The sequence below is a fragment of the Kerstersia similis genome, assembly GCF_965139615.1.
GTDB lineage: Bacteria > Pseudomonadota > Gammaproteobacteria > Burkholderiales > Burkholderiaceae_B > Kerstersia > Kerstersia similis.
Genome location: NZ_CBCSIQ010000030.1, coordinates 1 through 52,228 on the forward strand (window position 1 = coordinate 1; position 52,228 = coordinate 52,228).

The 52,228-nt window shown below is 62.0% G+C and carries 42 protein-coding genes; 25 read left to right on the plus strand and 17 right to left on the minus strand.

All coding sequences use genetic code 11. The annotated features are described in order from the left end of the window. From yidD to rpmH, 3 genes are all read right to left on the minus strand, one after another. A partial coding sequence (gene yidD / locus ACNA1V_RS15215) for a membrane protein insertion efficiency factor YidD (protein WP_415834452.1) occupies nucleotides 1-267 on the minus strand: 267 nt, incomplete at its 3' end. Then, nucleotides 249-665 carry a ribonuclease P protein component gene (gene rnpA, locus ACNA1V_RS15220; RefSeq protein ID WP_415834491.1) on the minus strand — a complete coding sequence of 139 codons (417 nt, stop codon included), beginning with the start codon at nucleotides 663-665 and terminating at the stop codon, nucleotides 249-251. The genes yidD and rnpA, both read right to left, overlap by 19 nt. Before the next feature lie 61 nt (nucleotides 666-726). Then, nucleotides 727-861 (minus strand): 50S ribosomal protein L34, encoded by a 135-nt coding sequence (gene rpmH, locus ACNA1V_RS15225; RefSeq protein ID WP_068373545.1) that lies wholly within the window; start codon nucleotides 859-861, stop codon nucleotides 727-729. Between the two features lie 30 nt (nucleotides 862-891). Here rpmH and ACNA1V_RS15230 point away from each other — a divergent pair, with 30 nt between their 5' ends. From ACNA1V_RS15230 to ACNA1V_RS15270, 9 genes are all read left to right on the plus strand, one after another. Beyond that, on the plus strand, nucleotides 892-1,089 hold the full coding sequence (locus tag ACNA1V_RS15230) for a hypothetical protein (RefSeq protein ID WP_415834453.1): 198 nt from the start codon (nucleotides 892-894) through the stop codon (nucleotides 1,087-1,089). A 318-nt stretch (nucleotides 1,090-1,407) separates the two neighbouring features. Further along, entirely contained in the window at nucleotides 1,408-2,817 is a 1,410-nt protein-coding gene (dnaA, locus tag ACNA1V_RS15235) for a chromosomal replication initiator protein DnaA (protein WP_415834454.1), read from the plus strand. Nucleotides 2,818-2,819: 2 nt separating this feature from the next. Next, complete coding sequence (gene dnaN, locus ACNA1V_RS15240) at nucleotides 2,820-3,929, plus strand: DNA polymerase III subunit beta (protein WP_415834455.1); 1,110 nt, start codon at nucleotides 2,820-2,822, stop codon at nucleotides 3,927-3,929. A gap of 103 nt (nucleotides 3,930-4,032) precedes the next feature. Beyond that, nucleotides 4,033-6,486, plus strand: a complete 2,454-nt coding sequence (gene gyrB / locus ACNA1V_RS15245) for a DNA topoisomerase (ATP-hydrolyzing) subunit B (protein ID WP_415834456.1) — start codon at nucleotides 4,033-4,035, stop codon at nucleotides 6,484-6,486. Between the two features lie 228 nt (nucleotides 6,487-6,714). Continuing rightward, a complete protein-coding gene (locus ACNA1V_RS15250; protein WP_415834457.1) occupies nucleotides 6,715-7,446 on the plus strand; it encodes a GNAT family N-acetyltransferase in 732 nt (243 codons plus the stop codon). 237 nt (nucleotides 7,447-7,683) lie between these two features. Continuing rightward, nucleotides 7,684-10,743 (plus strand): WG repeat-containing protein, encoded by a 3,060-nt coding sequence (locus tag ACNA1V_RS15255; RefSeq protein WP_415834458.1) that lies wholly within the window; start codon nucleotides 7,684-7,686, stop codon nucleotides 10,741-10,743. An 86-nt stretch (nucleotides 10,744-10,829) separates the two neighbouring features. Then, nucleotides 10,830-13,712 carry a WG repeat-containing protein gene (locus ACNA1V_RS15260; protein WP_415834459.1) on the plus strand — a complete coding sequence of 961 codons (2,883 nt, stop codon included), beginning with the start codon at nucleotides 10,830-10,832 and terminating at the stop codon, nucleotides 13,710-13,712. Nucleotides 13,713-13,897: 185 nt separating this feature from the next. Next, nucleotides 13,898-14,134 (plus strand): glycine zipper 2TM domain-containing protein, encoded by a 237-nt coding sequence (locus ACNA1V_RS15265; RefSeq protein ID WP_415834460.1) that lies wholly within the window; start codon nucleotides 13,898-13,900, stop codon nucleotides 14,132-14,134. 196 nt (nucleotides 14,135-14,330) lie between these two features. After that, nucleotides 14,331-14,522 carry a heavy-metal-associated domain-containing protein gene (locus tag ACNA1V_RS15270; RefSeq protein WP_415834461.1) on the plus strand — a complete coding sequence of 64 codons (192 nt, stop codon included), beginning with the start codon at nucleotides 14,331-14,333 and terminating at the stop codon, nucleotides 14,520-14,522. A 160-nt stretch (nucleotides 14,523-14,682) separates the two neighbouring features. Here ACNA1V_RS15270 and ACNA1V_RS15275 read toward each other — a convergent pair whose 3' ends face one another. Continuing rightward, nucleotides 14,683-16,728, minus strand: coding sequence for a DUF4139 domain-containing protein (locus tag ACNA1V_RS15275; RefSeq protein WP_415834462.1), 2,046 nt, complete (start codon nucleotides 16,726-16,728; stop codon nucleotides 14,683-14,685). Nucleotides 16,729-17,185: 457 nt separating this feature from the next. Beyond that, entirely contained in the window at nucleotides 17,186-18,160 is a 975-nt protein-coding gene (locus ACNA1V_RS15280; protein WP_415834463.1) for a LysR family transcriptional regulator, read from the minus strand. Between the two features lie 66 nt (nucleotides 18,161-18,226). Here ACNA1V_RS15280 and mdlC point away from each other — a divergent pair, with 66 nt between their 5' ends. From mdlC to ACNA1V_RS15315, 7 genes are all read left to right on the plus strand, one after another. Further along, nucleotides 18,227-19,840, plus strand: coding sequence for a benzoylformate decarboxylase (gene mdlC, locus ACNA1V_RS15285; RefSeq protein WP_415834464.1), 1,614 nt, complete (start codon nucleotides 18,227-18,229; stop codon nucleotides 19,838-19,840). A gap of 62 nt (nucleotides 19,841-19,902) precedes the next feature. Next, nucleotides 19,903-20,844: a ketopantoate reductase family protein gene (locus ACNA1V_RS15290; protein WP_415834465.1), complete on the plus strand. Its 942-nt coding sequence runs from the start codon at nucleotides 19,903-19,905 to the stop codon at nucleotides 20,842-20,844. A 41-nt stretch (nucleotides 20,845-20,885) separates the two neighbouring features. Further along, nucleotides 20,886-21,431, plus strand: a complete 546-nt coding sequence (locus ACNA1V_RS15295; protein WP_415834466.1) for a TRAP transporter small permease — start codon at nucleotides 20,886-20,888, stop codon at nucleotides 21,429-21,431. Next, entirely contained in the window at nucleotides 21,428-22,756 is a 1,329-nt protein-coding gene (locus ACNA1V_RS15300; protein ID WP_415834467.1) for a TRAP transporter large permease, read from the plus strand. The genes ACNA1V_RS15295 and ACNA1V_RS15300 overlap by 4 nt, the downstream gene beginning before the upstream one ends. Nucleotides 22,757-22,850: 94 nt before the next feature. Then, nucleotides 22,851-23,903: a TRAP transporter substrate-binding protein gene (locus ACNA1V_RS15305; protein ID WP_415834468.1), complete on the plus strand. Its 1,053-nt coding sequence runs from the start codon at nucleotides 22,851-22,853 to the stop codon at nucleotides 23,901-23,903. A 109-nt stretch (nucleotides 23,904-24,012) separates the two neighbouring features. Next, the gene (locus ACNA1V_RS15310) at nucleotides 24,013-25,059 is read left to right on the plus strand and encodes a TRAP transporter substrate-binding protein (RefSeq protein ID WP_415834469.1); all 1,047 of its coding nucleotides are present in this window, start codon (nucleotides 24,013-24,015) and stop codon (nucleotides 25,057-25,059) included. Then, a complete protein-coding gene (locus ACNA1V_RS15315; RefSeq protein WP_415834470.1) occupies nucleotides 25,056-26,177 on the plus strand; it encodes an alpha-hydroxy-acid oxidizing protein in 1,122 nt (373 codons plus the stop codon). Before ACNA1V_RS15310 ends, ACNA1V_RS15315 begins: the two co-directional genes overlap by 4 nt. A gap of 111 nt (nucleotides 26,178-26,288) precedes the next feature. Here the strand turns inward: ACNA1V_RS15315 and ACNA1V_RS15320 are convergent, their stop codons facing one another. From ACNA1V_RS15320 to ACNA1V_RS15340, 5 genes are all read right to left on the minus strand, one after another. Further along, entirely contained in the window at nucleotides 26,289-26,981 is a 693-nt protein-coding gene (locus tag ACNA1V_RS15320) for a YiiX/YebB-like N1pC/P60 family cysteine hydrolase (RefSeq protein WP_415834471.1), read from the minus strand. A gap of 4 nt (nucleotides 26,982-26,985) precedes the next feature. Then, a complete protein-coding gene (locus tag ACNA1V_RS15325; protein WP_415834472.1) occupies nucleotides 26,986-27,384 on the minus strand; it encodes a DUF4878 domain-containing protein in 399 nt (132 codons plus the stop codon). A 273-nt stretch (nucleotides 27,385-27,657) separates the two neighbouring features. Beyond that, entirely contained in the window at nucleotides 27,658-28,062 is a 405-nt protein-coding gene (locus ACNA1V_RS15330; protein ID WP_415834473.1) for a DUF4878 domain-containing protein, read from the minus strand. Nucleotides 28,063-28,228: 166 nt separating this feature from the next. Beyond that, a complete protein-coding gene (locus ACNA1V_RS15335; protein WP_415834474.1) occupies nucleotides 28,229-29,395 on the minus strand; it encodes a methionine aminotransferase in 1,167 nt (388 codons plus the stop codon). Nucleotides 29,396-29,656: 261 nt separating this feature from the next. Then, nucleotides 29,657-30,460: a helix-turn-helix transcriptional regulator gene (locus ACNA1V_RS15340; RefSeq protein ID WP_415834475.1), complete on the minus strand. Its 804-nt coding sequence runs from the start codon at nucleotides 30,458-30,460 to the stop codon at nucleotides 29,657-29,659. Between the two features lie 247 nt (nucleotides 30,461-30,707). Between ACNA1V_RS15340 and ACNA1V_RS15345 the strand changes: the two genes are divergently transcribed. The 3 genes from ACNA1V_RS15345 to ACNA1V_RS15355 all read left to right on the plus strand — a co-directional run bounded on the left by ACNA1V_RS15345 (nucleotide 30,708) and on the right by ACNA1V_RS15355 (nucleotide 34,285). Next, the gene (locus ACNA1V_RS15345) at nucleotides 30,708-31,709 is read left to right on the plus strand and encodes a PDR/VanB family oxidoreductase (RefSeq protein WP_415834476.1); all 1,002 of its coding nucleotides are present in this window, start codon (nucleotides 30,708-30,710) and stop codon (nucleotides 31,707-31,709) included. 165 nt (nucleotides 31,710-31,874) lie between these two features. Continuing rightward, nucleotides 31,875-32,996 (plus strand): Rieske 2Fe-2S domain-containing protein, encoded by a 1,122-nt coding sequence (locus tag ACNA1V_RS15350; protein WP_415834477.1) that lies wholly within the window; start codon nucleotides 31,875-31,877, stop codon nucleotides 32,994-32,996. 239 nt (nucleotides 32,997-33,235) lie between these two features. Continuing rightward, a complete protein-coding gene (locus ACNA1V_RS15355; RefSeq protein ID WP_415834478.1) occupies nucleotides 33,236-34,285 on the plus strand; it encodes a TRAP transporter substrate-binding protein in 1,050 nt (349 codons plus the stop codon). A 52-nt stretch (nucleotides 34,286-34,337) separates the two neighbouring features. Here the strand turns inward: ACNA1V_RS15355 and ACNA1V_RS15360 are convergent, their stop codons facing one another. From ACNA1V_RS15360 to ACNA1V_RS15375, 4 genes are read right to left on the minus strand one after another with little or no spacing between them, the layout of a single operon-like run. Beyond that, nucleotides 34,338-35,786 carry an aldehyde dehydrogenase family protein gene (locus tag ACNA1V_RS15360; protein WP_415834479.1) on the minus strand — a complete coding sequence of 483 codons (1,449 nt, stop codon included), beginning with the start codon at nucleotides 35,784-35,786 and terminating at the stop codon, nucleotides 34,338-34,340. Nucleotides 35,787-35,790: 4 nt separating this feature from the next. Continuing rightward, complete coding sequence (locus ACNA1V_RS15365; protein ID WP_415834480.1) at nucleotides 35,791-36,720, minus strand: dihydrodipicolinate synthase family protein; 930 nt, start codon at nucleotides 36,718-36,720, stop codon at nucleotides 35,791-35,793. Nucleotides 36,721-36,729: 9 nt separating this feature from the next. After that, nucleotides 36,730-37,902, minus strand: a complete 1,173-nt coding sequence (locus ACNA1V_RS15370; protein ID WP_415834481.1) for an L-rhamnonate dehydratase — start codon at nucleotides 37,900-37,902, stop codon at nucleotides 36,730-36,732. Between the two features lie 41 nt (nucleotides 37,903-37,943). Then, on the minus strand, nucleotides 37,944-39,263 hold the full coding sequence (locus ACNA1V_RS15375; RefSeq protein WP_415834482.1) for an MFS transporter: 1,320 nt from the start codon (nucleotides 39,261-39,263) through the stop codon (nucleotides 37,944-37,946). A gap of 323 nt (nucleotides 39,264-39,586) precedes the next feature. Here ACNA1V_RS15375 and ACNA1V_RS15380 point away from each other — a divergent pair, with 323 nt between their 5' ends. Next, nucleotides 39,587-40,471: a LysR family transcriptional regulator gene (locus tag ACNA1V_RS15380; RefSeq protein WP_415834483.1), complete on the plus strand. Its 885-nt coding sequence runs from the start codon at nucleotides 39,587-39,589 to the stop codon at nucleotides 40,469-40,471. Between the two features lie 39 nt (nucleotides 40,472-40,510). Here ACNA1V_RS15380 and bioD read toward each other — a convergent pair whose 3' ends face one another. Next, nucleotides 40,511-41,899 (minus strand): dethiobiotin synthase, encoded by a 1,389-nt coding sequence (bioD, locus tag ACNA1V_RS15385; protein WP_415834492.1) that lies wholly within the window; start codon nucleotides 41,897-41,899, stop codon nucleotides 40,511-40,513. 800 nt (nucleotides 41,900-42,699) lie between these two features. Next, nucleotides 42,700-43,899, minus strand: a complete 1,200-nt coding sequence (gene bioF, locus ACNA1V_RS15390; RefSeq protein WP_415834484.1) for an 8-amino-7-oxononanoate synthase — start codon at nucleotides 43,897-43,899, stop codon at nucleotides 42,700-42,702. Nucleotides 43,900-44,096: 197 nt separating this feature from the next. On the opposite strand from bioF, the gene ACNA1V_RS15395 reads away from it, so the two are divergent. Next, nucleotides 44,097-45,371, plus strand: coding sequence for an adenosylmethionine--8-amino-7-oxononanoate transaminase (locus tag ACNA1V_RS15395; RefSeq protein WP_415834485.1), 1,275 nt, complete (start codon nucleotides 44,097-44,099; stop codon nucleotides 45,369-45,371). A 37-nt stretch (nucleotides 45,372-45,408) separates the two neighbouring features. Here ACNA1V_RS15395 and soxR read toward each other — a convergent pair whose 3' ends face one another. Next, entirely contained in the window at nucleotides 45,409-45,873 is a 465-nt protein-coding gene (soxR, locus tag ACNA1V_RS15400) for a redox-sensitive transcriptional activator SoxR (protein ID WP_415834486.1), read from the minus strand. Nucleotides 45,874-46,007: 134 nt separating this feature from the next. Here soxR and ACNA1V_RS15405 point away from each other — a divergent pair, with 134 nt between their 5' ends. Genes ACNA1V_RS15405 through ACNA1V_RS15420 form a run of 4 tightly spaced genes read left to right on the plus strand, consistent with a single transcriptional unit; the run spans nucleotide 46,008 to nucleotide 52,096 of the window. Next, complete coding sequence (locus tag ACNA1V_RS15405; RefSeq protein ID WP_415834487.1) at nucleotides 46,008-46,439, plus strand: DoxX family protein; 432 nt, start codon at nucleotides 46,008-46,010, stop codon at nucleotides 46,437-46,439. A 25-nt stretch (nucleotides 46,440-46,464) separates the two neighbouring features. Continuing rightward, nucleotides 46,465-47,607 (plus strand): efflux RND transporter periplasmic adaptor subunit, encoded by a 1,143-nt coding sequence (locus ACNA1V_RS15410; RefSeq protein WP_415834488.1) that lies wholly within the window; start codon nucleotides 46,465-46,467, stop codon nucleotides 47,605-47,607. Further along, on the plus strand, nucleotides 47,604-50,684 hold the full coding sequence (locus tag ACNA1V_RS15415) for a MexW/MexI family multidrug efflux RND transporter permease subunit (protein ID WP_415834489.1): 3,081 nt from the start codon (nucleotides 47,604-47,606) through the stop codon (nucleotides 50,682-50,684). The genes ACNA1V_RS15410 and ACNA1V_RS15415 overlap by 4 nt, the downstream gene beginning before the upstream one ends. A 2-nt stretch (nucleotides 50,685-50,686) precedes the next feature. After that, complete coding sequence (locus ACNA1V_RS15420) at nucleotides 50,687-52,096, plus strand: efflux transporter outer membrane subunit (RefSeq protein WP_415834490.1); 1,410 nt, start codon at nucleotides 50,687-50,689, stop codon at nucleotides 52,094-52,096. Nucleotides 52,097-52,228: the final 132 nt, after the last annotated feature.

Sequence of the window (52,228 nt, forward strand, 5' to 3'; positions counted from 1 at the left end):
GGTATCCTGGGGCGGGGCGTGTGCGTGACAGGCACAGGATTCATGCCCGTGGTGCGGCGGCACCGGATCCAGGCCACCCTGCGACCAGGGATTGCAACGGCCTATGCGGCGAGCGGCCAGCCACAGGCCTTTGAGGGCGCCGTGGGTTTCAATCGCTTCGATGGCATAGGCGGAACAGCTGGGAGTGAAGCGGCATTGCCGGCCGATCCAGGGGCTCAGGAAGAAACGGTAGAACCTGATCGGTGCAATCAGGAGTTTCTTGAGCATGGCAAGGCTCGTTGGAAATGCGCTTCGGCTTCGGCGCGCACCTGTCGTTTCAGTTCGCTCAGCGATACCAGCGGGGCCTTGCCGTGCAGCCGCATGACAAAATCGCGCGGCGGCAGTTGCAGGCGCAGCTGGCGGAAGGTGTCGCGCACGACCCGTTTGATGGTGTTGCGCGTGACGGCCCGCGCTGCGTGGCGCTTGGGTATCACCAGCCCGAGCCGGCTATGGCCGGCTGCGTTATCCACTGACGTCAGGACGAGCAAAGCCCCCCGCGCCACCCGTCTGCCCTTGAGCGCCGGAGCGAACTCTTCAGGGCTGTGCAGTCTGGCTGAGGGGGGAAAGCTGGCGGAAGACTCCGCTGCGAACTGAGCTGGCGCGGGCGCTACCGCCCGGACTGGCACGGCCGGGGCCGCTGCGCAGTCAGCACCGCGAGGCGCGCCGGCCAGGCCGGCGTGCGTCACCTTAGACGGCGAGGCGCTTGCGGCCGCGGGCACGGCGGGCATTGATGACAGCGCGGCCAGCACGCGTCTTCATGCGGACACGGAAACCGTGGGTGCGCTTACGGCGGGTAACGGAAGGCTGGAAGGTGCGTTTCATGGTCGGAACCTAAAAAGAGCAGCGGCCGGATTGAAGGCAAACACCCATGAAAACCGGCAGTCTGGAAAATGGAATTCGGAAAAGCCCACTATTTCAGCAAAGAATGCGTGGGAAGTCAATGGGTTGCTCGCCCTTGCGGTTGGCGATGTTGTTCGTGTGATGTGGCATGTGATGCGAAGCCTGTCCAGACGCATGAAATTTCCGGCGGCAGGAGCCGTGCTGGCTTGAATCCAGGATGGTATTGATCTTATCTTGCCCAGTAACGGCTTTCAAATGCGTTTTTCGTTATTGGCGCTTGTTTCCAACACAGAAAATTGCTCCAGCCGATGACATGGAAAAGTCTGCAAAACAGAAAAAATGATGGCAGGACGATAGGTTACGTGTTAGAGCCACGGGCTCTGCAAACGCCCGGACAGGTTGGGGTGCGACACGCCGGAAAATCAGGGCCAGAAACCTTATCCAAAGGAAAACCACTGCCCTATGCACATCCTCCTGTGGATAACTTCGTCGTGACGCGCTAGAATCGAGGTTTGGATCGCAAATGAAATGAACGAATTCTGGCAGACCTGTGTCCAGCGCCTGGAGCAGGACCTCCCCCCTCAGCAGATCAGTGCATGGATACGCCCTCTTGCGCCTATCGCGTTCGAGGAAGAGACATCCCTGCTGCGTATTGCCGCGCCTAACCGCTTCAAGCTGGACTGGGTCCGCAAGAACTTTTCCACACAGATCGAAAGCCTGGCCAGCGACTGGTTCCAGCGCCCTGTGCAGGTGCAGTTCGAGCTGGCGACCAACACCGCTCGTGCTCCTCTGGCTGCGCGGCCATCCGCGCCTGCTCCCGCCCCGGCCGGCATGGGCCATGCCGCTGCGCCGCAAGCTGCACCTGCGCCGGTAGCGCCGCCGCCGGTGGTGGAAACGGTGGATCCCGCCTATGAGCGCTCGCGCCTCAATACCGAACTGACCTTCGACAACTTCGTGACTGGTAAAGCCAACCAGCTGGCGCGTGCCGCTGCACTGCAGGTCGCGGAGAACCCGGGAGTGTCCTACAACCCGCTGTTCCTGTATGGCGGCGTCGGCCTGGGCAAGACCCACTTGATACACGCCATCGGCAATGCCATGGTGCAGGCCGGCACGGGCGTGCGGGTGCGCTACGTGCATGCCGACCAATACGTGTCGGACGTCGTGAAGGCCTACCAGCGCAAGGCGTTTGATGAATTCAAGCGCTATTACCACTCGCTGGACCTGCTGCTGATCGACGATATCCAATTCTTCTCCGGCAAGAACCGCACGCAGGAAGAGTTCTTCTACGCCTTCGAGGCAATGGTGGCCAAGCGCAAGCAGATCATCATTACCAGCGATACGTATCCGAAGGAACTCTCCGGCATCGAAGACCGCCTGATTTCGCGTTTCGATTCCGGCCTGACCGTCGCCATCGAACCGCCGGAACTGGAAATGCGCGTTGCGATCCTGCTGCGCAAGGCCGATACCGAAGGCATGCGCATGCCCGAGGAAGTGGCGTTCTTCATTGCCAAGCATCTGCGCAGCAATGTGCGCGAACTCGAAGGCGCGCTGCGCAAGGTGCTGGCCTATGCGCGTTTCCACGGCCGTGAAGTCCTGACGGTGGAAATCTGCAAGGACGCCCTGAAGGATCTGCTGTCCGTGTCCAACGGGCAGATCACGGTGGAAAACATCCAGAAAACCGTAGCAGATTATTACAAGATCAAAGTGGCAGACATGTATTCCAAGCGTCGTCCTGCCAATATCGCCATGCCGCGCCAGGTTGCGATGTACCTGGCCAAGGAGCTGACCCAGAAGAGCCTGCCGGAGATCGGTGATCTGTTCGGTGGTCGGGATCACACCACTGTCTTGCATGCAGTGCGTAAAATCTCGGAAGCCCGCACAAAACAGGCCGAACTCAATCACACCCTGCACGTATTGGAACAAACTCTGAAAGGATGATCATGCAACTGGTCCAGACATCGCGCGACACCCTGCTCAAGCCGCTGTCCGTGGTGGCCGGCATCGTCGAGCGCCGCCACACTTTGCCCATTCTTGCGAACATCCTGCTGCGCAAGGAAGGCGAGCGCGTCTCCTTCATCGCCACCGATCTGGAAGTGCAGATTACGACCCATGCCGATTTCGGCGTCGGTCCGGAAACGGCTGCAACGACGGTAGCCGCTCGCAAGCTGGTCGATATCCTGCGCGCCCTGCCGGGCAGCGATGAAGTCCGCTTCACCCAGAAAGACAACAAACTGACGGTTCAGGCCGCCAAGAGCCGTTTTGCCCTGCAAACGCTGGCCGCAACCGAATACCCCACGCTGGCGCAGCCGGAGAAGTGGGATGTCTCCCTGAGCCTGCCGCAAAAGACCCTGCGCCACCTGTTCAACATGGTGCATTTCGCCATGGCCCAGCAGGACATCCGCTATTACCTGAACGGCATGCTGCTGGTGTTCGAACCGGGCCAGGTACGCGCCGTCGCTACCGATGGCCACCGCCTGGCGCACTGTGCCACGGGCGCCGATGGCATCGAAGCGCGCCAGGAAGTCATCGTGCCGCGCAAGACGGTGCTGGAAATGCAGCGCCTGCTCGATGACAGCGATACGCCGGTTCAGGTGGATGTTGCCGCCGGACAGATCCGTTTCCGCTTTGGCGCGATCGAATTGGTATCGAAGCTGGTGGAAGGCAAATTCCCCGATTTCACCCGTGTGATCCCCACCTCCTACACGCGCCACTTCACGGTCAACCGCGAATTGCTGCTGGGCAGCCTGCAGCGTGCCGCCATCCTGACAACCGACAAGTTCAAGGGTGTGCGCCTGCAGTTGAGCGACAACCTGCTGAAGATTTCGGCCACCAATGCCGAGCAGGAAGAGGCCCAGGAAGAATTGGATGTCGATTACACACATGAGGCGCTGGATGTCGGCTTCAACGTGACCTACCTGCTGGACGTGCTGTCCAACGTGAAGACCGAGACCGTGCGCTGGTCCGTCATGCCGGATTCCAATGCTTCGGCCCTGATCACGCTGCCTGACGACGAGCAGTTCAAGTACGTCGTCATGCCCATGCGCATCTAGGCGCGACAGGAACGGCGCGCGCCCATGAGGCGCTGCGCGTTCCCCTGCCCTGCGCCCTGGCCGGCGAGCACTCGCCGGCTGCAATTTCCTTGTATTCGAGACTATGTCAGATCAACAGCAGAATTCCGCCAACAACGCCGGCTACGGTTCCGACTCGATCAAGATGCTCAAAGGCCTGGAGGCCGTGCGCAAGCGCCCGGGCATGTATATCGGCGATACCTCCGACGGCACAGGCTTGCACCATATGGTGTTCGAGGTGGTGGACAACGCCATCGACGAAGCATTGGCGGGCTATTGCGATGACATCGTCGTCACCATTCATTCGGACAACTCGATTTCCGTGTCCGATAACGGCCGCGGCATCCCGACGGATATCCACAAGGACGATGAATACGGCCGAAGCGCCGCTGAAATCGTCATGACTGAGCTGCATGCCGGCGGCAAGTTCGACCAGAACTCCTATAAGGTGTCCGGCGGCCTGCACGGTGTCGGCGTGTCCTGCGTGAACGCCTTATCCGAGTGGCTGCGCCTGACGATCTGCCGCGACGGCAAGCGCCACGAAATCGAATTCCGCCGTGGCGAACGCGTGGCCCCGCTGGCCGTGGTCGGTGATACCGACCAGCGCGGCACGACGGTGCGCTACCTGGCCGACAAGGAAATCTTCAATAACATCGAGTACACCTACGAGATCCTGTCGCGCCGCCTGCGCGAGCTGTCGTTCCTGAATAACGGCGTAAAGATCCGCCTGGTGGATGAGCGCCAGGGCAAGGAAGAAAACTTCGCTTTCTCGGGCGGGGTGCAGGGTTTCGTGCAGTACATCAACCGCAGCAAGACGGTGCTGCACCCGACGGTGTTCGCCGTGTCCACGGAGTCGGCAGCCGGTGGCACGCTGGTGGGCGTGGATGTCGCCATGCAATGGAACGACAGCTACACCGAGACCGTGCTGTGCTTCACCAATAACATTCCGCAGCGTGATGGCGGTTCGCACCTGACCGGCCTGCGCGCCGCAATGACGCGCGTCATCAATAAATACATTGCCGACAACGAGCTGGCCAAGAAAGCCAAGGTCGATACCACCGGCGACGATATGCGCGAAGGCCTGGCCTGCGTGCTGTCGGTGAAAGTGCCTGAGCCCAAGTTCAGCAGCCAGACCAAGGACAAACTGGTCTCCAGCGAAGTACGCCCTGCCGTGGAAGATGCCGTGGCACGCGAACTGGAAACCTGGCTGCTGGAGCATCCGGCAGACGCCAAGGCGTTGTGCGGCAAGATCATCGAAGCCGCCCGCGCCCGCGAAGCGGCCCGCAAGGCGCGCGAAATGACGCGCCGCAAGAGCGTGCTGGAAGGCGCTGGCCTGCCCGGCAAGCTGGCCGATTGCCAGGAAAAAGACCCCTCGCTGTGCGAACTCTACCTGGTGGAGGGCGACTCCGCAGGCGGCTCGGCCAAACAGGGCCGCGACCGCAAGTTCCAGGCCGTGCTGCCGCTGCGCGGCAAGGTGCTGAACGTGGAAAAGGCGCGTTTCGACCGCCTGATCGCCAGTGAGCAAATCGCTACGCTGATCACTGCGCTGGGCACCAGCATCGGCCCCGATTTCAACGTCGATAAGCTGCGCTATCACCGCATCATCATCATGACCGACGCGGACGTCGATGGCGCGCACATCCGTACGCTGCTGCTGACGCTGTTCTATCGCCAGATGCCCGAGCTGGTGGCGCGTGGTCACGTCTATATCGCCCAGCCGCCGCTCTACAAGGTGAAGGTTGGCCGTGACGAGCGCTACCTGAAGGACGATATCGAGGAAGCCCAGTTCATGCTGCAGCTGGCGCTGCGCGACGCCGAGCTGATTCCTTCTGCTGGCGCCGCCCCCATTGCCGGTGCAGCATTGGAAAACCTGGCCAACCAGTACGTGCTGGCCGATACCGTGATCGCCCGCCTGTCGCGCCGCTTTGACGAAGCCACGCTGTCGGCCATCGCCGAAGGCGTGAGCATCAACCTGGCGGACGAAGCCCAGGCACAGGCTTCGGCACAGCGCTTGCAAAAGGCGTTGTTGGATCCGCGTGATCCGGAAGCGGTGTCGGTCGTGGCTGACAAGGATGCGGAAAGCGGCCGCTCGCGCCTGCAGGTGCTGCGCCGCCACCATGGCAATGTGCGCGTCAGCGTGCTGGATGGCGATTTCCTGGCAGGCAGCGATTATGCGGCGCTGGCGCGTGCCGGCCAGACCTTCCTGGGTCTGGTGGGCGACGGCGGCGTGATTGCGCGCGGCACGGGCGAAAAACGCAAGGAAGCGCCTGTCGATGACTTCCGCGATGTCATGCAGTGGCTGCGTTCCGAGGCCGAGCGCGGCCTGAGCAAGCAGCGCTACAAGGGTCTGGGTGAAATGAACCCCGAGCAACTGTGGGAAACGACCATGGACCCGACGGTACGCCGCCTGTTGCGCGTGGAAATCGAAGACGCCATCGCCGCAGACGAAATCTTCACCACCCTGATGGGCGACAACGTCGAACCGCGCCGCGACTTCATCGAGAAGCATGCGCTGATGGCAGGGAATATCGACATCTGATTCCCGGGCCATGCCGGGGTCGGTGTTCTGCCGGCCCTGCATCCCGGTTGCTCGCGGATACGTCCCCACGCCCCCCTTGAGATGCTTGGTCTCAAGGGGGGTTGTCATTGGGGGTGAGGCATGCGGCGGCAGGCACATGGACAGACAGGGTGGCCGTCCCCAAAGGCGCCTGGGCTGCGTTTATGATCATGGAGAAATCTCTCCACGCCGGCAGAAAGGACACCAGACATGACAGCAGTGCTTAATGAACAAGGCCAGCCGCTGGGCCGCGAAATTCCCGATTGGCAGCCCCGTCCCCTGCCAGCGGGACAAGTGCTGGAAGGGCAGTATTGCCGCCTGGAGCCTGTGGATGCCGGACGCCATGCCGAAAGCCTGTCGCAAGCCTATGCCGCTGCCGGGCCGGGCGCCTGGACTTACCTGCCGGCGGATCCGCCCAGCACCCCCGAGGACGTCAGTACCTGGTTGCAACGCCTGGCCAATGCAGGCACCGAACGCTATTACGCCATTGTCGATCCCGCCAGCGGCCAGGCGCTGGGCAGTGTTGCACTGATGCGGATGGATCCGGCCAATGGCGTGATCGAGGTGGGTGCGGTCGCCTATTCTCCCGCGCTGCGCCGTACCCGTGCCGCCACCGAAGCGCAGTACCTGCTGATGCGCCATGTCTTTGAAGACCTGGGCTATCGCCGTTATGAATGGAAGTGCAACGCGTTGAACCAGCCTTCCCGCGCGGCTGCGCTGCGTCTGGGCTTCACCTTCGAAGGGATTTTCCGGCAGGCTGCGGTCCAGCGCGGGCGTAGCCGCGACACCGCCTGGTTTTCTGTCCTGGATGGGGAATGGCCACTGCTGTCCCGGGCGTTCCAGGCCTGGCTGGACCCCGCTAATTTCGATGCTGCCGGCCGCCAGCGGCATTCGCTGGAAGCCTTGCGCACGGCGAATGCCGGCACCGCCGCAGAAATGTAACTTATACGTAAAAAGTCCCGGTTGCCCTGGTGTGAACGGGTATTTTTACGGCTTCCTCGTTTCTTCCCGGGCAGCGCCATGGCGCTGCCGTGGCATGCCGCTGCATGCCATGCGGTTATTCGCCAGTGCCGGGACGAGTCTTCTTTATCCCGACGCCACGGGCGCCGTGGCGAGGTGTGTTCCGCACCGCGCCCATCTCGCCTGGGCGCCACTTCTTTACCGCCTGGCGGCTACGGTATGACGACCCGAATTTCCCTCCCTGCTTTCTCCTTCGCCCCCGGATTGCGGCTGACGGCCATTTCCAGGCCCGCCGCATGGCTCGCCGCCTGCCTGTGGCTCGGGATGGGCTGGAACCATGCTGCCCATGCCAATGGCAATTGGTATGCAGGGTGCAGCCGCGAAGGGGAAGCCAACTATTGCTATCGCCCCTATGCCGAAGGCCTGGCGGCGGTGCAGCTGGGGAGTTTGGACGAGAGCCTGCCTGCCTGGGGATACCTGAATGCCGCAGGGGAACTGGCCATTGCCCCGGCTTTCGAGGATGCCGCCTCGTTCCAGAATGGCCTGGCGGCAGTGGCGCGTGACAATCAGTGGGGCTATATCGACAGCACGGGCGCCTGGGTGATCGCCCCCGCATTCGAGCAGGCAACCGGTTTCAACGCCGAAGGCACGGCTATCGTGGAAGCCAATGGCCGCGTTCTGCTGATAGACCGGTCCGGGAAGACCATCAAGACGTTCCCGCTGGGTGTACGCAGCCGGGGTTTCCGCCCAGGGCAGGCGCTGGCCATGGCGGAACAGGAAACTGCCCCGCTGGCCTGGAATATTGCATCGGGCAAGCTGCTGTCTGCGCCTGATGCGGTCGGCGCGCTGGAAGTCGGCTACTCCCGTGATGCCTGGAACAGCAAACAATGGCTGGCCGCGCAGACCCGGCAATCAGATTACCGCGGCAAATGGGGCCTGATGAAACTGGACGGCAGCTGGCTGGCGACGCCGGATGCCTTGCAATCCGTACTGGCGCCGATCTCCGATGGCCAGCGTGCCGCGGTCAGCCGGGAGGCCGGGTATCAATGGCAACTGGTCGATCTGCAAGGCAATATCCTCAAGGAGGGTACCTATGCCAAGCTGGATATTCTTGCGCCCGGCTACTGGCTGGGCGTCAATGACCAGAGCACCGAGCTGCTGGGCCCCGACCTGCAGCCCCTGGGCCATTGGTCCGGGCGCGAATTGCACGTGCAGCGCGGCGCCGATTGGGGGTTTGCCGTAGTCAATGATGGCAAGGTGATCCATATCCTGAACGATGGCCAGCCGCTGGTCACCCTCTCGCTGGCGCACAGTTCCGTCCGGGTATTCGACGGGCGTATCTGGGTGTTCGATAAAAGCCCGGATGGCGATGATGGCTATGGCCTGGGCGAAGCGGGTGTGCTGGCGCAGATCTATGACCGGCAAGGCCAGGCGCTGCTGGCGCAGGCGCAGTCCACAAGCGCCGGGGCAACAGCGCGGACGACCGATGCGGCCGATACCAGCGCTGCCGAGTCCGGCCAGCTGGAGACCGCCGAGCCTGCCGCCGTAGTCCGCCAGCCGGCAAGCCGTAAACAACTGGATGGCTATTCTGTCCGCATCCTGGCGGATGCCCGTGTGCGTTCGCCCGATGCCGATCGCTCGCTCTGGCCCCTGGCCATTCTCAAGCCCAGGCAGTACGACAGCCCGCTGACACCGGCCATCCTCACGGTTGGTGGCGAGATAGTCAGTGCTTCGGACTGGCGTGATGTGCAGGCCAGCGAGAACGGCGGCCCCTTGATCGTGACACTGCAAAACCAGCTGACGGGTGCATTGGATGCGCAAGGCAACTGGCTGGTGCAGCCGGAATTCCGTGATATCGAAGCATTCCAGGGCGCCTATGCCCGCGCGCTGCCCGCCGATAGCAGGCAAGGCTGGCGCAGTGCCGTGGTGATCGACCAGCAAGGCCGGCGTGTCGAGCTGCCCGCCAAGGTTGCCAGTGCATTGGCCCGTGTCGAACACGGCTTGGCGGTCTATCGCGCCGAAAGTGCTGGCGGCCAGGAACGCATGTTCCTCTGGGACATCGCAGCCGGGCGTGACGTCAGCCCTGAAGGTTTCCAGGAGCTGTATGCGTTCAGCGATGGCTACGCCAGTGCGCAGCAGAAAGGCAAATGGGGGCTGTTGAACGCTCGCGGCAACTGGATCGTTCCCCCGTCCCGGCAGTATTCTCCTTCCGTGCGGACGCTGCCCGGCGGGCTGCTGCAAGTCAGCGAGGACGGCGACTCGTCGCAGCATCGGCTTTACCGGCTGGATGGCCGCCAGGTCGGGCCACTCTTGAACCGGGAAATCAGCGATCTGGGCCGGGGGCAATTCCAGGTGACGCTGGCCGACAACAATGCCGTCGGCATTCTCGATACCGCGACCGGGAAAGTCACCCTCTTGCCTGACCGCTCCACCCATAATCTGACAGCCGGCAGCGACAAAATCTGGCTGCTGGCGCGTGGCGATTATCGCCAGGGGGCCATAGATGCCCGTGGCAACTGGCGCATCCTGCCGTCCCTGTCCGAATTCAATCCCTTCTTCGTCCAGCCTTCGGGACTGGCGCGTGCCGTCGGCACCGGCAAGGGCTTTCTGGTGGACGAACAGGGGCGCAGAGTTCTGCCCGCCCTGGGGGATGCGCGCCCACTGAAGGGCATGGATCGGTTTGTGCAGTATGACCGGGACGGCGAGAGCCTGCTGGTGGATCGCAATGGCAAGGAAATCGCCCGTGTCGTGGGCCCCTACAGCCTGGAAGCCGATCAGGCCTCGGAAGGCCTGCTACCTTACAGTGAGCGCGGCAACAGCAAATATGGTTTCCTGGATGCCGATGGCCGGCGTGTCATCGGCGCCTATTTCGACAAGCTGGGCGCCATGAAAGATGGCCGTGCCGTGGCTTTGCGCCGGGAACGGGCCGGCAAGGCCTTCGGGTATATCGACCACAGCGGCCGCTACGCCATCCTGCCTGAATTTACTTGGGCCACTGACTTCAGCGAAGGCCGGGCGCTGGTGCTGCGCGACCGCCTGGTGCAGTACATAGACACGACCGGCGCTGTCACTGCCTACATCGGCATACTCTGCCGGCACGTTGCCGTCATTGCACCGGACGACCGCGTGCTATGGCCAGCAGCCGATAAATTGCAGTGTCTGGAAAAGGATGAGAAAGATGGCGCCCCCGTTGGGGATGCACCGCCACCGGAGCCTGTGCCTGTACCGGCAGCCGTGCCTGTACCCGCTGTACCCGCCGCTCCTGCCCTTGGATCCTGAAAGCCAGCCCATCCGCGCCCCTTCACCGGCTGAAAATTGCTGTGTGCCGCCCGCAGGCCGACGCACGCCAGACTGAGATAACAGACATGTCATACCGGATTTCCTTCGCCACTTTCCTGCTATGCGCATTGGGTGCCGCCCCGGCGCAAGCGCAGCAGAGTTCTTCCGCATCGTGTGTGCGTCCAGTCCCGGAGCATGTCTCTGCCCAGCGCACGAACCTGGATCAAATCGCCGGAGAGAACCGTTGCATCCAGGACTTGAGCGAAGGCATGGCCGCGGTCATTCTGCATACGCCCAGCCAGGATGGCTACCGCGATGCCGATATTGCGGACGGTCTGGCAGGTCATCGCTGGGGCTATATCGACGCGCAAGGCGAACTGGCCATCGAACCCAGGTATGAGGATGCCCGGCCGTTTCGTCATGGCCTGGCCGCCGTACGCGAAAACGGCCTGTGGGGCTACATCGATAAGAGCGGCCAATGGGCACTGCCGCCCCAGTGGGAACAGGCCGGCGACTTCAGCCTGGCTGGCGTCGCCGTCGTCCGGGAAAATGGCCGTACGGGCCTGATCGACACGGCTGGCGCAAGCGTGACGCCGCCAGGGCTGGGCCGCAGCGTCTCTACCATCGAGCTCGATGGCGGCAGTCCGACACGTGCCATCATCGGCTACCGGCGGGAATATCTGTCCCCGACAGGGGTACGCCGTTATGTGGACGGGCAGCAGCGCGTGCTGTCGCAGCTGGGCAACGGGCCGTTCTATGTTGCGACCCGCGATGGTGAGCACCAGGGCCTGCTGGATGCCGACTGGCGTTGGGTGCTGCGCCCTGAGTACGATGAGATCATCGCCGCGCTGCCGGATGGCATGGGCGCCGCACGCAAAGGAGAGGACTGGTATTTCCTGGATAGCCAGACCGGCAAGGCCGGCAGCGAGCGCTACCGCCACCTGGAAACCCTGCGCGATGCCTTCTGGCTGGCCTTGCCGGCCACGGATGCAGATAGCGCCCTGGGCAGCAACATCAACTACCAGTTGCTCAATGCCCAGGGCAAGGTGCTGCAGCCGGTCATTTCACGGAACGATCTGGGCAATCTGAATTTCGCCGGCAACACACTGGTTTATCGCACGCCCGATGCACTAACCATCTATCCCATGGGCGGGGAGGAGGCGCTGGAACTGCCTGCCACCTGGCAGCAGCGGGAAACCTATGGGCAATATCTGCTTTTCTACGACGAAAACGAGGCGCTTGCCGGTGTTGTGACTCCCACAGGCCAGCTGCAGAAGATCGCCAGCGCAGACCTGTTGTCCGGCACCCGTGAGGTGGATGTGCAGGCCGACAGGCTATGGCTGTTCGGCGCCCAGCAACGGGTCATCAACGTCATCGATGCGCAAGGCAGGCGATTGCTGAATGACACGGCGCGCGAAACCCTGGCGAACAGCAGCTACCGCCTGCTGCCGCTGAACCTGGAAAATGCGCCGCTGGCCATCATCACGACCGGCTATTGCCATTGCGAGGAAGGCGGCGCCGGACTGGTATTGCACGACGGCAGGCCCGTGCGCCATCCCGACTGGACGGAAGTTGTCCTGCTGCATGAAGAAGCCGATCTGGAGACGCTGGAAAACGCCGATGCGCTCCGCTTTGCGGCCGTCAGCGAGAACGGCATGATCATGCTGGATGCGCAGGGCAATCCGGTGAATATGGAACCTTTGCAGCATATTTCCCCCTTCCGCCATGGCTATGCGCTGGGCTACGCCAAGGGCGTGGCCTACCTGCTCAAGCCGGATGGCACGCGCCAGGAACTGCCGGACTATTTCGATGTGCGTATCGTTGGCCCCAATCGTATGGCGATCGTCATGGAAGCGGCTGAGGGTGCGCTGTGGGGGTTGGACGAAATTCCCTATTATCGTGAGTTGGTGCCGCCGCAATTCCTGGAGATCGGCGATTTCCAGGATGGCTTGGCGCCCGCCCGCCATGCCAAAGGCACCTGGGGCCTGATTGATGCACAAGGCGCATGGGCGGTGCAGCCCGAGTATGACGAAGTCGCCCAGGAACGTTCGGGCTACTGGTTGCTGCGACGCAAGACCGATAACAGCAATTTCAGCTATGAATGGCCCACCGTCGTTGTCAGCCGGGCAGGCAAGATACTGACGCCTCCATTGCGTTCGCTGCAGGTGCAGGAGTATGGCAATGGCTATGCCATGGTGGGCAACAGCCAGGAATCCTGGATCGTCGGCCCGGATGGATCGGCCTTTCCTGCGGGCGCCGCCTACATCAGCCAGATCGGAGACTGGCTGGAAGTTCGCCGGGATTCTGAAGCCGGTGTGCTGGATAGCCAGGGTAATTGGGTGATCCCGCCAGCACCGGTATTCCTGAGCCAGGTTCGTGACCAACGCATCATGCGCCGGGCGCCGGACGGCAGTGAATTGCTCGACGCTACCGGCAAGCGGGTGGCCAGCCTGGGTGACAGCGATTGGCAGTGGCTGCCCGGTTCGCGCTATCTCGCCGGCCTGGGGTATGACGATGAACGCGAGCCCGTTACGCGGTTTGCCGACGCCAATGGCAAGATACTGGCGACCGTCAAGGGCCACGCGCTGGGCTTCGATGGCGAGCGGGTCCTGACGATCAGCCGGGATGGCGCTTATCGCTGGCTGGACAGGACGGGCCAGCCCGTCGGGGAAGGCCATCATGCGCTTGGCATGTTGCATGACGGACTGGCCGGTGCCCTGGGCCCGGATGGCAAGCACGCCGGTTATGTGGACAAGCAGAGCCTGTATCGCATTCCGCCCACCTATCTGGCGGTCAGCAGGTTCCAGAATGGCAGGGCAGTGGCTTCTACCGGGCAGGCGTCCTATCTGCTCGATACCTCGGGGCGCCCGCTGGCCTGGGTGGCCGATGAATGTGGCATGCGTGTATTGCGCAATGCCGCAGGCAAGGCCATCTGGCCGGCTGAGCAAAGCCTGTCCTATTGCTATTGAGGCATGTGGCCGGGGAGTTGCCCACAGCCGGCTGTGGACAACTCCCCGGCCAGGCGGGATGCGCTGGGGATGCGAGGCCTTATGGAGACAGCTGAAACAAGTGCTCGTTGTGTTTAACAACCTGAAAGCGGAGAATCTGACATACTGGAAGTGATGATTGTTCTAGACCTTTCAAGGAGAACGACATGATCCGTAAAGGTATTTTTCGTTTGGGCGCCGTCGTCATGCTGATGGGAACACTGGCGGCATGTTCCACCTGGGATGGCATGAGCAGCCGGGAGAAAAGCGCGGTAGGCGGAGCGGCCATCGGTGGTGCCGCAGGTGCTGTCATCAGTGATGGCGGCCTGCTGGGAACCGTAGGTGGCGCTGCGATTGGCGGCGTGGTCGGCGATCAGGTCGGCAAGCACAACGAGAAGAAGTAGGCGGCAAGGCCGCAAGCCGGTTCCCAGCCTTTTACCGCGACTTGAACACCCGCTCAGGCATTGCCTGGGCGGGTGTTTTCATTTCTGGCGCAACACGCTTGACCTTGCCATTATGGGAAGGTTCATGATTTCAACCATCACGTACACCCGTGGCCAAGCATGCGGCTGACGCCGCGTTTATCCGAGGAGTATTGCCATGACAGAGTTCCAGGTTCCGCGTATGAAATGTGGCGGTTGCGCAGGTACGATTACTGCCGCAATCAAGGCGGTTGATCCCCAGGCCGTAGTGGAAACCGACCCGGCCAGCAAACGCGTCAGCGTGCAAAGCACGGTCAGCGAAGACGCGCTGCGCGCTGCGCTCGAAAATGCAGGCTATCCAGCGCAATAAATTGCGGGCCCGGCCCCTACCCCTTCAGACACTGTCAATCGGGTGTCTGAAGGGGATTTAAAGGCTTTGGTGGCGGAACGGCAGATGGAATCTGCCGTTCATGTGGCCGAGGAGGGCTGATGGCCCGGTTTTTATCCGCGCATGGCTGGCACGCGACCGATCAGGCGCCGCGCAAGGCGGACTGGAAGGTATTTCGCAATGCCGCCACTTGTTTGCGGATTTCCACCAGCCTGCCGTCCAGTTGCGCAATGCCATCTTCCTGTTCAGCCAGCATGGCAGCGTAGCGTTGCCCCAGTGTGCTGTCTGCCGGTACGGCCGCGAGGTTTTCCCGGATACGGCCCTGATTGGCCACGGCCTCTTCGCGCGCCGCCAGGGCCTGCTGTTCTTCAGCTTGCGCCGCATGCCATTGTTGGCGGATCTCTGCCAGCGTCTTCAGGCGTGCCGCCGTCGCTGCGTCGGGAATACGGCCAGACCAGGCCAGCAAGGTTTCCGTGTCGGCATCGAGCAGTGCGATCTGTTCTGCCCATACCCGCTCTGCCGTCGCTTCCACCGTTTTGCTGGTGCCCGCCGGCAGTTCAGTCTTGAGGCGGTAGTTCGCCGCAGTCTGGCCGGCCAGCGCAGGCGAAGAAACGGTCCAGCCGGATTGGCGCGGATGTTCTATCACGACGGTACGTGCACCGTCGCTGGCGCCCTGGATTTCGTATCGGGTGCGCAGGCGGTCGATATGGCGTGCCGTCAGCACGCCATTATCCAGGTTGACCGCCGCAATTTTTTCTTCCGGTTGGGTTTCGGTACGCACAGTGACCTTGCGGTCTTCGGCAAACAGCAACAAACGGCTTTCTCCCGGCGGAATGCCGGCAAGCTCTGCATCGCCGGCATGAGCGCCTTGCGTGTCATAGACCGTCACCAGGCCGGGCGGCAGTGTCGAGTTCGTATCGTTTTTCAGTTCCAGGCCGCTGATGGGATGCCGCTTGCCTGGCCGGTAAATCGCCAGCATTTCGGCCTGAATCGGCGCATCCAGCAAGGGCAGCGCCAAAGAAGCACCTTTGGCGGCATCCACTTTGCCGGGCAAGGTGAAACTGACATGGCTCAGGCTTTCCTGTGCCGGTGCACCATTGAGCTGCGCACCCATGCTGTCCGTGGCCGCCATGGCAATCGGGGCAGGCATGGGCGGCGCCGCCCGGCGTTTTGCGCTGGCCGTGGCGGCCATGGCCTCGAATGAACGTTCCGCAAGGTTATCCACAGCCGGCCTATCGCTCGCACCCACCATGACCGGCACCTCGGGGCGTTGATTCCAGTACTGTTCATACAAACGCTGGCTCAAGACCACAGGCGCACCGGAAGTCAGCGTGACCTGGACTTGCTTCCAGTCTTCCCCGGTGGCGTTTTCAAGAATGGCCCAGGCTTGCAAGCGCGCCTGTTTACTGCCATCCGGCTGCAAGCGGTAGGACGTTTTCCAGACGGGCGCCGCCACGACATAGGACAGATCGATAGCGCGTGCCTGACCCGGCTTCAGGGTCAAGGCAAGCGTGCGGTTGTCGTTCAGCTTCTGTCGCGCAATGAGCTGACTGACCTGTTGCAGCTGTTCACGCACTTTCTCGTCCTGAACAGCCAGGACGCTGTCCGCGCCCAGCTTCAGGCTTTGTATCTGCCCGCGCGGGTCCAGTACGGACAGCAGATATTCCTGTTGCCGTGGCGCATGATCGCCAGCGCTTGCAGTCTCAACGACGACGCCCAGCACGGTACCTTCGACGCTACGTCCGCCGGAAGTCGCCTGTACCGGTATGCCTTGCAAAGCGGCAGCCAGGCGCGGAACGGAAACCAGGTCTGCTGCCGTGAAGGGCAAGGCCCGGAATGTTTCTTCGCTGGTGCTCAAACCATCCAGCGCAATACTGGACAAGCCGCCCTGGCTATCCTTGACCAGCAGGCTTTTCAGAATGTCATCCACCTGTGACAAGGGAATTTCCATGCTGGCATGGCCTTGTTCATCGACAGGAATGCGACGCTGTATTTCGGCGACGCCACCCGATGACAGCGTGATGGCACGTATGCCGGACGCAAGTTCGCTGTGTGCCTGCGCATGAACACTGGTCGCGAGCAGGGACGCCAGCACAGCCAGCCCCGCGTGTTGCACCCAGGCCGGTGCCTGGGCAATGACAGTGGCAATGCCGTTATCAGGGAAAACAGGGCGCACAGGTTTCTGCATGGCGGAAGGTTCCATTCGGAGTCGTATCGGACAGGTCAGCAGGCAGCTCGGAAAACCGAAAGACATTACCACCGATGGGTGGCCGTGATCGGTAAGGGCTTGCAACGTCTGTGTACGACTGCAAGGGCAGCGGTAACAAATGGCGGAAGGCATATTGACGTCCGTATATCAGGGCGGAAACCGCCGTGCGGTGGGCGTTAGCGGTTTTTTTCAATATGTTTGTATCTTTTATATATATAAAGACTAGTAATGGATAAGCCCTGTGGGTAAGTCCCGTTTTTCGGGAAAACCCTTATCCGTCAATCGATTGCAGCCTCTTTTTGCTGTGCACAGTTTTTGTACGGTTCCGGGATGGAAAGTGGACAGAAAAACGAGGCGGCGCTGATCGATGGTTTGTGCACCATCGATTCACAGCTTATGCACCGGAATTCCCGCTGTGCCAGCCACTGCGGGCCTGTCACGGGCTTCTGGTGTCCGTGCCGTCGCGCTGGCGGGTCGAATTCGATGGTGTCAGTTCCATGTTCAGCAGCAGGTTGCGCGCCCAGGCCAGCATGGGTTTATGGGCGTGGCGGCGGCTCCAGTGCAAGGCGACATTGAAGTGCCGCAAGGGCAGCTTGGGATCGATGATGGCGCAGTGGTCGTATTCCGATAAGGCGCGGGCGATTTCATGCGGCATGATGACAGCCAGATCGGTATTGCGCATGATGCCGGGCAGCGCCAGAAAGTTCGAGGCCATCAGCCTGACCCGATGGGTCAGTTTCAATACCTGGAGGATGCGCAAGGTTTCCGTATGCGACCGGACAGCGACGAACTCCAGGTTGGGCAGGCGTTCCTGCCAGTCTGCCGGCGTGTGGCATACGCTGCATAGCGGATGATTGCGGCGCAGCAGCAGGCGATAGCGGTCCACCAGGAAGTCCTGGGTTTCGGTGCCCGAGACTTCTGGCAGAAAGCCGAGCGCGAAGTGCAGGCGCCCGTCATCCAGCGCCTCGGTGATGCTGGCTTGTGGATAAGTGCGTGCTTCGACCCGCATGCCTGGTGCGTGTCGGTGCAGGCTGGCCATGATGGAGGGCAGGAAACGGGCTTCGCCGATGTCGGTCAGGTGCAGGTTCAGGCATTCGGTGGAGGATGCCGGATCGAAACTTTCGCCGTCGCGAACCGCGGCCTCCAGCAACGCCAGGCCGCTTTGTACGGATTGCGCCAGCCGGTTGGCGCGCTCGGTGGGCCGGACGCCTCCGCTGATCCGCTCGAACAGCGGGTCGCGCAGCAGCAGGCGCAGGCGGGTAAGCGCCTGGCTGGTTGAAGGTTGCGACAGGCCGAGTTGCAGTGCTGCGCGGCTCACGCTGCGGGTTCGATAGATGGCATCGAAGACGCGCAGCAGGTTCAGATCTATGTCGTTGATATTGGGCATACCAATATTAGATATTAGTCTCATGTTATTGAGCAATAAGCGGCTGCTGCCTAGACTGGCTCCAATCAACCTATGGAGCGACCGATTGCCATGCACAGCCACTCATCCCCCGATTCCCCGCGCCCGACCGTCCGTGATGCGGTGTTTCGCCTGTTCCGCGAATTCGGCATAGACACTGTATTCGGTAATCCCGGTTCGACGGAACTGGCGATGTTCCGTGATTTCCCTGAAGACTTCCGTTATGTCCTGGGCCTGCAGGAATCCGTGGTGGTCGGCATGGCGGACGGCTATGCACAGGCCAGTGGCAACGCGGCGCTGGTGAATCTGCACTCGGCGGTGGGAGTGGGGCATGCCATGGGCAATATTTTCACGGCATTCCGCAACCAGACGCCGATGGTGATCACCGTCGGCCAGCAAGCCCGTTCCATGCTGCCCTTCGATCCGTTCCTGGGCGCCACACAGCCGACGCTGATGCCTCAGCCTTATGTGAAATGGGCGTGTGAGCCGGCCCGGGGCGCAGATGTGCCCTGGGCCATGGCGCGTGCCTACCGGATTGCCATGCAGGCGCCACGCGGCCCGGTGCTGGTGTCCGTGCCGGCGGATGATTGGGACCGGCCTTCCGAATGGGTGCCGCCGCGCCATGTGTCGCCCGCGCGGGCGCCGGTGGCAACGGATATTGTCAGGCTGAGCCAGGCGCTGGATGCCGCGCGGTGCGTGAAGATCGTGGTGGGCGCAGGCGTGGACCGAGATCATGCGGTGGACAAGCTCGTTACCCTGGCGCAGCGTCACCAGGCACAGGTTTATGTCGCACCGATGTCGGCGCGTTGTAGTTTCCCCGAACGCCATCCGTTGTTTGCCGGGTTCCTGCCGGCCATTCGCGAGCAAATCGTGGATCGGCTCCAGGGCGCGGATCTGGTACTGGTGCTGGGCGCGCCGGCATTCAGCTATCACGTTGAAGGCAATGGCCCGCATATTCCGGCAGAGGCAAGCCTGTGGCAGGTGGTGGACAATCCCGATGTATCGGCCTGGACGCCGCTGGGCAATGCCATCGTATCCAGCCTGGATCTGGCGCTCGACGCCCTGCTGGCGCAGTCGGCGCCGCCGGCGCGCGCGGTGCCGGCAATGCTCCCGACTGCGCCCGAGGCCGAACCCAGCCTGCCGTTGTCCACGGCCTATGCGTTGCAGGCTCTGGACCGGGCACGTCCGGAAGGGATTGCTGTGGTGGAAGAGGCGCCGGGCGCGCGCGGCTTGATCCAGCGCTACTTGCCGATGCCGGGTGCCAACAGTTTCTACACCATGGCCAGCGGCGGCCTGGGCTACAGCATGCCCGCCAGCGTCGGCGTGGCCCTGGCGCAGCGCAAGGCAGGACGCCATGACCGCGTCATTGCGCTGATCGGTGATGGTTCCAGCATGTATTCCATCCAGGCGCTCTGGACGGCAGCGCAGCTGCAGCTGCCCATCAGTTTCATCATCCTCAATAACCGCCGCTATGCCGCATTGCAGGACTTCGCGCCGGTCTTTGATTATCCGCCGGGCGTGAAGCCCGAAGGGACGGATCTGCCGGATCTGGATTTCGTCCTGCTGGCGCAGGGCCAGGGGCTGACGCAGGCCAGCCGGGTGGAGACCGCCGAGGCATTGACGCAGGCTTTGCCAGGCCTGTTGTCGGCCCAGGGCCCCAACCTGCTGGAAATCATCGTGAAGTAAGCCCTGCGGGCAGGGCAGCGCGAGCGCTGCCCTGCCTTTGAGTCTTGGAGAAGGAGCGAAGCATGAAAATAACGATCTTGGGCGCTGGCGCCATGGGCGCGTTGTTCGGAGGCCAGTTGGCCGAAGCCGGTCATGATGTGACCCTGCTGGATGTGGATGACGCGCGTATCCAGGCGATTCAGGCGGATGGCCTGACACTGGAAACGGGCAGCGGCCACCGTACGGTGCGCCTGCCCATCATGCGCCCGGAAGCGGCCAGTGGCGCGCCGGACTGGCTGTTGGTGTTTACCAAGTCCGTTCATACGGATGCCGCCCTGGCGGGTGTGCGTCACCTGATCGGGCCGCAAACGCATTTGCTCAGCCTGCAAAATGGCCTGGGCAATGCCGAGAAGCTGGCTCAGGTGGTGGATGGAAGCCGCGTGGCCCATGGCATGACCACTGTGCCCGCCGATGTCGCCGCGCCGGGCGTGGTGCGCTCCCACGGGCGTGGCTATGTGCGTTTCATGATGGCCGACGGCAGCGTCAACCCTTCGCTGGAAGCTTTGGCGGAAGCGATGCGGGAGGCCGGCGTGGATTGCAATGTGACGCCGGATGTCCTGGTGGATATCTGGGAAAAAGTTGCCTTCAACGCCGCCATGAACAGCATGTGCGCGTTGGCGGGCTGCCCGGTGGATGGGTTGGCTGCCCTGCCCGAAGGCGTGGCGCTGGTGCATGAAACGGCGGCCGAGGTGCTGGCCGTGGCGCGCGCGCTGGGCGTGGGCGTCAATGAGCCGCGCGTTGCGGCATTGATGGATCATGCCATGGCACACCACACCGGCCATCAGCCGTCCATGCTGCAGGACAGGCTGGCGGGGCGTCCGACGGAAATTGATGCCATCAACGGCGCGGTTTGCCGGGCGGCGCACAAGCTGGCGGTGCCGGTGCCGCGCAATGAAACCCTGTGGACTTTGATGCGGCTGGCGGATCAGCACACGGCAGCACAGGCGGCAGCGGCACGGCACTGATCGCCTGCGGCTGGACGAAAAAAAATAAAGAGGAGACCCACATGGCCGAAACCATGGTGGATGACGACAGCGGCGTCGCTGTCGAAATGGGCCGGGCCGGCAGAGCCCTGCTTTGGGTGTGCAAGCTGCTGGCCGCAATCGGCGGGTTGATGTTTGTGGTGCTGGTCGTGGTTTCGGTGGTTTCCATCGTGGGCCGCAAGCTGTTTTCGGCACCCGTGCCGGGGGACATGGAAATCCTGCAACTGGTGGCGGCTGCCGCCGCAGCGAATTTCTTTGCCTACTGTCATCTGATCCATGGCGACCTGAAGGTGGATCTGTTTACGGCAGCGCTGCCGCGCCGCTGGATTCATTTGCTGGAAACCCTGGGGTCTCTGGCGGTGGCGGCGTTCGGCGCCCTGTTGGCCTGGCGTATTGGCGCAGGTGCCGTCTCTACCCTGGAATCGGGGGAAACATCGGCCATCCTGGCCTGGCCCGTGGGCTGGTTCCAGGCCGCCATGGTGCCGGGTTTTGCGCTGCTGGCGTTGTCCGGGCTGTATCTGGCGGGCCGCAACCTGTCCGCCTGCCTGTCGCAAGGGGAAGGAAAATGAGCGGGATCAGCACCGGTATGTGGATTTTCGCGGGTGTGTTCCTGCTGATGGGCTTGCGCATACCGATCGGTGTCGCCATGTTCATCGGCGGTTCGCTGGGCTACGTGTACCTGCTCGACTGGAACACCCTGCCCTGGCTCAACATGCTGAAGTCGATCCCGTTTGCCCGGTTGTCGAATTACGACCTGGTGGTGATTCCGCTATTCCTGCTGATGGGGCAGTTCGCCATTCATGGCGGCCTGAGCCGGAACCTGTTTGGCTGCGTGGCGGCGTTTATCGGGCATCGTCGCGGCGGTATGGCGATGGCTGCGCTGGGCGCCAGTACCGGCTTTGGCGCGATCTGCGGTTCTTCGGTCGCCACGGCGGCAACGATGAGCCAGGTGGCCTTGCCCGAGCTGCGCCGCTACGGCTATGACGGCGGTTTTGCCACCGGCACGCTGGCCGCTGGCGGCACACTGGGCATCCTGATTCCCCCTTCGGTGCCGCTGATCATCTATGCCATCCTGACCCAGGAGTCGATTGGCAAGCTGTTCGTCGCCAGCATTGCACCGGCCATCGTGGCGCTGGCTGGCTACTTCCTGGTCATTTTGCTGCAGGTCTATCGCCGCCCCGAGATCGGCCCTGCCGGCCCGCGTGTGTCCTGGCCCAACCGCATGCGCGCCTTGTTGGATGTGCTGCCGGTGGCGCTGGTGTTCCTCGTGGTGATTGTCGGGATCTACGGCGGTTGGGCCACGCCCACGGAAGCCGCGGCCATCGGCGCGGGGGCCTGCGGCCTGCTGGCCGTCTTGCTGGGTGGCTTGCGCTGGCGCGGGCTGTTGCGCTGCGTACTGGGAACGGCATCCGGTTCGGCCATGATTCTGTTGGTGCTGCTGGGCGCAGATGTACTCAATACCGCCCTGGCGCTGTCGCAGATGCCGGCGGAACTGGCGGACTGGGTGCTGAGCAGCGGCGCGCAGCCCTGGGTGGTGCTGGCGATGATTCTGGTGATCTATGTCGTGCTCGGGTGCGTCATGGATTCGCTGGCGATGATCCTGCTGACCGTGCCTATTTTCTATCCCATCATCATGGGGCTGGACTTTGGCATGCCGGATGCGGACAAGTCGATCTGGTTCGGCATCCTGGCGCTGATGGTGGTTGAAATCGGCCTGGTCACGCCGCCTGTGGGCATGAATGTGTTCATCGTCAACCGCATGGCCAAGGGCGTGACCCTGATGGAAACCTACCGTGGCGTCATGCCATTCCTGATGACCGATCTGTTGCGCATCATTCTGCTGGCCGCTGTGCCGGGGATTACGCTGGCCTTGGTGCATGGCATGGGCGGGTAGCGCCGTCCGCCTTCGCCCGGCGCGCGGCTGCCGCTGCCGCTGCCTGCCGGGACGCGCAGTACAGAAAAATATATTCACAAAGAGGAGACTTACCATGAGGACTTTGCAATGCTTGCTCGCTGCCGCCGCACTGGCGACCGCCCTGCCGGCCGCGGCCGCCAAGCCTGTCGTGTTGCGCGTGCATCACTTCCTGGCGTCGAATTCCAATGCTCAGGTCAATATCATTGAACCTTGGTGCAAACGCATCGAGGAACAGTCCGAGCAGCGCATGCGTTGCCAGATCTACCCGGCGGCGCAGCTGGGGGGCACACCGGCGCAGTTTTTCGATCAGGCGCGCGATGGCGTCGTGGATATCGTGTGGACGATTCCTACCTACGCGTCGGGCCGTTTCACCAAGACCGAAGTATTCGAGCTGCCCTGGATCACCGATAACGCAGAGGCAGGCAGCAAGGCATTCTGGCGCTATGTAGAGGAGCATGCCCAGGATGAGTACAAGGGCGTCAAGCCTTTGTTCGTGCACCTGCATGACGGGACGCTGCTGCATTTCGCCGGCAAGGAACCCAGGACCCTGGAAGACCTCAAGGGCTTGAAGGTGCGGGTGCCGACGCGCATCAATTCCACCATGATCGGCCTGCTGGGCGCTGTGCCGGTGCAGATGCCGCTGCCGCAGGTGCCGGAATCCGTGGCCAAGGGCGTGATCGATGGCGCCACGGTTCCCTGGGAAGGCATGCCGGCGATCAAGCTGAGCGAGGTGGCCAAGTGGCACCTGGATGTGCCCGAAGGGATGCCGCGCATGTCCAATACCACCTTTCTTTTTGGCATGAATCAGGCGAAGTACGACAGCCTGCCGGATGATCTGAAGGCGGTGATCGATGCCAACAGCGGCCTGGATGCATCCGGCTGGGCGGGGCGCGCCGGGTTCGATGAACAGTTGCAGCGTTTCCAGGACGAAGCGCTGGGCTACGGTGGCACCATTCATCACATCACACCGGAGGAGTACGAGCGCTGGGTGGCGGCGACGGCGCCCATCGTGGACGAGTGGAAGAAGGAAGTGGCCGCCAAGGGCGCGGACGGGCAAGTGCTGTATGACGCCGCCCGTGCCCTGGTGACGGAGTACTCCCAGCCTCAGGCGGGTGGGCAGCAGTAAAACCGTTCATTTCAGTCGTGAGTCCCGGCGCCAGCGGCCATCGGCCGCAGGTCCCGGGCAGAATAGCCGATAAAAAACAATAGGCCCGGAGACGGGCCGAGGAGACGAAATGCGTATTTCCCCACTGGCGCTGCTGTTCCCTGCCTTGCTGGCTGTCGGTGCCGTGCAGGCGGCTGATAAACCCATCACGCTGCGCGTGCAGCATCCCTTGCCTTCCACCTCCAGCGCGCAGAAAAACCTGATCGAGCCGTGGTGTGCGAAGGTGCGTGAAGAATCCAACAACCGTCTGCAATGCCAGATCTATCCGGCGATGCAATTGGGCGGCACGCCTGCGCAACTGATAGACCAGGTGCGCGATGGCGTGGTGGATGTGATCTGGACGACGGCGACCTACGCTTCGGGCCGCTATACGAAGTCCGAAGTGTTCGAGTTGCCGTGGATTACACGTTCCGCCGAGGCCAGCAGCAAAGCGCTGTGGAGCTATGTGCAGGACAACGCCATGGATGAATTCAAGGGCGTGCGGCCGGTATTCCTGCACTTGCATGAAGGCGCCCTGCTGCACTTTGCCGATGGCAAGAAACCGGAACAGTTGGAAGACCTGAAGTCGCTCAAGCTGCGTGCGCCGACCCGGTTGAATTCCCGCAGCATCGAAGCGCTGGGTGCGACGCCGGTGCAGATGCCGATGGCTGCCGTGCCGGAATCCATGGCCAAGAAAGTGATCGATGGCATTCTGGTTCCCTGGGAGAGCGCACCGGCGATCCGCCTGCAGGAACTGGCGAAATACCATGTGGATGTGCCTGCCGGCCAGCCGCGCCTGTCCAATACCATTTTCCTGTTCGGCATGAACCCGGCGAAGTACGACAGCCTGCCGGATGACCTGAAGGCAGTGATCGATGCCAATAGCGGCCTGGATGCATCCGGCTGGGCGGGGCGGACGGCATTCGATGACCTGAGCGGGGGCTATCGCGATCAGATTGTCGCCGCTGGTGGCGAGATACATTATCTGCCGCAGGCCGAGTATGAGCGCTGGGTGGCTGCTACCGAACCCGTGCAGGAAACCTGGTTCAAGGAGGTGGCAGCCAAGGGGGGCGATGGCCCTGCCCTGCTGCGCCAGGCCCGTGAATTGGTCGAGCGTTACGAGGCTGAACGTCAATGAATATTGCCGCGCTGAGGGAAAAGGCCAGACGGCGGTTGCCGCGCGCCATCTTCGATTACGTGGATGGCGGCGCAGAGGATGAGCAGACGCTGGCAGACAATATGGCGTCGTTTGCCGGTTGGCGCTTTGTGCCCAGCCGTTTGACGGATCTGCGCACGCTGTATCCGGAAACCCAGCTGCTGGGTGGGCCGGCGGCCTTTCCGGCAGCGGTGGCGCCGACCGGGCTCAACGGTTTGCTGTGGCCGAATGGTGACATTGCCCTGGCGCGAGCGGCGCAGCGCGCCGGCATTCCTTTCATGCTGTCCACGGCTTCCAATGCGCCACTGGAGGATGTGGCGCGTCATGCGGGCGGAAGGCTCTGGTTCCAGCTGTATGTGGTGGAGCAGGAACTGGCGTTGTCCCTGGTGCGGCGTGCCCGCGAGGCAGATTATGAGTGCCTGGCCGTGACGGTGGATGTCGTGGCCAATGGCAAGCGCGAGCGGGATATACGCAATGGCTTTCGCATGCCGCCGCGCTATACCCCCACCATGGTGCTGGATGGTTTGTTGCATCCGCGTTGGACCTGGAATTACTTGCGTCACGGTATGCCTGCGCTGGGGAATTTCCAGACGCCGGAAGCACAGTCGCCACAGGCCCGGGCTGCGCTGTTGCGGCGCTCCATGGATGCCGGGTTTTCCTGGCAGGCGCTGGAGGCGGTGCGTCAGGCCTGGCCCCGGAAGCTGATCGTGAAAGGCGTGCTGGATCCGCAAGACGTGTTGCGTTGCCGGGCGATGGGGGTGGATGCGGTGGTGCTGTCCAATCATGGTGGGCGCCAGCTCGATAGCGCCTGGACCGGCATGGAGGCGCTGGCTGCCCTGCAGGGGATGGATTTGCAGGGTTGTGAGGTGATGGTCGATGGCGGGGTGCGGCGCGGTTCGCATCTGGCCAAGGCGGTGGCCTTGGGTGCTGGTGGTGTGCTGCTGGGGCGTGCGGCGCTCTATGGCCTGGCCAGCGGCGGAGAGTCGGGCGCGCTGGAAGCCTTGGAGATCCTGCGTGACGAGTATCTGGGCACGCTGACACATCTTGGCTGTGAGGGCACGGCTGCGTTGGATGCCGGTTTTTTGGCACCGGGCTCTTGATAGGCGTGCTGCCTGGGCCGGGCGCCGGGGCGCCTGGCTGCGGTTTTGGCCCTGAGGGTTTGGGCGCCCTGCCCGGTCTTGCGACGGTGCTCAGGTTTCAGGGTTCAGGCTTCACTGGGCGGTATTCGCCTGCGGCGGCAGGTTTGGCGATGTGTCGGGCGGCGTGGCCAGCGACGTCGCCACGGGCGTCAGCAGGCCGTTTGCGCCGGCAGTTTCCGCGAGGGCTTGCAGATGCGGGGAAGCTGCCAGGCGGCCGGGCAGCAGGTAATTGCCTGGCATGAGTGGAATCGCCAGCGGTGTGAACTCCACTTCCAGATCCAGCCCTGCTTCCTGCCAGGCTTGCCAGACCAGGGTGGTGCAGTAGGTGCCGGCGGGGTCGGCCAGACGGAATGGTTTGCCCAGGTCGGACCGGGCGGCTGCAACCGCCCGCTCGCGTTGTGCCGGCGCCGCGTTGCCGACGTGGTACACGACATGACGGCGCGAGAGTTTGGGGTCGGTGAAGAATGCCAGCGGGTCGATGACGACACCGTCGGGCCGACCTGGGACTTCCGAGGGCGTGGCGTGTATGACTTGCCAGTTGCCGGGCTCGCCCAGGAGCATGCCGACATGGCTGAAGCCGCCGCCATCGACGGTCATCACGGCATCGCTGACCGCTTCTGTGCCTTCACGGAATATCAGGTCGCCGGCTTTGGCGCCGTCCGGCAAGGCATCGCTGCCGGCGGCAATGGCCGCGGCAGAAAGCAAGGCGCCCGCGAGTGACAGGCACAGGCGGGCGGCTCGAGTGACCGTGGCGTAGCGCAGCACGGCTTTATTTCAGGCTGATCTTCCAGTCACTGCCTTCCTTGACCAGGTTGTTGTTGGCAGTGGAGTCTTTGCCGTTGCCGAAGACGAGTTTGGAACGAACCATGGCGGTGTTCTTGGTTTCGTCGATGGTGACTTCAATGATTTCGACTTTCTTCAGGCCGTCATTGGCAGCAACGCGTTGTTGCATTTCACCGACGATCATCTGGATCTTGCCTTTGGCCATGGTCATTTCGGAAGCGGGGACTTCTGCCAACGCGATTTGCTTGGTGGCCAGCTCGACGTCACCCTTGGCTGCGGCCTTGTAGAAGGTTTCGACAACGGATTCGGGCTTGCCGCCAGAGCAGGCGGTCAGCATGAGGGCGAAGAACAGGGCAAAGAATGCGGACAGGCGTGAGCGAAGCATGACAGGAATCCTGTGAAATCATGAATGAGAGTTATTTTCAGGCCGGCCCATTGTAGCGCTGGCAAGCGGAATGCGCGTTCCGCCTGCGTTTCAGGGCTGGCCGGGGCAAGGTATTGTAGGTTTACGAGCCCCGGCCCATGCATCTGGCAAGGTATCAAGTCGAAACAGATGGATTTCGTGCGTGGCTCACGGTGCACTGTGCGGTGGATGCATGGACGACGGCGGCCGATCGCGTGGTTGCCGCCGCGCCCTCATGAGAGCGTCCTGCAGGGGTCAGTGGCGGGTGTTCCAGAGGAGGATTTTCCAGCTACCGTCCTGCTGGTGGAGCCGCATGTCTTCGAGATTGGTCTTGCCATTCTTGAAGATGAGCGTTACCTGCATGTTGGCTTGCGTGCCCTGGTGCGTCAGCGTGCTTTGCAGGATCTGTACATTTTCCAGGCCCTGATTGGCCTGGATGGCGGTATGCATTTCCTCGATGGCGGTACGCTGCTTGTTGCGTTCCGTGGAGTCTCGAGGATGGATGACCTGTTCCAGCGCCAGGGCCGTGTCGCCATCCGCGATGGCCCGGTAGAACAGCTGAACCGTACCCTGGGGCGTGTCGTTGGTGTAGCTCATACAGGCCGAGAGCAGTGTGGCGAGTATGAGCAACCAGCCGGCAGTCAGGCGGATGGGATGCATGGCTTCTCCTGAAAGTCATGAAGCGGGTCTGGACGAGTTGCCGCAAAGCGTGTGGCAAGCGGTGCCGCACGACTTGAGTATGCATGGCTGCAATCCGGCCCCGCAATGCTTGAGATTCCGGAGTGACAACGGATAGGAATCGCGGTAAGTGCTGGTCGCGGGGGGCTCAGACGTGTTGCAGGCGTTCCAGGGCTTGTTCCAGGGTGGGCGTTTTTTTGGCAAAGCAGAAACGGACAATGCCGTGGTTCGAGGCCGCGGCCTGAGGATCCTGGTAGAACGCGGAGACCGGAATCAGCGTGACGCCATGTTCGCGCGTGAGCCAGATGGCGAAGTCGGCTTCGTTCAGGTCGGATATCTGGTCATATCGGGCCAGCAGGAAGAAGGTGCCGGCGCTGGGAAGTGGCTGAAAGCGCGTCTGTGCCAAACCCTGGGCGAGGAAGTCCCGCTTTTCCTGGTAGAAGGCGTTCAGGCCGTTGTAGGTGTCGGGACGACCGACGAAGTCGGCATACGCATGCTGCATGGGGGTGGGCGATGCGAACACCATGAATTGGTGCACCTTGCGGAACTCCAGGGTGAGCGCGGCTGGCGCCAGGCAGTAGCCCAGCTTCCAGCCGGTCGTGTGATACGTCTTGCCGAACGACGACACAATGAAGGAGCGCGCCGCCAGGGCGGGCCGCGTTGCCATGCTCAGATGGGGGCGGCCATCGAACAGGATGTGTTCATAGACCTCGTCGGAAAGAATCAGCAGGTCGTGCTGGCTGAGCAGGGATTCCAGGGCATCCAGATCGCTGCTTTCCAGCACTGTCGCCGTCGGATTGTGCGGCGAGTTGATGATGATGAGCCGGGTGCGCGGCGTAATGGCCGCGCGGATGGCGTCCCAATCAAAGCGGAAATAGGGGTCGCTTTCGGTAGGCGCGCGCATGGCGACGGCGACGGGGGTGGCGCCGGCCAGGCGGATGGCAGGACGATAGGAGTCATAGCCGGGTTCGATGACGATGACCTCATCCCCAGTACCGGCAGCACAGAAAATTGCCGCCATCAGGGCTTGCGTGGCGCCGCTGGTGACGGTGACTTCCGTGTTGGCGTCGTAAGTGTGGCCGTACAGGGCAGCGGCTTTGGCCGCGATGGCGGCGCGCAGGGCTGGCAGGCCGGGCATGGGAGGGTATTGATTCATGCCGTTGGCCATGGCTTCGCTGACTTTCCGGCATAGCGCCGGGTCGGGGTCGAAGTCCGGAAAGCCCTGGCCCAGGTTGATGGCACCGGTTTCGACGGCGAGCTGGCTCATGGTGGTGAAAATGGTGGTGCCGACGTCAGGCAGCTTTGACTGGATCATGGTGCAGGTCATCAAAGGGGGCCCGCTGCAGCGGCAGCAGGGCTTCCCGGTAAAGAGAGTAAAGGGTGGGACTGGCGGGCGCAGGCGGCAAGCCGGAGAGGCAGGCAAGACAGCCATGGCCAGATTGCCATCATAAACAGTCTGCTTATGACTGGTAGTAATGCCGGTATGACTGTCAGGGTGGATTGACCGGGACGGCCGCCGGGCGTGGTGTTTCGGTGGTGTGTCGCTGTGGTGTTTGGTGGCAGCTGGCGGCGGCACTCAGGCAGTGCCCGCCAGCGTACAGGGCGCATTGACCAGGGCAAAGAGCTGGCTGCGGAAATTGATATTCAAGCGCAGGAACGCCCGGTTGCGATAGGTTTTGACGGTGGTTTCCTTGATGCCCAGCGTGGCGCCTATGCCTGCGTGGGTCAGGCCGCGCAGTAGCAGCAGGCAGACTTCCAGTTCCTGGTCCGTCAGTTGTGGCGCTGCGCGCAGCAGCGTAGTGCGCCAGCTTTCGGTGGGCGCCTGTTGCCGTTGCAGGGCCAGGTGGCCGCGCACCAGCTGCAGCAGTGCCGGAGTGAGCTGTTCGAAGGCCTGGATTTCATGATCGCTGAAATAGCCTGCATCGCGGTGGCGGTAGAGATTCAGCATCAGAGGGGTGCCGTTGTCGTCCCAGGACAGGCTGCATAAACGTTCGCTCATGTCGTGGCGTTGATAAATCTCCTGGCGATAGGGCGAAAAACGGATGTCTTCGGCCAGCAGGTGGCCGATCAGCGGGCGTTCCATGGGTTGATGGCTTTGCATGCGGCTGGCCAGTTCGTCATGGCTGTGGAAGCGTTGGGAGTAATCATCCCAGCAGCGCCATACCAGCCGGCTGTCGTGGTGGCGTGAGCCCGCCAGCAACAGGCTGGGATGCTGGGGAGAAATGCGCAGCACGTTGAAGTGCTGGGACTTGACCCAGTACGACAGGCTGTCGAGCAGGGACGCCGGGAATTGCTCGCTGCCCATGGCGCGGGTCAGGTTGACGATGCGTTGCAGGTCGGGCTGGGGCGAGGCGTTGGAAGTGTTCCAGATGCTGATCATGGCTGACGCTCTCGATTCGGTGATAGCCCTATTCTCCGCGCAATGGTGCCGCCTGCCAATCAAGGTTTGTCCTGCTTTGTGGCCGGTCTGGCCCGGTTTTGCACGGCTTGGGGCCGAGACGCGGCTGGCCTTGTCCTCTTCAGGGATGACAGCGCTTGCGCCACAGGTGGGTAATCTGTTCGCCAGAGACAAATCCCGCCGGCAGCCGTGGCGCAATGGCTGCGGTGCTTTCGCAGGTAGAACAATCATGAATCACGCGCCCCACGCCATGAATTTGCGGGTCAGCCGCGTCAGCGCCGAAGCCAAGGATGTGCTGGCCATAGAGTTGGTCGATCCTGCCGGTGCGGCGCTGCCGGCCTTTGCGCCGGGCGCCCATCTGGAAATACACCTGGCCAACGGGATGATCCGCCATTACTCCCTGCTCAATGACAGCAGCGAACGCCAGCGCTATGTCGTGGGCGTGGGGCTGGCGCCGGACAGCCGGGGGGGGTCGCGTTTCATCCATGGCTCATTGCGTGAAGGCGATACGGTCAAGGTTGTCGGGCCGCACAACCATTTTGCGCTGGATGCGCAGGCCGGGGCGTATTGCCTGGTGGCGGGCGGCATTGGCATTACGCCGATTCTGTCCATGGCGCGCTGGGCTGAACGCGAAGGCCGGCCCTGGCGGGTGATCTATACCGCACGGGGTCGTCATCGCGCGGCCTTCTATGAAGACCTGCTGGCGCTGGATCAGGGCCGTGGCCGGGTTCAGCTGCATTTCAATGATGAACAGGCCGGCCGCCTGCTGGCGGTAGAGGCGCTGGCGGCATCGCTGGGCCCGGATGAGCATTTGTATTGCTGCGGGCCTGACCCTTTGATGCAGGCCGTCAGGCAGGCGACGGCCGAGCAGGCCGGGCGCGTGCACTTCGAATGGTTTGCCGCACCAGCCAGTGCTCCGGCGGTGGAACCGGACCTGCAATCTGGCGCGCAGGCAGGGGTGGGCGGCGGCTTTGAAGTCATCCTGCGCCAGAGCGGGCAAACGCTGTGGGTCAGCGAAGAGCAGAGCATTCTGGAGGCCATGGAGGAAGCCGGCCTGTCACCGGCGTTTTCATGTCGCGCCGGGATCTGCCGTTCGTGCGAGACGCGAGTGCATGCCGGTACGCCCGATCACCGTGACCTCGTGCTGTCGGACGAAGAGAAACAGGCCAACGCCACCATGCTGATCTGCTGTTCCCGTGCGTTGAGCCCTGCGCTGGAACTGGAGCTGTAGCCGCCCAGGCAGCACTGCCGCCGTTGTTCCCGGCAGTATCCATTTCTGTCTTGGGTTCGGCAGGTTTCATCCACAGATTTATACAGAAGTTATCAACAGGTTTTTGGCTGGCTGAGGTGGGCTGTTATCCAGCGTCTGCAGCCATGAAAAAAAGAGGAGACAAAAATGACCCTGCCGACATCGAACATCATCGTCAATTCCCGCAAGGCTTCGGCGCAGATGGCAACGCGCCACACGCCCTTCGTTTTCAATGAGTGGTACGTCGCGGCGTTTTCCGGTGATGTCGGGCGCGAACTGATGGCCCGCACGATTCTGGGCAAGCGCCTGGTGCTGTACCGTACGCTGGCGGGCCAGGCGGTTGCCATGGAAGATCGTTGCGCCCACCGTTCGTTTCCGCTGTCGCGCAGCTGGCTCGATGGCGACACGATTGTCTGTGGCTATCACGGCTTCCGGTATGACGAGCAAGGGAATTTGATTGAAACGCCCTCGCAAAAACCCTGTCCACGCGGGATTGGCATCCGTTCGTATCCGCTGGTGGAAAAAGGCCCGCTGTTGTGGATCTGGATGGGCGATCCGGCGCTGGCCGACGAAAGCAAACTGCCACATCAGCCCTGGATCGAGAATCCCGACTGGGAGTGCAGCTCGGGCTACTTTCATCACCCTGGCAACTACGTCAGCATGCATGAGAATCTGCTGGATCTGACGCACTTGCAGTTCCTGCATGCCAATACCATCGGTACGCCGGATTACGCCAGCGCGCCGTTTGAATTGGATCTGAAGCAGGAAGGGTATTACAAGCTGCTGCGGCGCATTGTGCCGACCACATTGTCGCCCGTATGGGGCAATACCACGGGCATCACCGGTCCGACGGCCGCGCGCATCGTGACATCCGAATTTCTGTCGCCCGGCCTGCATCGCGTCAGCGTGACCTTCTACGACACCGCGCTGCCCGAGGCAACCCGGCCTGTCTTCCATATTCATACCGCGCACATCATTACGCCGGAAACGGATCACAGCATGCACTACCACATCGTTCACGGCCGCGACTTTGCGCAGGCCGATACGGCGCTGGGGGAGTTCATGCACGAGCAGCTGTTCGCCGCCTTCAAGGAAGATGTCGATGGCTTGGGGGCGCTGGAAGCCGTCATCGACGATGTGGACGAAAGCCATTATGAAATTTCGGTCGGCAGCGATGCGCCGGCAGTCGCCATGCGTATCTATCTGAAAAAGCGCGCCGACCGCGAGGCGCAGGCGCGCCTGGCGCAATTGACGGGCATGCCTGCCTGACAGCCCTGGCCCCGGCGCCGGATCCATAGCCATTGCCTTGGCCCGATAACGGCCACTTCAGCCTGACATGAGGCATTTCAATCAGGCTGGATGCGGCTTGCCGAGGTGTATGGCGGTAATTATCTACAGTGCTATCAACGGGGTATTCACAGCTATATCCCTGCCCTGCCCACAGGTTTATCCATAGAGATATCCACAATCAGCAACCTCATATAAGAAAACAAGACCGGAGACATACCATGCGTCGTTTATCCCAGGCATTGACCCCTATCGCCCTATCGTTGGCCTGTATGGCGCCTGCGCTGGGCCAGGCGCAGGACAAGGTTGTCCTGCGCGTTTCCCACTTCCTGCCGGCCACTTCCAATGCCCAGGTCAACGTCATTCAGCCGTGGTGCGATACCTTGGCACGCGAATCGCAGCAGCGTCTGACCTGCCAGATCTACCCGTCCATGCAACTGGGCGGCACGCCGGCGCAACTGGCTGACCAGGTGCGCCGCGGCGCTGCCGATGTCGTCTGGACGGCGCCGGGCTACTCGACGGGACGTTTTCCGCGCAGCGAAGCGGTAGAACTGCCCTTCATGCTGCCGGCCAAGGGCGAAGTCGGTTCGAAAATCATCTGGGAGTTCTATGAGCGCAGCTTGCAGGATGATTTCAAGGACTACCACGTGCTTGCATTGCACAGCGACGGTGGCATGCAACTGCACACGGCCAACAAGCCCGTCACGACGCTGGACGCATTCAAAGGCGTCAAACTGCGTGCCTCCACCCGCATGACCGCGCGTTTGCTCGACAGCCTGGGGGCAACGCCGGTCAGCATGCCGCCGGCGCAGCTGACGGAAGCCTTGTCCAAGGGCGTTGTCGATGGTGCGCTGGTTGGCTGGGAAGTGCTGCCCGCGCTCAAGCTGGATGAAGTCACGCGCTTTCACTCTGAACCGGCCGAGGATCAACCGATCTTTTCCACGACTTTGCTCAGCCTGTTGATGAACAAAAAGCGCTATGAATCCCTGCCGGACGACCTGCGTGAAATCGTTGATCGCAATAGCGGGCTGGCCCTGTCGATGAGTATGGGGGCGAACTGGGAGCGCTCGGCCAATGCGGCACGGGAACAAGTGCGCACGCAAGGTGCCCAAGTTGTCGAGATCGGTGAGGCGGAGTATCAGCAAATGCGTGATGCCGGTCAGGTCTTGACGGACACCTGGATTGCCGAAACCGGCGAGAAGAAACTGGATGGCGCCGCCTTGGCGGCGACGCTGAAGGAAATTGCCGAGGCGAACGGGATGAAGTATTGATTGTGGTGCTGCCGGGCTGTTGTTGGCCCGGCAGTATGTTCCGGCTTGTTGGTCAGGCCAGAATATAGGCAGTTTTCACCGTTGTGAAAAACTCTTGTGCATAGCGTCCTTGCTCGCGTGGGCCGTAGCTGCTGCGCTTGCGGCCGCCAAATGGTACGTGGTAATCCACACCTGCAGTGGGCAGGTTGACCATCACCATACCAGCTTCGCTGTGACGTTTGAAATGTGTGGCGTATTTGAGGCTGCTGGTAGCGATGCCTGCCGCTAGACCGAAGGGGGTGTCATTGGCGAGTGCGAGTGCATGCTCGTAATCATCGGCTTGCAGAACAGTAGCGATTGGGCCAAAGATTTCTTCGCGGTTGATGCGCATCTCGGGTGTGGTGCCAATAAATAAGGTCGGTGCAACGAAGAAGCCTTCGTGGCCACTGCCCGTATGGCAAGTAACACGGTTGCCTCCTGTGACGAGAGTTGCACTTTCCTGCAGGCCGATGGCGATGTAGTCCAGATCCTGTTGCATCTGGGATTCGCTGGCTGCAGGACCGATATCAGTGCCTTGAGCACGTGCATCGCCAACGCGTAGTCGTGTCAGGCGTTGTACAAGGGCGGCAGTGAAGCGGTCATGGATGCCGCGGGTGACAATCAGACGGCTGGAGGCGGTACAGCGCTGGCCTGTCGAGTAAAACGCACTTTGGGCACATAGTTCGACCGCCTGTTCCAGATCGGCATCATCCAGGATTATCTGCGGATTTTTGCCGCCCATTTCGAGCTGTACTTTCTTGTGTGAACGCGCGCAGGCTTCCGCAATCTGGCCTCCTACGCCGGTAGATCCGGTAAAGCTGATGGCTGCAATGCCGGGGTGCTGCACCATGGCGTCGCCTACTACGCTGCCGCGTCCCATGACCAGGTTGAATACTCCTGCGGGGATGCCGGAGCGATGGATGATGTCAGCCAGGGCCCATGCGCATCCTGGAACGGTATCGGCCGGTTTCAGAACGACGCAATTTCCGAAGGCCAATGCCGGAGCAACCTTCCAAGCGGGGATGGCAATCGGGAAATTCCAAGGTGTAATGAGGCCAACGACACCGATGGCTTCCCGAGTGATTTCGACCGTGATGCCGGGACGTACGGACGGCAGAGTTTCACCAGACAGGCGCAGGCATTCACCGGCGAAGAACTTGAAAATCTGGCCGGCGCGTGTGACTTCGCCTATGGCTTCTGGCAGGGTTTTGCCTTCTTCCCTGGACAGCAGATCCCCCAATTCCTGCCGGCGGGAGAGTATTTCGTTGCCGATGCGTTCCAAGGCCTCGCTGCGCGCCTGGATGCCGCCGTTTGACCAACCGGGGAATGCAGCTTGGGCGGCCTGAACTGCGGTATCGACATCGGCTGCGCTGGCTTGGGCATATTCACCTACGATGTCGGCGGTGTGACTGGGATTGATATTGAGGGCTGTTGAATTGCCATCGACCCATGCGCCGTTAATGAGATTCTTGAAAGTGCTCATGATGTTATTTCCCCCAGCGCAGGACTAGCGGGTCAAGCTGTCGCGCGGTGTCTAGCAGACCCCGGCGGGTCTCAGGGTGCAAGGCTGGCCAGGGATGGCGGGGAGCGTCGCAGGTAATGACACCACCCTCTTTCATCAAAGTCTTGGCCGCCAGGAACAGGGTTTGGCGGTTTTCGTAATTGATCAGCGGCAGCCAGTGTTGATACCGTTTAAATGCGGTATCCCAGTCGCCCTGGCGGTGTGCTTCGATGATGGGACGGATGCCATCGGCAAAGGCGCCTCCGGTCATTGACCCCGTTGCGCCGGCGTCCAGGTCGGGCAGCAAGGTAATGCCTTCTTCACCGTCCCATGGGCCTTCTATGGCTTCACCCCCCAGGCGGATGAGTTCACGCAGCTTGGCAGCGGCGCCTGCCGTTTCAATTTTGAAGTAGGACACCTGCTCTATTTCCATCGCCATGCGTGCGAGGAAGGCCGCTGACAGTGGCGTGCCTGCGGCTGGCGCATCCTGAATCATGATGGGAATGCCCGCTGCGTCGGACAGGCGAGCGAAGAATTCATATATCTGCGGTTCAGGAAAGCGGAAGGTTGCGCCATGGTAGGGAGGCATCACCATCAACATGGCCGCGCCCATATCGGCTGCTCGCCGGCTGCGTGCCGAGCAAAGATCGGTACTGGTGGCCGAGGTCGTGACGATCACCGGGACACGCCCTGCTACGTGTTCCAGGATCGTGCGTGTCAGAATTTCACGTTCTTCGTCGGCGATCAGGAACTGTTCGGAATAGTTGGCGAGCAGGCAAAGGCCATCCACGCCGGAGTCGATCATGAAGTCAACACAGCGCTTCTGGCTGGTCAGGTCGAGGGTGCCATCCTCGTGAAAAGTGGTAGGCACAACAGGGAATATGCCGTGATAACGGGGGTTGGAAAGGCCAGGCATTGGGTATCCTTACTCAATGATGTCGAACTGGTCGAGGAACTCGGTCTTCAGCGTCAAACCAAGACCCGGGACATCGTCGCGCAGCTGGATGAAGCCGTTGCTGGCCTCGGGTTCGCCGTCGAAGATGTAATAGAACAACTCGTTGCCCACTTCCACATCGAACATGGGGAAGTACTCGCTCATGGGCGAAGCCAGTGTGCTCATGGTCAGGTGGTAGTTGTGCATTTGGCCTGCATGTGGAATGACAGGCACGGAGTAGGCTTCGCACAAGGCGTTGATTTTGTGAGCAGCGGTAATGCCGCCAACACGGTTGGTGTCGTACTGGACGACGCTGACGGCGCGTTTGTCGAGTAATTGACGGAAACCGTGCAGCGTGAATTCATGTTCCCCCCCGGAAATGGGGATGTTTGAAGCAGCATTCAGTTCTGCGTAGCCGTCGATATCATCGGCAATGACAGGTTCTTCCAGCCAGCGAGGCTCAAACTTTTCCAGCTTGGGTAGCATGCGCTTGGCGTATTCCAGGTTCCAGCCCATATAGCATTCCAGCATCAGGTCATTGTCATAGCCGATGACCTCACGGATGGCTGCTACCGACTTCAGGTTTTCCTTCACGCCATGCTGCAAGTGTGCCGGGCCATAGCCGAAGCGCATCTTGAAGGCGGTGAAACCTTGATCCAGGAATGTTTGCGCTTCCTTCTGCATGACGTCCAAGTCGGTGCGGTACAGCTTGCTGTAGTAGCAAGGGATTTTTTCCTTGGTGCGGCCACCCAGCAGTTTGAAAACGGGTTTGTTGACCGACTTTCCGAGAATGTCCCAGATGGCGAGATCCACAGCAGAGATTGCTGCCATGGCAACACCTTTTCGGCCCCAGGCCAGGGTGCTGCGATACATACGCTGCCATAGGTACTCGTAGTCCCAGGGATCGTGGCCGACGATCAACGGTGCCAGATACTGGTCAATGATGGCTTTGGCAATCGAAGGTGCCAGGGCAACATTACCCAGGCCCACGGTGCCATCATCGGTTTCGATTTCCACTACTGTCCAGGAGTGGAAGCGAAAGGTGCTCATGGTTTCCTGAGGGGCGTACAGGAGATCCATGGCGTTGGAGCAGAAGTTGCCTTGTGGCGGAACGGTTTTGCCTTTCCATTGGAATACTCGGGCGCGTACGGATTTGATTTTCATAGGTGTGATGCTGTCTGTGAGGGAAGCATGGGTGACGTTGTTCAGGGCGTTACCGGTTGGGATTGCAAGGGTGTGCTACGGGTCTGGCGCATGAGGGACAGCATTAGCGCACCGATGAATGCGACACCTGCCAGGCACAACATGCCAGCGCCTGGGTTGGCGAACGCCTGTTCAGCCCAGGTTTTCAGGTTGGGAGCCACGAAGCCACCTACATTGCCCAGTGAGTTGATCAGGGCGATTCCACCAGCGGCTGCGACGCCGCCGAGATAGTTTGTCGGTAACGCCCAATACAGTGGTTGCACGGCGACAAAACCGCTGGCGGCGAAGCAGAATGCAATGATGACCGGAACTAGGCTAGCGCTCAGCGCAGAGGCAGCAATGCCGCAGCCTGCGCAGACCAGCATCAATGCAGCCAGGCGTCTGTGAGCACCGGTACGGTCGGCCAGACGGGTGATCCACCAGGTAACCAACAGGGCGCACAGCCAGGGGATGGCGGTCAGAAGGCCGACGGTCAGATCTACCGTGCCTCCGGAAAGCTCGGCCAAACGGGTGGGCAGATAGAACACGACGCCATAGACGCTCATCTGGACCGTGAAATACACGAGGCAAAAAGCTGCCAGGCGCGGGCTGCGGAACAGGTCGCGCAGCGTAGCAGGGCCGTGGCTGAGTTTGGCAGAGTCTTCTTCGGCCAGAGCACGCATCAGGGTGTGGCGTTCATCGTCGGCAAGCCATTTGGCGGTAGCCGGGCCATCGCTGAGGTAGAAGAAGGCAATAATCCCGACGACGGATGCCAGCAGGCCTTCGACTACGAACATCCATTGCCAGGATTTCAGGCCCAGGGGCGCTTGCATATCCAGCAGCAGTCCGGACAGCGGGCCGCCGAGCACCAGCGCTAGCGGCAAGCCGAAATAGAAGACGCCGATGGCCTGTGAGCGGACATGTCTGGGGAACCAATAGGTGAGATAGAGGATGACGCCTGGGAAAAAACCGGCCTCGGCAGCGCCAAGCAGCAGGCGCAATGCATAAAACGTCGTGGCGTCGTGGGCAAATGCCATGGCAGCAGACACTAGCCCCCAGGTGACCATAATCCGCGACAACCAAAGGCGGGCACCGAAACGGTGTAGCGCCAGGTTACTGGGAACTTCGAAAATCGCGTAGCTGAGGAAAAAGATACCTGCGCCGAAAGCGAAGGCTGCATTGGATAGGCCGGTATCTGCCTGCAGGACGGTTTTGGCGAAACCGACGTTGGCACGGTCGATGAATGCAATCACGTACATCAGTACCAGAAACGGCAATAGCCGCGTCAGGCATTTACGGATGGCGTTTTTGAGCGTGGGAGGGGTGCCCTGCTGCGGGTTCATAAATTTTGTCTCCTGGAATGCGCCATGTGTTTGGGCGTTCTACATTTTTTTCAGGCATGGCGCGCTGCCTTTTGCAGGCAATATAGGTTTCGGGGGCGATAAAATCTATTGACGTTTTTATATGTATTGATAAGATTTATTGATACCCTTTGGGCAGCCTATTCATTGCCATATCATGCGCAGGCAGTGTCTTCGGGGCATGGGAAACCGTTCGATCCGGTGTTCTGTCCTATGCTGTTGTTATGGTCGGCCGCCCACGCAAGTTTCTTATGATTCCACCCGTTTCCAGTCTCCATGCTCGCTTGAAGATGCAGCATCTGCGTTTGCTGCTGGCCATTGAGGAACGTGGTTCCTTGCGTAAAGCGGCAGAGCTGCTGGCGCTCTCTCAGCCAGCCGTTACCAAGATGCTGCAGGACATGGAAGCATTGCTGGGCGTGACTTTGTTTGAGCGCCATTTGCGGGGCTTGCGACCTACGCGCTTTGGCGTGGCTGTCACGCGCTACGCGACCTTGGTGTTTTCTGACATGGCAGGTTTGCGCGATGAGCTGGAATCACTTGAGACCGGCCGGGTTGGCAAGGTGCGGGTGGGCACTGTCATGGCGCCGACGCCAGTATTGATGGCCGAAGTGATCAAGCGGCTCAAGCGCGATCATCCTTTGCTGAATCTGACGGTGCATGTGGATACCAGCGATATGTTGGTACCGTTGTTGGAACGGGACCAGTTGGATCTGGTGTTGGGACGGCTGCCGGAGGGGTGGGATGCCAGCCATCTGAACTTCGAGAGTTTGGTTGATGAATGTTTGGCTTTAGTGGTGGGGGCTGGCCACCCGTTGGCGGGACGTACCAACCTGACGCTCGAAGAATTGGCGAGCTATCCCTGGATTCTGCAGGCACGTCCCAGTCCCATGCGTGTGCTGATTGATCGTTCGTTTGAGGATGCAGGTGTGACGCCACCGCAAAGTACGATTGAAACGGCTGCGATCTTGATGACTATGTCACTGTTGCCGGGGAGTGACCTCATTGCAGCCGTTCCGGACGCCGTGGCGAATTTCCATGCACGTATGGGGATGCTGCATATCTTGCCGGTACCTTTGCCGCGCAAGTTGGGACCTTACGGCATTATCATGAGACAGGGGCGGCAGCCTAGCGCTTCTACGTTGTTGCTAGTGGATGAGCTGCGGGCCGCCGTAGCCGAAGGCATTTATTGAGGGGGGAGACAGCGGTGCGGCCTGGTGTCTGCCAATCCCTCATCCTGCTGTTTCGTGACATGCAGAGAGTGACGGGATTTGGGCTGCAAATCGTGCGATGGTTTTGGCATCCACCGTATCGCAATGCGGGAATTCAGCCAGTACCCTGACTTTGCCGAAGTGTTCGATCGCCTGGCGGTTGCCGGGTGATGGCGGGCCGCTCATGATGACGCCCAGAACCGGCACCTGGCGGTCTGCCAGTGCCCGCAGGCTTAGCAAGGTATGGTTGATCGTGCCCAGGCCGCTGCGAGCGACCAGCACGACCGGTAGTCCGAAACGGCTGATCAGATCCAGCATCAGGTGTTGCGCGTCGATGGGTACCAGCAGCCCGCCCGCCCCTTCCACGACCAAGGGAGCGGGTGTAGCAGGCAGCTGCAGTGCGTTGATGTCTATCGTGGTGTGTTCCAGCATGGCTGCCGCCCAGGGGGACAGCGGCGCTTGCAAGGCCGCACCGGGAGGGTGTAGCCGCTCTGGTGGCAGCCAGGCCAGACGCGCGACGGTTTCTGTGTCACCGCTTTCTTCCGCCAGGCCGGTTTGCAGCGGTTTCCAGTAGTCGGCTTGCCAGGCGTGGGCCAGAACGGCACTGACCAGGGTTTTGCCGACGCCCGTATCCGTTCCGGTGACAAAGACCCCGGCCGGGGGGCGGCGCCAGGCGCCGTAGGCAATTTCGTAGCTCACGTGTTCATATTCCTTGTCGAATTGCTGCAGGACGGCACGCAATTGCCTGGCCGAGAGCGGTGTGTGGCCGTCGGCCGGACAGGTCGCTCCGATGGCTTTCAAGCCGCGCAGGAAATCCAGGCCGCTGCTTTGCTGCACGCAGAGGGTTTCCGTTGCCAGATGGCCGGGAAAAGGCAGGTTGCGGCCTATGTGTGTTGCCGGTGGATAACTTCGTGTGCCGGCACGCCAGCCCAGCTGTTCGTGCGCGTCACGCCATTCTCGGAAGGTACCCGCTGCCAGGGTGTTGAGCGCCAGCCAGCCGCCAGGCGCCAGGTGTGCCGCCAGACGTGCCAGGCCAGCGTTCAGGTCATCGAACCATTGCACTGCCAGGCTGGAGCAGATCAGGTCGTAGTGCGCATCCAGGCCTGCCGGGTGCTCTCCGTCCAGGGCCAGAAAACGATGCTCGTCGCCTGGAAAGTGGCGCTGTGCCTCGTTTAGCATGGCCGGAGAGATGTCGGTCAAGGTCCAGGTGGCCGGGCCGATCAGGTGTGCCAGTGCGCGTGTCAGCAGGCCGGTGCCGCAGCCGATTTCCAGAATGCGCGGGTGTGGCGGCAAGGGCAGACGGGCGATGCGCCTGGCCAGTTCCTGGGCGGCATGCTGCTGTACGCTGGCGTGCTGCTCGTAATGGGCAGCGCTGGCATTGAAGCGCCGGGCGATATCCGGCTTGTGGATAAGTTTGTGAGTAACCGCCTGGGGCACCGCCAAATTCAAGGTGTTTTCCGGGATTTTCGCTGGCGTGTTCGGGCCCATGGCCTGCACGAATTCGGCGATCCGGTCAGCACACCAGGCGCTGTCCGTCAGCGGCAGCAAGTGGCCGCCTGCGTGCCAATGGGTGTCCTGGATGCTCATGGCACGGGACATGGCAGGCGGGATCAGCGGGTCGGTGTGGCCCGCCAGGAGACGTATCGGCAGCGCGAGAGCGGCCAATGCTGCGCGTTCATCCTGATCCCGCAGGGCGAGCAGGCCAGAAGCCAGTGTGGCGGCCACCGGCAGGCCGGCAGCCGCCGGAGCGCCGCAGCGGGCGCGGAAATCATCGACTACCTGGCCTGGCGCCTGCGCCAGCTTTTCCATCATGCGTGTCAGTACGCGTGGTGGCGTGCCGTGGGCATGGTCAGGCTGACGGCTGAAGCAGGCAAAACCATTGATCAGGATTAGTCCCGCACAGCCGGCGGGCGGAGCGCCCAGCAGGCGCATGGCACCCAATGAATGGCCGATGGCAATGCAGGGGCCATCGCCCGGGGAAGGCGGTGCGACATGGGGGATGGCGGGCAGCATGCCGCCGGGGGCGTCCTGAGTGAAATAGCCCGCGTCCAGCGTGATTTGCGGGTGCTGCGGCAGACGTTTGGCGAGGTGCGCGCGCACCTCGCTCCAGAACCCGGCATCAAACGCCCAGCCGTGGACGAACAGCAGTGTGCAGGGCGGACGCGCAGGTATGGCAGAGGGGCATATGGCAGAGGAAAATGGCGAGGTGTTCATGCTTGGCGGTGCCGGTATGTCAGTTGCCTGACGGCGTGTTGCAAGGCGCTCGCCAGGCGGTCGATGTCGTTCGCGTCATGAGCGGCTGACAGCGCCAGCCGCAGCCGGCTCGTGCCTTGAGGCACTGTGGGGGGGCGGATGGCAACAGCCAGGCAGCCCTGGGCCTGCAGGCTGTCGCTGAGCGCCAGCGCGTGTTCGGCGCTCCCGACAATGGCGGGAATGATTTGTGTGCTGGAGGGGCCGCAATCCAGGCCAAGCGCGTTCAGCCGGTCGCGGATGAATTGCGCTTGGGTGTGCAGGCGGTGGCGGTCTGCCTCCATGCCGGGCACCAGTTCCAGCGCGGCATCCATGGCGCCCAGTACGGCGGGCGGCAAGGCCGTTGTATAGATCAGTCCGGAACAGGTATTCACCAGGTAGTCGCACAAGGTGCGTGAACCGGCAATGTAGGCGCCGAAGCTGCCCATGGCCTTGCTGAATGTCCCCATGGCGAGATCCACGCCCGGCACGCCGCAGCTCAGGCCCATGCCATTCTGGCCCAGTACCCCGGTGGCATGGGCTTCGTCCAGGTATAGAAAGGCATTGTGCCGGCGGGCCAGGGCGGCCAGTGCCGGCACATCCGAACGGTCGCCATCCATGCTGAACACGCTTTCGGTCACGATGAAGCGTGTGCCGGGTTCCTGGGCGCGCGCCTGCAGCAAGGTTTCCAGGTGTGCCAGATCGTTGTGCCGGTAGCGGATCTGGCGCACGCCTGCCGCCTGGCATCCCATGTGCAGGCTGGCGTGATTCAGCCGGTCGCTGAACACCAGCGGCGGGGAGTTATGGCCTGCCGCCGTCAGCAAGGCAGGCAGTACGGCGGCATTGGCCTGCCAGCCCGAAGCCAGCAAGAGGGCGGCTTCTGTGCCCTTGAGCTGTGCCAGACGAGTTTCGACCTGCTGGTGGATCGCCAAGGTGCCGCAGACCAGCCGGGAGGCCTGGGCCCCTGCCCCCCATTCGGTGCTCCAGGCGTGGGCGCGTTCGGTGAGCAGGGGGTGGCGTGCCAGGCCGAGGTAATCGTTGCTGGAAAAATTCACCAGCAACTGACCATCGCGCCATACCTTGCCGGCGGGTGCGGGATGGCAGGGCCGCAGGTGGCGGCGTATCCGGGCAGCCTGGGCGCGCTCCAGGTGCTGATGCAAAAGGTGGTCTATTTTTGACATCAATTGAGCGAAGATGAATGTTTTTTAGCAGAAATTGATCTGGGCGAAGATATGGGTACACTCGCCGGGCCGCATTTCGGCGGATTGTAGTCAGGAAAATCTGCTTGGCAATCGTCGCTCAAAATGCGTCTATCGGCATTGTTCATGCCGTCAAAATCCAAGATTGATATTCAATTTTCTAATAGGGGTTGAGTGATATGGATGCTGATTCCAGTACCTGGGCCGCAGCGGGGATGCGGCATATCTGGTTGCCGTACACCCAGATGCAGACGGCGACGCCGCCGCTGCCGGTGGTGCGCACCCAGGGCAGCCGGATCGAGCTGGCCGACGGACGTACGCTGATCGACGGCGTGGCGTCCTGGTGGACGGCCTGCCATGGCTATAACCATCCGCATATCGCGGCTGCCGTGCAGCAGCAGCTGGCAGACATGCCGCATGTGATGTTTGGCGGCCTGGTACATGAGCCGGCATTGCGGCTGGCAACGCGGTTGGCAGGCTGCCTGGGCGGAGGCCTGGAGCGGGTGTTCTATACCGACTCCGGTTCAGTGGCAGTGGAAGTGGCCATGAAGATGGCCGTGCAGTATTGGCTCAATCAAGGTGCGTCCGGCCGGACGCGTTTTCTGGCTTTCCGTGGCGGCTATCACGGCGATACCTTGGGAACGATGGCAGTATGCGATCCGGATGAAGGCATGCATACCCGCTTTCAGGGCATGCTGATCGGCCATGACATTGTGGCCTTGCCGGTGGATGAGCTGGCCGAGGCTGCGCTGGATGCGTATCTGGCGCGGCACGCGCATGGCCTGGCCGGCATCCTTGTCGAACCGCTGGTGCAAGGGGCAGGTGGCATGCTCATGCATGCGCCGGAGGTGCTGCAACGCTTGCGGCGGCTGGCCGACCGCCATGGCTTGTTGTTGATCTTCGATGAGATATTCACCGGCTTTGGCCGGACGGGCACGATGTTCGCCTTCCAGCAGGCTGGGGTGTGGCCGGACATCATTACGCTGTCAAAAGCCCTGACCGGCGGCACCCTGCCCCTGGCGGCAACCGTGGCGAGCCGACGAATATTCGACGGGTTCTTATCGGATGACCCTGGCCATGCGCTGATGCATGGCCCGACGTTCATGGGTAACGCCCTGGCCTGCGCGGCGGCCAATGCCTCGCTGGATCTGTTCGAGCAGGCGCCGCGCCTGGCGCAGGTGGCAGCCATCGAGACGGTGCTGCGGGAGCGGCTGGCGCCGCTGGCTGCGTTGCCATGGGTGGCGGATGTGCGCGTGCTGGGGGCGATAGGCGCCGTAGAGCTGCGGCAGATTCATGACCGGGAAGCCCTCAAGCGGCGCTTTGCCGATGCGGGCGTCTGGATCCGTCCGTTTGGCCGGATCGCGTACGTCACGCCCGCCTTCACGATTGCGCCCGAGGAATTGGATTTCCTGATGGACGCCATGGGCAAGGTGCTGGCGCAAGGCCAGCCCTGAAAGTGCTGCCCGGCCCGGTGCCAGCCGGTGTCGGGCCTTACAGGGGGCGTTCAAGAATGCGCGGCCCCGTTCCTTCCTGGCCCAGGATATCGCCGGGGTTGCGCAGCGGACAGTCTTCCATGGACAGGCAGCCGCACCCGATACAGCTGTCCAGTTCGTCACGCAGGCGCTGCAGGCGGATGATGCGTTCATCCAGGGCGGTGCGCCATAGCGATGACATTTCGTGCCATTGCCGGGCGCTCAGCTTGCTGTCCGCCGGGTAGCGGCACAGGGCATCCTTGATTTCCTCCAGGGGGATCCCTGCACGTTGCGCCACTTTGATGATGGCGATGCGGCGCAGCACCAGGGAGGGAAAGCGGCGCTGATTGCCGCCGCTGCGGGTGCTGGCAATCAGCCCCTTGGATTCATAGAAATGCACCGTCGAGACAGGCACGCCGCTGCGGTGCGCGACTTCGCCCACCGTGAGCGGGCGGGAAAAGTCTATGGGTTGTTGCGTCGCCATGATGCTTGACCTCAAGTTAACTTGAGGTTTTATAGTCCAGCCCAAGCTCTGATGCAAGTCTGCATTGTTCTCGTTTTCTCCCCTGTTTTTGCGAGCCAGGCAGCGCGTGCCGGTTCGTTTCTGGAGTCCTGTCTATGCGCCATTTTGTCGATAACGCTTTGGAGAGCAACTGGCTCTGGTGGCTTGCCCGCATCCTGCTGATCGTCGTGTTCCTGTCGTCGGGGCTGGCCAAGCTGATCGACTTCCAGGGAGGAATGGCCGAAATGCGTGCTGCCGGCCTGGAACCTGCCCTGCTCTTCAACATCGCGACGGCGGTGGTGCTGCTGGGCGGTTCTGTGCTGATTGTGCTGGATCGTGCGTTGTGGCTGGGCGCAGGCGCTTTGGCAGTCTTCATGGTGCTGGCGGTGGTGATCGTGCATCGGTTCTGGGCTTTGCCTGAAGCCCAGGCACAACTGGCGTTGTTCTGGGCGCTGGAACACGCCTCGGTGGTGGGGGGCCTGATTGCCGCAGCCATTGCCAGCCGGTTGCGCCAACGGCTGCTGGCCGCACAGGTGCGTGTGCGCTGACATCCAGTGGTGAAGTGAGGAAATCATGAAAAGAAATACAGGTTTTTGGGGAATGGCGGCGGTCTCGGTTACCGTGGCGGCGCTGGCGGTAGTGGTGCTGCTGGTGACTGACCGTTCCAATGCAGAAGCGAGTGGTGCCTGGCCGATCACCAAGGTGGCGCTGGCGCCGGTGGAGCGCACGGTGGCGCCACGAGCCTTGCATGGCGTGGGCGCGCTGGAGGCAGCGCGCCAGGTGGCGCTGGCGGCTGAAACGCCGGGGCGGGTGACGCGTATTGCCTTCGAGTCCGGACAGACGGTCAAGGCGGGGCAACTGTTGGTACAGATGAATGATGCGCCGGAACAGGCCGAGCGCTTGCGATTGCAGGCACAGTTGCGTAATGCGGAAACCGTGCTGGCGCGCACGCGAATGTTGAAGGCCGATCAGGTTGCGACCCAGGAACAGTTGGATAAAGCCATCGCAGCCCGCGATATGGCCAAGGGGGAATTGCGCCGCGTCGAGGCCGTGATTGCCCAGAAAGCGGTACGCGCGCCTTTCGACGGTGTCATTGGCATTCGCCGGGTGCATGAAGGGCAATACCTGAATGCCGGTGAAGCCGTTGCCAGCCTGGTAGATGCCGGCACCATGCATGTGAATTTTTCCCTGGATGAACAGGCTGTCCGGCATTTGCAGCCGCAGCAGCCGGTGGTCTTGCAACTGGATGCCTGGCCGGAACAAGCCTTTGATGCCCGCATTACCGCAATCGACCCGCTGATAGGGGCGTCGCGCACGGTGCAGGTGCAAGCCAGCCTGCCCAATGTTGACGGCAAGCTGCGGGCTGGCATGTTTGCCGGAATCCGGGTGCAGCGTCCGCAGCAGGAAGAGGTGTTGGCGGTGCCGGAAACGGCGCTGACCTACAACGCCTACGGGCAGACGGTGTTCATCGCCCGGCAGGCCGAGACGCAGGGGCTGACGGTGCACCGTGTCGCCGTGAAAACCGGTGAACGCTGGGATGGCCGGGTGGAAATCGAATCCGGTCTGGCCGAGGGGGACCAGGTGGTGGTGTCGGGTCAGATCAAGCTCAGTGACGGCATGCAGGTCGAGCCTGTTGCCAGTAATACGCTGAATGCAGCCGACCCGCATGGCCAGGCGCCTGGGGCAGCGCCTGCTGCGCAAGGAGCCGGCTCATGAAGTTCACTGATATTTTTGTCCGCCGGCCAGTGCTGGCGCTGGTGGTCAGCTGCCTGATCGTACTGCTGGGTTTGTTTGCGCTGAGCAAGTTGCCGATTCGTCAGTATCCGCTGCTGGAAAGCTCGACTATCACCGTGAGTACCGAGTACCCCGGCGCTTCTGCCGAGCTGATGCAGGGCTTTGTGACGCAACCGATTGCGCAGGCGGTGTCTTCGGTCGAGGGCATCGACTACCTGGCCTCTTCGTCCACGCAAGGTCATAGCCAGGTCACGCTGCGCATGGAGTTGAACCGCGATTCCACCCGCGCGCTGACGGAAACCATGGCCAAGATCAATCAGGTGCGCTATCGCTTGCCAGACCAGGCCTATGACCCGGTGATTGAATTGTCGGCCGGGGATTCGACGGCTGTGGCCTACGTGGGTTTTTCCAGTGACAGCCTGTCCACGCCAGCGTTGACGGATTATCTGTCGCGGGTGGTCGAGCCGCTGTTTTCCGGTATCGACGGTGTTGCCAAGGTGCAGACTTTCGGTGGCCAGAAGCTGGCCATGCGCTTGTGGCTGGATAGCGAAAAACTGGCGGGCCGGGGCCTGACGGCCAGCGATGTGGCGGATGCCGTGCGGCGCAACAATTATCAGGCGGCGCCTGGACAGGTGCGGGGCCAGTATGTGGTGTCCAATGTCCGGGTCAATACCGATCTGGGCAGCGTGCAGGAGTTCCGGGATCTGGTGATACGCAATGATGGCAATGGCCTGGTGCGCCTGCGAGACGTCGGAACGGTTGAGCTGGGCGCTGCGGCCACGGAAACCAGTGCCCGCATGGATAGCAAGAATGCCGTGCACCTGGGGCTCTTTTCCACCCCTGCCGGCAACCCCCTGGTGATTGTCGAAGGCATTCGCAAGTTGCTGCCTGAAATCGAAAAGACCTTGCCGCCCGATGTGCAGGTGGAGCTGGCTTTTGAAACGGCACGCTTTATCGAGGCTTCCATCAGCGAGGTGATGCATACCCTGGTGGAAGCGGTGTTGATCGTAGTGCTGGTGATCTGGCTGTGCCTGGGGTCATTGCGTACGGTCATCATTCCTGTGGTCGCCATTCCTTTGTCCATGCTGGGTGCGGCGGGCTTGATGCTGGCATTCGGTTTCAGTATCAATCTGCTGACCTTGCTGGCCATGGTGCTGGCCATCGGCCTGGTGGTGGATGATGCGATTGTCGTAGTGGAGAACGTGCACCGTCATATCGAGGAAGGCAAAAGTCCCGTGGCTGCGGCGCTGGTGGGTGCGCGCGAAATCGCCGGTCCCGTGGTGGCCATGACGCTGACCTTGGCCGCCGTGTACGCACCCATCGGCCTGATGGGTGGCCTGACGGGCGCCCTGTTCCGAGAATTTGCGCTGACGCTGGCCGGCGCGGTGATCGTGTCGGGCGTGGTGGCCTTGACGCTGTCGCCTGTGATGAGTTCGCTGCTGTTGCCGGCAGGCCAGCAGGAAGGACGTCTGGCGCGCATGGCCGAGCATGTGTTCAGCGGTTTGGCGCGGCGCTACGGTTTTGTGCTGGCGTTTTCCCTGCGCCGGCGCTGGCTCAGTGGCGGGTTTGCCGTGCTGGTGTGCCTGGGCTTGCCGTTTCTGTACCAGCTGCCGCAGCGTGAGCTGGCACCGGCGGAAGATCAGGCAGCGGTGTTGACGGCCATCAAGGCGCCACAGCATGCCAGTCTGGAATATGCCGAACGTTTTGCCGAAAAGCTCGAAGCGGTCATGGAGAGCCTACCGGAAACGACCGGTACCTGGATCATCAATGGTACGGATGGGCCATCGGCCAGTTTTGGCGGCATCAACCTGTCTTTGTGGGGCGAGCGCGATCGTTCGGCGGCACAGGTGCAGGCCGCGCTGCAACAAGCCGTCAGCCATGTCGAAGGCAGCAGCATTTTTGTGTTCCAGCTGGCGCCCTTGCCGGGCTCCAGCGGCGGTTTGCCGGTGCAGATGGTGTTGCGCAGCGCGCAGGATTATCCCGTGCTGTATCAGACCATGGAGGAGTTGAAGCAGCGCGCACGCGCCAGTGGTTTGTTCGTCGTGGTCGATAGCGATCTGGAATACAACAATCCGGTGACGCAGGTGAACATAGACCGCGCCAAGGCGGCCAGCCTGGGCATACGCATGCAGGACATTGGCGATTCGCTGGGCGTATTGCTGGGCGGGAATTACCTTAATCGTTTCGGCTTGCAGGGGCGCTCCTATGACGTGATTCCGCAGAGCGTGCGTGAGCAGCGCCTGACATCGCAGGCATTGGCGCGCCAGTACGTGCGTACCGATGCCGGCGCATTGGTGCCGTTGTCCACGGTGGTGACGCTCGATACGCTGGTCGAACCCAATCGCTTGCCGCAATTCAACCAGCAGAATGCTGCGACCTTGCAGGCGATTCCGGCGCCCGGCGTATCGCTGGGGCAGGCAGTGGCTTTTCTGGAACAGGCGGCAGCGGAACTGCCGCCAGGCTTCAGTCATGATTGGCAGTCGGAGTCGCGCCAGTACGTGCACGAAGGCAACGCCCTGCTCTTTGCGTTCCTGGCGGCGTTGGTGGTGATTTATCTGGTGCTGGCGGCGCAGTACGAGAGCCTGGTGGATCCGCTCATCATTCTGATCACCGTGCCGTTGTCGATCTGCGGGGCGCTGCTGCCGCTGGCGCTGGGCTGGGCCACGCTCAATATCTATACCCAGATCGGGCTGGTGACGCTGATCGGGCTGATCAGCAAGCACGGCATTCTGATGGTGGAGTTTGCCAATGAATTGCAGGTGCGTGAGCAGCTGGATCGTTCGACTGCCATTGTGCGTGCGGCGAAGATTCGGTTGCGACCGGTACTGATGACCACGGCTGCGATGGCGTTCGGTGTGGTGCCCTTGCTGTTTGCCAGCGGTGCCGGTGCCAGCAGCCGTTTCGGGTTGGGGGCCGTTATTGTCTGCGGCATGTTGATCGGTACGGTGTTCACTTTGTTTGTGCTGCCGACGATCTACACCTTGTTGGCGCGGGATCATCGTGTGCAAACGAGGCGCAGCCGGCAGTTGTCCGAGGCCGGGCAGGCGTTGGAGGGATGAGTATGGAACGAGTGTTTTTGCGCGGGCTGGCGTTGGGGGTTCTGGTTTCGCTGGCGGGCTGCATGGTCGGGCCGCAGTATGAAAAACCGGTGACGCCCGGGATTGTGCTGGCGAGTGAGCAGGCGGCGCGGTTTGACGCGCCGGAGACGGTGTTGCCGGCGCAGTGGTGGACGTTTTTTGATGATCCTGGCCTGGTGCAGTGGGTTGATGCCGCGATGGCCCATAACCACGATATCCGTCAGGCGCAGGCGTCGTTGTATGCGGCGCGCGCCGTGTTTGATGAGCGGCGTCTGGATCGGCAGCCTGGTCTGACATCCCGTGCGGGCTATGAGCGTGGGATCCAGCAGCAGATGGGAGCCGATGGCGAGCCTGGGCGGGCGTTGTCGGAGTCCTGGCGCGCAGGGTTCGATATGCAGTGGGAGATAGATTTGTTCGGGCGGCTGGAGCGCTTGCAACAGGCGGCGTTGGCCCGTGCCGATGCCGCGCAGGCGGAACTGGCGTTGATGCGCCTGAGTATTGCGTCGGAGGTGGCGCGGACGTATTTCGAGGCGCAAGGTTTGCAGCGGCAGCTTGCGGTGACCCGCCAGGAAGTGGCCAATTGGGACGAGACGGTGCGTTTGACGAGCGCGATGGTGCGCGCCGGTAGCGGGTTGCCGGAAGATCAGGAGAATGCGCAGAGCCAGCGTTTGCGTAGCGAGGCGGCGTTGGCGCCGCTGACGGTGGCGTTGCAGGAGGCCTACTATCGGCTGGATGTGTTGGCAGGCAAGCCGCCGGGCCAGGGTTTGGCCGCGCCAGGCGAACGCAGGACGGGGTTTGTGGTGACGCAGTTGCCTTTGGGGGATGTGGATGCCCTGATTCGGCAGCGTCCTGATGTGATGCAGGCGGAGCTTCAGTTGGCGGCCAGTGTGGAGGATGTGGGAGCAGCGACGGCGGAGCTGTATCCGCGGCTGGATCTGGGCGGGTTTATCGGGTTTTTTGCTTTGCGCGATGGGGATTTGGGGAGTGCGTCCCGGGCGTTCCAGATTGCGCCGGGTGTGAGCTGGCCGGCCCTGCGTTTGGGGAATGCGCGCGCGCGGTTGCGAGGGGCTGAGGCGGTGTCCGAGGGCGCACAGGCGCGTTATGAGCAGGTGCTGCTGCAGGCGCAGGAGGAGGTTGAGAATGCAGTGACGCGCTTGGCGGAGAATCAGCGCAGGATGGCGGTGTTGCTGCAGGCCGCAGGGCATGCGGAGGCGGCGTTCGATATTGCCGATAGGCGTTATCGCGCGGGGGCCGGGGCGTATTTGGCCGTGCTCGAGAATCAGCGTGCACTGTTCCAGGCCAGACAGGCGATTGCCGAGGCGGAGACGGCGTCTTTTGTGGATGTGGTGGCGGTGTATAAGGCGCTGGGCTGGGGGGTGGAGGAGATGCTTTGATGCATGGCTCGGGGGGGCTGCATTGTGGCGTGACAGGGGCTGGTGGGTGGGTGCGATCGGAGCGGTGCTAAGCCGCGCCGTGGCCGGCCCGGGGCCTGGGGCAGTGGAGCGTGCCGTGTCGGGTGGTGTCAG

Excerpts from the sequence above, each read along its gene's own strand:
- dnaA (WP_415834454.1), top strand. The coding sequence starts at position 1,408 with ATGAACGAATTCTGGCAGACCTGTGTCCAGCGCCTGGAGCAGGACCTC.
- ACNA1V_RS15335 (WP_415834474.1), bottom strand. The coding sequence starts at position 29,395 with ATGATCCAGTCAAAGCTGCCTGACGTCGGCACCACCATTTTCACCACC.
- gyrB (WP_415834456.1), top strand. The coding sequence starts at position 4,033 with ATGTCAGATCAACAGCAGAATTCCGCCAACAACGCCGGCTACGGTTCC.
- ACNA1V_RS15315 (WP_415834470.1), top strand. The coding sequence starts at position 25,056 with ATGAATATTGCCGCGCTGAGGGAAAAGGCCAGACGGCGGTTGCCGCGC.
- ACNA1V_RS15360 (WP_415834479.1), bottom strand. The coding sequence starts at position 35,786 with ATGAGCACTTTCAAGAATCTCATTAACGGCGCATGGGTCGATGGCAAT.
- ACNA1V_RS15270 (WP_415834461.1), top strand. The coding sequence starts at position 14,331 with ATGACAGAGTTCCAGGTTCCGCGTATGAAATGTGGCGGTTGCGCAGGT.
- mdlC (WP_415834464.1), top strand. The coding sequence starts at position 18,227 with ATGCACAGCCACTCATCCCCCGATTCCCCGCGCCCGACCGTCCGTGAT.
- ACNA1V_RS15410 (WP_415834488.1), top strand. The coding sequence starts at position 46,465 with ATGAAAAGAAATACAGGTTTTTGGGGAATGGCGGCGGTCTCGGTTACC.
- ACNA1V_RS15340 (WP_415834475.1), bottom strand. The coding sequence starts at position 30,460 with ATGATCAGCATCTGGAACACTTCCAACGCCTCGCCCCAGCCCGACCTG.
- ACNA1V_RS15375 (WP_415834482.1), bottom strand. The coding sequence starts at position 39,263 with ATGAACCCGCAGCAGGGCACCCCTCCCACGCTCAAAAACGCCATCCGT.
- ACNA1V_RS15355 (WP_415834478.1), top strand. The coding sequence starts at position 33,236 with ATGCGTCGTTTATCCCAGGCATTGACCCCTATCGCCCTATCGTTGGCC.
- ACNA1V_RS15420 (WP_415834490.1), top strand. The coding sequence starts at position 50,687 with ATGGAACGAGTGTTTTTGCGCGGGCTGGCGTTGGGGGTTCTGGTTTCG.
- ACNA1V_RS15405 (WP_415834487.1), top strand. The coding sequence starts at position 46,008 with ATGCGCCATTTTGTCGATAACGCTTTGGAGAGCAACTGGCTCTGGTGG.
- ACNA1V_RS15295 (WP_415834466.1), top strand. The coding sequence starts at position 20,886 with ATGGCCGAAACCATGGTGGATGACGACAGCGGCGTCGCTGTCGAAATG.
- ACNA1V_RS15305 (WP_415834468.1), top strand. The coding sequence starts at position 22,851 with ATGAGGACTTTGCAATGCTTGCTCGCTGCCGCCGCACTGGCGACCGCC.
- ACNA1V_RS15415 (WP_415834489.1), top strand. The coding sequence starts at position 47,604 with ATGAAGTTCACTGATATTTTTGTCCGCCGGCCAGTGCTGGCGCTGGTG.
- ACNA1V_RS15330 (WP_415834473.1), bottom strand. The coding sequence starts at position 28,062 with ATGCATCCCATCCGCCTGACTGCCGGCTGGTTGCTCATACTCGCCACA.
- ACNA1V_RS15300 (WP_415834467.1), top strand. The coding sequence starts at position 21,428 with ATGAGCGGGATCAGCACCGGTATGTGGATTTTCGCGGGTGTGTTCCTG.
- ACNA1V_RS15275 (WP_415834462.1), bottom strand. The coding sequence starts at position 16,728 with ATGCAGAAACCTGTGCGCCCTGTTTTCCCTGATAACGGCATTGCCACT.
- ACNA1V_RS15395 (WP_415834485.1), top strand. The coding sequence starts at position 44,097 with ATGGATGCTGATTCCAGTACCTGGGCCGCAGCGGGGATGCGGCATATC.
- ACNA1V_RS15325 (WP_415834472.1), bottom strand. The coding sequence starts at position 27,384 with ATGCTTCGCTCACGCCTGTCCGCATTCTTTGCCCTGTTCTTCGCCCTC.
- bioF (WP_415834484.1), bottom strand. The coding sequence starts at position 43,899 with ATGTCAAAAATAGACCACCTTTTGCATCAGCACCTGGAGCGCGCCCAG.
- ACNA1V_RS15280 (WP_415834463.1), bottom strand. The coding sequence starts at position 18,160 with ATGAGACTAATATCTAATATTGGTATGCCCAATATCAACGACATAGAT.
- soxR (WP_415834486.1), bottom strand. The coding sequence starts at position 45,873 with ATGGCGACGCAACAACCCATAGACTTTTCCCGCCCGCTCACGGTGGGC.
- ACNA1V_RS15255 (WP_415834458.1), top strand. The coding sequence starts at position 7,684 with ATGACGACCCGAATTTCCCTCCCTGCTTTCTCCTTCGCCCCCGGATTG.
- ACNA1V_RS15350 (WP_415834477.1), top strand. The coding sequence starts at position 31,875 with ATGACCCTGCCGACATCGAACATCATCGTCAATTCCCGCAAGGCTTCG.
- ACNA1V_RS15365 (WP_415834480.1), bottom strand. The coding sequence starts at position 36,720 with ATGCCTGGCCTTTCCAACCCCCGTTATCACGGCATATTCCCTGTTGTG.
- ACNA1V_RS15345 (WP_415834476.1), top strand. The coding sequence starts at position 30,708 with ATGAATCACGCGCCCCACGCCATGAATTTGCGGGTCAGCCGCGTCAGC.
- ACNA1V_RS15370 (WP_415834481.1), bottom strand. The coding sequence starts at position 37,902 with ATGAAAATCAAATCCGTACGCGCCCGAGTATTCCAATGGAAAGGCAAA.
- ACNA1V_RS15250 (WP_415834457.1), top strand. The coding sequence starts at position 6,715 with ATGACAGCAGTGCTTAATGAACAAGGCCAGCCGCTGGGCCGCGAAATT.
- rpmH (WP_068373545.1), bottom strand. The coding sequence starts at position 861 with ATGAAACGCACCTTCCAGCCTTCCGTTACCCGCCGTAAGCGCACCCAC.
- dnaN (WP_415834455.1), top strand. The coding sequence starts at position 2,820 with ATGCAACTGGTCCAGACATCGCGCGACACCCTGCTCAAGCCGCTGTCC.
- ACNA1V_RS15310 (WP_415834469.1), top strand. The coding sequence starts at position 24,013 with ATGCGTATTTCCCCACTGGCGCTGCTGTTCCCTGCCTTGCTGGCTGTC.
- ACNA1V_RS15265 (WP_415834460.1), top strand. The coding sequence starts at position 13,898 with ATGATCCGTAAAGGTATTTTTCGTTTGGGCGCCGTCGTCATGCTGATG.
- ACNA1V_RS15260 (WP_415834459.1), top strand. The coding sequence starts at position 10,830 with ATGTCATACCGGATTTCCTTCGCCACTTTCCTGCTATGCGCATTGGGT.
- ACNA1V_RS15290 (WP_415834465.1), top strand. The coding sequence starts at position 19,903 with ATGAAAATAACGATCTTGGGCGCTGGCGCCATGGGCGCGTTGTTCGGA.